The sequence below is a fragment of the Streptomyces sp. NPDC086554 genome, from assembly GCF_040686095.1.
Lineage (GTDB): Bacteria > Actinomycetota > Actinomycetes > Streptomycetales > Streptomycetaceae > Streptomyces.
The window spans coordinates 1-57,671 of record NZ_JBFBJK010000015.1; the positions used below are offsets into that span (position 1 = coordinate 1).

Consider the following 57,671-nt stretch of genomic DNA (forward strand, 5'->3'; position numbering starts at 1 on the left):
CCGCCTTGCAGCTGCACGCACCAGGGCCCGCTCGGCCCTGCTGAATCGGCACCCGGCGCGAAGACCGGCCCGACCCATCGGACAGGCCCTAGTGCGCTGCCGACTCCCAGTCCGCGCCATCCCCCACCGACACATCCAGCGGCGCCCGAAGCGACACCGCTCCCGCCATCTCCCGGCGGACGATCTTCTCCACCTTCGCGCGCTCGCCCGGAGCGATCTCCAGGACGATTTCGTCGTGGACCTGGAGCAGCATCCGCGAGCTCAGCTTCGCCTTCGTCAGGGCCGCGTCCACGTTCAGCATGGCGATCTTGACGATGTCGGCTGCCGTGCCCTGGATGGGGGCGTTCAGAGCCATCCGCTCGGCCATCTCGCGACGCTGGCGGTTGTCGCTGTTGAGGTCCGGGAGGTAGCGGCGGCGGCCCAGCATCGTCTCCGTGTAGCCCGTCGCGCGGGCCTCGTCGACGGCTCGGCGCAGATAGTCGCGTACGCCGCCGAAGCGCTCGAAGTATGTGTCCATCAGCGAACGGGCCTCGCCCGCCTCGATGTTGAGCTGCTGGGAGAGGCCGAACGCGGACAGACCGTAAGCCAGGCCGTACGACATGGCCTTGATCTTGCGGCGCATCTCGGCGTCGACGTCCGAGCGCTCCACGCCGAACACCTGGGAGGCGACCGTGGTGTGCAGGTCCTCGCCCGATGTGAACGCCTCCAGGAGACCCTCGTCCTCGGAGAGGTGTGCCATCACGCGCAGTTCGATCTGGCTGTAGTCCGCGGTCATCAGGGACTCGAAGCCCTCGCCGACCACGAAGCCGCGGCGGATCGCCCTGCCCTCGTCCGTGCGGACCGGGATGTTCTGCAGGTTCGGGTCCGTGGAGGAGAGACGGCCCGTCGCCGCCACCGTCTGGTTGAAGGTGGTGTGGATGCGGGCGTCCGCGGCGATCGCCTTGATCAGGCCCTCGACCGTCACGCGGAGCTTCGCCTGCTCGCGGTGGCGCAGCATGATGACCGGCAGTTCGTTCTCGGTCTGGGCCGCGAGCCAGGCCAGGGCGTCCGCGTCCGTGGTGTAGCCGGTCTTCGTCTTCTTCGTCTTGGGGAGGTTCAGCTCGCCGAAGAGGACTTCCTGGAGCTGCTTGGGCGAGCCAAGGTTGAACTCGTGCCCGGCCGCCTCGTGCGCCTCCTTCACCGCCTGCTGCACCGCGCCCGCGAACTGCTGCTCCATCGCCTCCAGATGGGCACGGTCCGCCGCGATGCCGTGCCGCTCCAGGCGGGCCAGGAGGGTGGAGGTGGGCAGTTCGACGTCCCTGAGGAGGTCGGCCGCGCCGACTTCCTGGAGCTTCTCGCCGAAGGCGGTGCCCAGGTCGAGGATCGTGCGGGCCTGCGCCATCAGCGACTCGGCCTCGGCCTGGTCGTCCTCCTCCGTACCGAAGGCGAGCTGGCCGTCGGCCGCCGATGCGGGCGCGAGCTCACGGCCCAGGTACTCCAGGGACAGCGCGTCGAGGGCGAAGGAGCGGCGGCCCGGCTTCACCAGGTACGCGGCGAGTGCCGTGTCCATGGTGACGCCGTCCACGGTCCAGCCGTGCTCGGGGAAGACCCGCATCGCACCCTTGGCGTTGTGCAGGACCTTGGGCTTGGCCGGGTCGGAGATCCAGGCCGCGAACGCGTTCTCGTCGGCCTCGTCCAGACGGGACGGGTCGAACCACGCCGCCGCTCCTCCGGCCGCCGCGAGGGCCACCTCGGTCACCGAGCCCGTGCCGAGCTGCCAGGTGTCGACCGTGGCCACGCCCAGGACCGCCGTGCCGTGCTCGGCGAGCCAGGGGGCGAGCTCGCCCGCGCCGAGCACCGTGCCGTCCAGTTCCACGCCGGGCTCGGCCGGCGTCTCCTCGGCCTCCTCCGCGCCGGGGTCGACGGCGAGGAGCCGCTCGCGCAGCGAGGGGTTACGGATCTCCAGGGTGTCGAGCACCATGGCCAGGGCCGTGCGGTCGTACGGAGCGCGCTCCAGGTCGGTGACCGTCTTGGGGAGCTCGACGTCGCGCACCATCTCCGTGAGCCGGCGGTTCAGCTTCACCGCGTCCAGGTGGTCGCGGAAGTTCTGCCCGGCCTTGCCCTTGACCTCTTCGGCGCGCTCGACCAGGTCGGCGAAGGAACCGAACTGGTTGATCCACTTCGCGGCGGTCTTCTCGCCGACGCCGGGGATGCCGGGGAGGTTGTCCGACGGGTCGCCGCGCAGGGCCGCGAAGTCGGGGTACTGGCCGGGCGTGAGGCCGTACTTCTCCTGGACCTTCTCCGGCGTGAAGCGCGTCAGCTCGGAGACGCCCTTCGTGGGGTAGAGCACCGTCACGTGGTCGGTGATCAGCTGGAACGAGTCGCGGTCGCCGGTGACGATCAGGACCTCGAAGCCCGCCTCCTCGGCCTGGGTGGCGAGCGTGGCGATCACGTCGTCCGCCTCGAAGCCGTCCACCGCGAACCGCACCGCGTGCATCGCGTCGAGCATCTCGCCGATCAGCTCGACCTGGCCCTTGAACTCGTCCGGGGTCTTGGAGCGGTTCGCCTTGTACTCCGGGAACTCCGAGGAGCGCCACGTCTTGCGCGAGACGTCGAAGGCCACCGCGAAGTGCGTGGGCGCCTCGTCGCGCAGCGTGTTCGCCAGCATCGACGCGAAGCCGTAGATCGCGTTCGTCGGCTGGCCCGTCGCGGTCGTGAAGTTCTCCGCGGGCAGCGCGAAGAACGCCCGGTACGCCAGGGAGTGCCCGTCCATGAGGAGCAGGCGCGGGCGCTGCTCACCACTCGGCTTCGTCGCGGTCTCGGACTTCTTCTTCGCTGCTTTTTCTGCCACGTCCCCGATCCTGCCACGCCCCACTGACAGTCAGGCCCAACCCTCACCCGCCGCCGTCCTGTCACTGCCGCGTGGGAGGATCGGAGACGTAGCTCACGTACGTGCTCGAAGGGGAGCCGACCATGGCAAGCAAGCCGCCCAAGGGTGATCCGGTCCAGGACGCGCCGCAGGTCGCGGAGGTGCAGCACGCCGCCGCGGGGCTGCCCGCCATCGGTCATACGCTGCGGATGGCCCAGCAGCAGATGGGTGTGCGCCGCACGGCGCTGACCTTGCTGCGGGTCAACCAGAAGGACGGCTTCGACTGCCCCGGCTGCGCCTGGCCCGAGCCGGAGCACCGGCACAAGGCGGAGTTCTGCGAGAACGGCGCGAAGGCGGTCGCCGAGGAGGCGACGCTGCGCCGCGTCACCCCCGACTTCTTCGCCGCGCACCCCGTCGCGGACCTCGCCACGCGCAGTGGGTACTGGCTGGGGCAGCAGGGCCGCCTCACCCACCCCATGTATCTGGCGGAGGGCGCCGAGCGCTACGAACCGGTCTCCTGGGAGCGGGCCTTCGACATCGTCGCCGAGGAACTCGCGACCCTTGAGAGCCCGGACGAGTCCGTCTACTACACCTCGGGCCGCACCAGCAATGAAGCGGCGTTCCTGTACCAGCTGTTCGCCCGCGAGCTGGGCACGAACAACCTGCCCGACTGTTCGAACATGTGCCATGAGTCGTCGGGCTCCGCGCTCACGGAGACCATCGGGATCGGCAAGGGCAGCGTCCTCCTGGAGGACCTCTACAAGTCGGACCTGATCATCGTCGCCGGGCAGAACCCGGGCACGAACCATCCGCGCATGCTCTCCGCCCTGGAGAAGGCGAAGAACAACGGCGCGAAGATCATCACGGTCAATCCGCTGCCCGAGGCGGGCATGGAGCGCTTCAAGAACCCCCAGACCCCGCAGGGCATGCTCAAGGGCACCGCCCTCACCGACCTCTTCCTGCAGATCCGCCTCGGCGGCGACCAGGCCCTGTTCCGTCTCCTGAACAAGCTCATCCTGGAGACCGAGGGGGCCGTGGACGAGGCGTTCGTCCGCGAACACACCCATGGGTACGAGGAGTTCACCGAGGCCGCTCGGGACGCCGACTGGGACGAGACGCTCGCCGCGACCGGCCTCAGCCGCGAGCGCATCGAGGAAGCCCTCTCCATGGTCCTCGCCTCGCAGCGCACCGTCGTGTGCTGGGCGATGGGCCTGACCCAGCACAAGCACGCCGTGCCGACCATCCGCGAGGTCGTCAACTTCCTTCTGCTGCGCGGCAACATCGGCCGCCCCGGCGCGGGCGTGTGCCCGGTGCGCGGGCACTCCAATGTGCAGGGCGACCGCACGATGGGCATCTTCGAGCGGCCCGCGCCCGCCTTCCTGGACGCCCTGGAGAAGGAGTTCGGCTTCGCGCCGCCGCGTGAGCACGGCCTGGATGTCGTCCGCGCCATCAAGGCGCTGCGGGACGGCGATGCGAAGGTGTTCTTCGCGATGGGCGGCAACTTCGTGGCGGCGTCGCCCGACACGGAGGTGACGGAGGCGGCGATGCGCAAGGCCCGCCTGACCGTCCATGTGTCGACGAAGCTGAACCGCTCGCACGCCATCACGGGCGCGCGTGCGCTGATCCTGCCGACGCTGGGCCGAACGGAGCGCGATATCCAGATCACCCCGGAAGGGAAGCACGCCGAGCAGTTCGTGACCGTCGAGGACTCCATGGGCATGGTGCACGCCTCGCGCGGCCGTCTTGAGCCCGCGAGCCCGCATCTGCTGTCCGAGCCGGCCATCGTGTGCCGCCTCGCCCGCCGCGTACTCGGCCCCGAATCGGCCACCCCCTGGGAGGAGTTCGAGAAGGACTACGCGACGGTGCGCGACCGCATCGCGCGCGTGATCCCGGGCTTCGAGGACTTCAACGCGAAGGTCGCCGACCCCGCGGGCTTCACCCTGCCGCACGCCCCGCGCGACGAGCGCCGCTTCCCCACGGCGACCGGCAAGGCCAACTTCACCGCGGCGCCGGTCGAGTTCCCCGCCGTCCCGAAGGGACGGCTGCTGCTGCAGACGCTGCGCTCGCACGACCAGTACAACACCACGATCTACGGCCTGGACGACCGCTACCGGGGCATCAAGAACGGCCGCCGGGTCGTCCTGGTCAACCCCGAGGACGCCCGCGAGCTGAACCTCGCCGACGGGTCGTACGCGGACCTCGTCAGCGAGTGGAAGGACGGCGTCGAGCGGCGCGCGCCCGGCTTCCGGATCGTGCACTATCCGACGGCCCGGGGCTGCGCGGCGGCGTACTACCCGGAGACGAACGTGCTGATCCCGCTGGACGCGACCGCCGACACCAGCAACACCCCTGCCAGCAAGTCCGTCGTCGTACGCCTGGAACAATCAGGGACCGACTGAGCGTTCGCTCAGCGACAGGAACAGCGACAACCGTGGACGACGAACGGAGCAGGGCCCCATGGGCGAGCAGCACAGCGTGAAGTTCCCGCAAGAGGTCATCGACGAGTACGCCGCGCTCGGCGTCGACCTGCCCGCCCTGTTCTCCGCGGGCGACCTGGGCATCCGGATGGGCGTCCAGATCGTCGAGGCCTCCGCGGACCGCGTCGTCGGCACCATGCCGGTCGAGGGCAACACCCAGCCGTACGGCCTGCTGCACGGCGGCGCGTCCGCCGTGCTCGCCGAGACCCTCGGCTCGGTCGGTTCGATGCTGCACGGCGGCAGCGAGAAGCTCGCCGTCGGTGTCGACCTGAACTGCACGCACCACCGGGGCGCGCGCTCGGGCCTGGTCACCGGCGTGGCGACGCCCGTGCACCGGGGCCGCTCCACGGCGACGTACGAGATCGTCATCACCGACGAGCAGGACAAGCGGGTGTGCACCGCGCGGCTGACCTGTCTGCTGCGCGACGTGGCACCCAACGGCTCTGCCGGATAAGGCGGTTGAGGGCGGGCGCGCACCTCGCGGGGCGGGCGCACACCTCACGGGCCGGACGCGCCGCATGCATTGTCGGAGCGTACGGCTCCGGTCTAGCGTCGGTGCATGAGGCACCGGAAACCGCTCTGTGCGCTCGCCTTCACCGCCCTCCTCGCCGCCACCGGATGCGGGAGCTCCCCTTCCGCCGACGCACCCACCCCCACCCTCACCCCCACCCCCTCTCCCGCCACCACCTCCCCCGAAGACCTCTGCACGGCCCTGATCACCCAGTGGGGGCGGCAGATCTACGACTCGGGCAAGGAGACGTACGGCGACTATCAGTCGATGGGCCTCTCCAACGGCCAGTACATGATCCTGCGGGAGACCCTCGACCTGGCACGCGCCGAGCGCAAGCGCCAAGGAGCCGAAGCGGGCCGGAAGTTGATCGCCCGGGAGGCCCGCGAGCGGTGCGAGAAGCGCTACCGCGACGGGGAGCCGAGCGGCGGGCCGTGGGTGTGAACGCCATCGGCCCCATCGAGCCCGGTGAGGACACCTATGACGCCCACGAGGTCCAGGGCTCCGCACGCCCCGTCCGTCCTCGCCCGCTCCTCACCCGTCGCCGCCGCACCGCGCTCGCCCTCGCCACGGCCGCGCTCGTCGGGGCCGCCGGGCTCAGCCTCTACCTGACCCGCCCACGGCCCCCGGCACCGCCGCCACCGCTCCACCCGTCGCAGACCGTGTCCGTGAAGTACACGGGCGACATGACGCACCCGCGGGCCGGCGACCGCACCTTCAGCTTCACCGTCGGCCTCAGTCAGGACTCGGGTCCCCCGGTGTCCGTCAGACGGATCGCCCAGCCGTCAGCGTCGCTTTCGGTCACGGCCTCCCCCCATACCCCATTCACGGTGAAAACGGGAACCCCTCGTACAGCACGAATCACCATGCACATTCGCGAATGTCGAAATGTGCCACGGGATGCCGGACTCCCTTTCCTCGTCGTAACACTGCGTAATGCGCGGGCAATGCAGATACAGAGCTTCATCCTCGGATCGGCGTACGCAAAAGATCTTTCCCGGGCCCTGACAGCTGCATGCCCCCCGAACGCTGATGTCATGAGTAAAACACCCTGACAGTCCTGCAAGGTCTCAGCATGCGGGATGCGCCGAAGGTGGCGTATTCCGCCCCATCCACCCCCTGAGTTCCAGCCCGGAATACTCCCTGGCATAACAAGAGCGTCACACCTTTGGCCTGACCACTCCACCAGGAACAATTCGGCCCTTAGAGTCACGGCCAGTCACCGCGCCCACCGGATTCCTCTCAGTTCGGTTCCGCGCACGACTCGGCCACCCAACAGGGGAGGGCCGTGCCAGGGGAAAGGACTGATCGTGCGTCAACGTTCGCTCATAGCCATCACCGCAGCACTCACCGCGGGGGCACTCACCCTCACCGCCTGTGGCTCGCGCGACGACAAGGACAAGGGAGACTCCGCGGGCGGCGGCACCACCGTCGTCATCGGTGTCGACGCGCCGCTGACCGGTGACCTGTCCGCGCTGGGCCTCGGCATCCGCAACTCCGTGGATCTCGCCGCCAAGCAGGCCAACGAGAAGAAGTACGTCGACGGCATCACCTTCAAGGTGGAGTCCGCCGACGACCAGGGGCAGCCCGCCTCGGGCCAGACCAACGCCACGAAGTTCGTCGCCAACAAGGAAATCCTCGGCGCCGTCGGCCCCCTGAACTCCTCCGTCGGCGAGTCGATGCAGAAGGTCTTCGACGACGCGAAGCTCGTCCAGGTCTCCCCCGCCAACACCAACCCGGCCATGACCCAGGGCCAGGACTGGAACGGCGGCAAGAAGGTCCGCCCGTACAAGGCCTACTTCCGTACGGCGACCACCGACGCCATCCAGGGTCCGTTCGCCGCGCAGTACCTGTACAACAAGGCCAAGAAGAAGAAGGTCTTCGTCGTCGACGACAAGAAGACCTACGGCGCGGGCCTCGCCGCCACCTTCAAGGACGAGTTCACCAAGCTCGGCGGCAAGGTCGCCGGCACCGAGCACGTGAACCCGGACACCAAGGACTTCGGCGCGGTCGCCACCAAGATCAAGAACTCGGACGCGGACGTCGTCTACTACGGCGGCGAGTACCCCGCGGCAGGACCGCTCAGCAAGCAGATGAAGAAGGCCGGTGCCAACATCCCGCTCGCCGGCGGCGACGGCATCTACAGCGCCGACTTCGTCAAGCTCGCCGGCAAGGAGGGCAAGGGCGACTTCGCCACCTCCGTCGGCCAGCCCGTCGAGAAACTGCCGTCCGCCAAGGAGTTCATCGCGAACTACAAGAAGGCCGGCTACAAGGAAGCCTACGAGGCCTACGGCGGCTACTCCTACGACTCCGCCTGGGCGATCATCGAAGCGGTCAAGAAGGTCGTCGAGGACAACGACGGCAAGCTGCCCGACGACGCCCGCGAGAAGATCGTCGAAGCCATGCAGGACGTCTCCTTCGACGGTGTGACCGGCAAGGTCTCCTTCGACCAGTACGGCGACGCCACCAACAAGCAACTCACCGTGTACGAGGTCAAGTCCACCGAGGACCCGGCCAAGGGCTGGAAGCCCGTCGAGTCCGGTACCTACACCGGCTGACCCTCCCCGCAGCCCACGACACAAACCGCGCGGGGCGCTGCCTCTGCAGCGCCCCGCGCGGCGTCGCATCCGTCACCTGAGCCGTCCGGCCACCGCGAGGCCCCCCCGCCACCGCAAACAGGCCGCACGGCACCGAAAGACTCGGAGGACCTGCGGTGCACGAACTGCCGCAACAGCTGGTCAATGGCCTGCTACTGGGATCCATGTACGGCCTGATCGCCATCGGCTACACAATGGTCTATGGCATCGTCCAGCTCATCAACTTCGCCCACGGCGAGATCTTCATGGTCGGCGGCTTCGGCGCCCTCACCGTGTGGCTCTGGCTGCCGGGCGGCACCAGCATGTGGCTCGCCCTGCCGCTGATGCTCATAGGTGCCGTGATCGTCTCCACCCTCATAGCGGTCGGAGCCGAACGCTTCGCCTACCGCCCCTTGCGCGGCGCACCCCGCCTCGCACCCCTCATCACCGCCATCGGCCTCTCGCTGGCCCTGCAGCAGGCCGTCTGGGCCTGGTACCCCAACGCGAAGTCGTCCCGCACCTTCCCCGAAATGCCCGGCGACTCCATCCACATGGGCTCCGTCACCATCCAGCCCGGCGACATCTTCCTGCTGATCACCGCCCCGATCTGCATGTTCGCCCTCGGCTGGTTCGTGATGAAGACCCGCGTCGGCCGCGGCATGCAGGCCACCGCGCAGGACCCCGACACCGCCAAGCTGATGGGTGTCAACACCGACCGCGTCATCGTCGTCGCCTTCGCCATCGGCGCCGCCTTCGCCGGCATCGCCGCCGTCGCCTACGGCTTCCGGTACGGCGAGGTCCAATTCCGCATGGGCTTCCTCTGGGGCCTCAAGGCGTTCACCGCCGCCGTGCTCGGCGGCATCGGCAACATCTACGGCGCCATGCTCGGCGGCCTCGTCCTCGGCATCGCCGAAGCCATGGCCACCGCCTACATGAACGACATCCCCGGCATGAGCCAGCTCGGCGGGCAGTCCTGGGCCGACGTCTGGGCCTTCGTACTCCTCATCGTCGTACTCCTCGTCAGGCCACAAGGTCTCCTTGGCGAGCGCGTCGCGGACAGGGCGTGACAACCATGACCACACAGACCACTGCGGCCGACACGCCGAGCCCCAAGCAGGACAACACCCCCACCGGCCTCATCGCCATCCCCGAGGGCCCCGCCCGCGCACTGGCGACCGGCGGCGGTGTCCTCACCGTCATCTCCGCGTTCCTCGCCTGGACCTGGACCGCAGCCTTCCCCGGCGACCTCACCGTCTACGGCTACCCCGGTGGCCTCCAAGTGCTCGTCCTCATCGTCGGCGCCCTCACCGCACTCCTCGGCCTCGCCTCGTACGGAGTCAAGGGCGTACGCGCCATCGCTCCCGGCGGAGCCGACGCCGCGCTCAAATACGCAGCGCTCGCCGCCTTCGCCACCACCTGGTACACGCTCATCGCGATCAGCTACCAGCTCGGCGGGCTCGCCAACCTCGAAGCCGGCGGCTGGGTGGCCGGCATAGCCACGCTCGCCGCCCTGCTCGGCGCCCTCGCCCTGCCCTTCAAACGGCCGCACACCTACCCGGTCGACCCCGAGGACAGCGGCAGCGAACAGTTCAAGCACCGCATGCGCAACGCGATGACCGTCTTCAAGGGCGCGTTCGCCGCCGAGGCACCGCCCACACCGCGCAAGCTCTCCTCGTACATCGAGATCCTGATCATCATCGCGGCGCTCTCCGTAGGCCTGCTCGTCTTCACCTACGGCATCGGCACCGAGTACGACGAGCTCTTCATCGGCTTCCTCGTCACCGTCGGGTTCGGCTTCGCCGCGCTCTCCAAGGCAGGGCTCGTCGCCCAGATCTCCACGTACACCGGACGGCACCGCAACATCACGCTCGCCGGTGCGTTCGCCGCCGCAGCGGCCTTCCCCTTCACCCAGAGCGACGACCAGTACGCCACCATCGGCGTGTACATCCTGATCTTCGCGACCGTGGCACTCGGCCTGAACATCGTCGTCGGCCTCGCGGGACTCCTCGACCTCGGATACGTCGCCTTCCTCGGCGTCGGCGCGTACGCCGCATCCATGGTGTCGGGATCGCCCTCGTCCCCCTTCGACGTGCACCTGCCGTTCTGGGGAGCCATCCTCGTCGGCGCGGGCGCCTCACTGGTCTTCGGCGTGCTCATCGGCGCCCCGACACTGCGACTGCGCGGCGACTACCTCGCCATCGTCACGCTCGGCTTCGGTGAAATCTTCCGGCTCGTCGCCATGAACTCCGACGGCACATCGGGCCCCGACATCACCAACGGCTCCAACGGCATCTCCTCGATCCCGAACCTCAAGATCCTCGGATTCGACTTCGGCATCGAGCACACCTTCGGCGGCTTCACCATCGGCCGCTTCGCGAACTACTTCTTCCTGATGCTGCTCATCACCCTCGTCGTCGTCCTCGTCTTCCGGCGCAGCGGCGACTCCCGGATCGGCCGCGCCTGGGTCGCCATCCGCGAGGACGAGACCGCGGCGCTCGCCATGGGCATCAACGGCTTCCGCGTGAAGCTCATCGCCTTCGCCCTCGGCGCCTCGCTCGCCGGACTCGCCGGAACGGTACAGGCGCACGTCACCTACACCGTCACCCCCGAGCAATACCAGTTCGCCAACACGGTCCCGCCGAACTCCGCGTTCCTGCTCGCCGCCGTCGTCCTCGGCGGCATGGGCACCATCAGCGGCCCCCTGGTCGGCGCGGCGCTGCTCTACCTGATCCCGAGCAAGCTGTCGTTCCTCGGCGACTACCAGCTGTTCGCCTTCGGTCTCGCGCTCGCGCTCCTCATGCGCTTCCGCCCCGAAGGTCTGATCCCCAACCGCCGCCGCCAGCTCGAATTCCACGAGGCCGAACTGGCCCCCGGCGACACGCCGCCTCCCACAGTCCTCAGCAAGACAGGGGCCTGAGCCATGACCACCGACACCACCACCAGCAAGGGCAGCGCCCCCGCGGCGCCGGCCGGCGAGACCGTCCTGGACGCCCGGGACGTCACCATGCGCTTCGGCGGCCTGACCGCCGTACGCTCGGTCGACCTCCAGGTCAACAGCGGCGAGATCGTCGGCCTGATCGGCCCGAACGGCGCGGGCAAGACCACCTTCTTCAACTGCCTCACCGGCCTCTACATCCCCAGCGAGGGCGAGGTCCGGTACAAGGGCAAAGTCCTGCCCAGCAAGTCCTTCAAAGTCACCGCGGCCGGCGTGGCCCGCACCTTCCAGAACATCCGGCTCTTCGCCAACATGACGGTCCTCGAGAATGTGTTGGTCGGCCGCCACACACGTACGAAGGAAGGCCTCTGGTCAGCCCTCCTGCGCGGCCCCGGCTTCCACAAGGCGGAGGCCGCGTCCAAGGAACGCGCGATGGAGCTCCTGGAGTTCGTCGGCCTCGCCGACAAGGCCGAGCACCTCTCGCGCAACCTGCCCTACGGCGAGCAGCGCAAGCTGGAGATCGCCCGCGCCCTTGCCAGCGAGCCGGGCCTGCTCCTCCTGGACGAGCCGACCGCGGGCATGAACCCGCAGGAAACCCGCGCCACCGAGGAACTCGTCCTCGCCATCCGGGACATGGGCATCGCCGTACTCGTCATCGAGCACGACATGCGCTTCATCTTCAACCTGTGCGACCGCGTCGCCGTACTCGTCCAGGGCGAGAAACTCGTCGAAGGCGACAGCGAGACCGTCCAGCAGGACGACCGCGTCATCGCCGCATATCTGGGCGAGCCCTTCGAAGGAGACCCCGGCAGCACGGAGACCGGCGGCTCGGGCGACGAGGAGAACCACTGATGACCACACTGCTCGAAGTCGAAGACCTCAAAGTCGCCTACGGCAAGATCGAAGCCGTCAAAGGCATCTCTTTCAAGGTCGAAGCCGGCGAGGTCGTCACCCTGATCGGCACCAACGGCGCAGGAAAAACCACCACCCTGCGCACGCTCTCCGGCCTTCTCAAGCCGGTCGGCGGCACCATCCGATTCAACGGAAAACCGCTGCGGAAATACCGCGCCGACCAGATCGTCGCGCTCGGTCTCGCCCACTCCCCCGAGGGGCGGCACATTTTCCCGCGCATGACGATCGAGAACAATCTGCGGCTCGGCGCGTATCTCCGCGGCGACAAAGCAGGCATCGAAAAGGACATCAAGCGCGCCTACGAGCTCTTCCCCATTCTCGGGGAACGCAGCAAGCAGGCCGCGGGCACCCTCTCCGGCGGTGAGCAGCAAATGCTCGCCATGGGGCGCGCCCTGATGTCCCAGCCGAAACTGCTCATGCTCGACGAGCCCTCCATGGGCCTTTCGCCGATCATGATGCAGCGGATCATGGCGACGATCGCCGAGCTCAAGTCCCAGGGCACGACCATCCTGCTCGTCGAGCAGAACGCCCAGGCGGCGCTCTCCCTCGCCGATCACGGCCATGTCATGGAGGTCGGCAAGATCGTCCTGTCCGGCTCGGGGAACGATCTGCTGCACGACGAGTCGGTGCGCAAGGCGTACCTCGGCGAGGACTGAGCAGCACTTCGCGTACGTACGTAAGAGGCCCGCGCCCCGTAGATACGGGGTGCGGGCCTCTTACGTACGTACGCGGGAGCTACTGCCCCTTGGACGCCTTCTTCTCCTCGGCGTCCTCGATGACGGCCTCCGCGACCTGCTGCATCGAAAGCCGCCGGTCCATCGACGTCTTCTGGATCCACCGGAACGCGGCGGGCTCCGTCAGGCCGTACTCGGTCTGCAGGATCGACTTCGCGCGATCCACCAGCTTCCGGGTCTCCAGACGCAGGGTGAGGTCCGCGACCTCCTTCTCCAGCGTCTTCAGCTCCGTGAAGCGCGAGACGGCCATCTCGATGGCCGGGACGACGTCGGTCTTGCTGAAGGGCTTCACCAGGTACGCCATCGCGCCCGCGTCCCTGGCCCGCTCGACGAGGTCGCGCTGCGAGAAGGCGGTGAGCATGAGGACCGGGGCGATGCTCTCCTCGGCGATCTTCTCGGCCGCCGAGATGCCGTCGAGGACGGGCATCTTCACGTCCAGGATCACCAGATCGGGCTTGTGCTCCCGGGCCAGCTCGACGGCTTTCTGACCGTCACCGGCCTCGCCGACGACGCTGTAGCCCTCCTCCTCGAGCATTTCCTTGAGGTCGAGCCGGATAAGAGCCTCGTCCTCGGCGATGACGACACGGGTCGTCAGCGGAGGCACGTGCGACTTGTCGTCGTCATCGGCTACGGGCTGGGGCGACTCGGGGGAAGTCACGGGGGCTCCTTGTTACGGGCCGGGCAGGTACAGCTGCCTCGCCAGCCTACCTAGCTGCAGCGGCACGCGGTGACCCGGTACACTTCCTGACAGCCGACCAGCCTGCCCGGTTGGAGGAACTGGTGAGACTCGCGGCACTCAAAATGCCGTGCCCTATGGGCATGTGGGTTCGAATCCCACACCGGGCACTTTCACACAGGAAGCGGATGTTCACGTTCTCGTGAACATCCGCTTTTTGCTACGTACCGCCACGATCAGTCGCACAGAGTGGCCGCATGAACTTCCACGGCACAGAGGTACGACAGAAGGCACTCACACTGCTCCGAGGCGGGACGAAGAACGCCGACGTTGCCCGCCAGCTGAATGTCCCGCTCGGCACCATCAGCTACTGGCTGCACATGGATCGTGCCAAACGGGGAGAGTGTCCGGGCAGACCCAACCCTAAGTGCCCGCGATGTGACGGTCGCGAGCTCGATGCCTCCGCGTATTCGTATCTCCTAGGGCTATATCTCGGAGACGGGCACATCATCCAGTACTCCGGCCACCGAGTCCCCAGCCTCATGATCGCCTGCGGAGACGCATGGCCAGGGCTCATGGACGATTGCGAGCAGGCCATGCAGGCTGTCTTCCCGGACAACTCCGTCTGCCGAGTCCGTAGGACCGGGTGCCACAACGTCAAGGTCTACTCGAACCACCTGTGGTGCATGTTTCCGCAGCACGGAGCAGGCAAGAAGCACGAACGCCGCATCATGCTAGAGCCCTGGCAGCAGACAATCATTGACGCTCACCCTTGGCAGTTCATCCGTGGACTCATCCACTCCGACGGCTGTCGGATCGCCAACTGGACACAGAAGACCGTCGGCGGCGAGCTGAAGCGCTACGAGTACCCCCGCTACTTCTTCAGCAACAAGTCGGACGACATCCGGAAACTCTTCACTGACACCCTCGACAAGGTCGGCGTCGAGTGGACCTCCCTCGCCCGCGGCAGCGACCCCTTCAACATCTCCATCGCCCGCAAAGCCTCCGTAGCCCTCATGGACACCCATGTAGGCCCCAAATACTGACTCAACCCCGCCCGCGCAATAGGACGCGTCACTCCCCTCCCCGGCCCACCCTGGGAGCTGCCCCAAATCCCCGCCGATTCCTTGACCGCCCCGTACCCCGCTGCGATCTTCGGCCCCATGACTCCCTTGAACCGGCGCAGTTTCGTAGTCGCCGCCGCGGGTGCCGCCGCGGCGGCCGTGGCCCTGAACCCGCACACCGCCTCCGCGATCGACCGCGAGGGCACGAGCAAGGGCGGTGACGACTTCGCCGACGCCGACAAGGGGTTCATAGCCGCCCTCACTCCGGGTGTCGTGAAGAACGCCAAGGGCCAGGTCATTTGGGACAACGACGCGTACGACTTCCTGAAGAAGGACGCGCCCAAGTCCGCGAACAAGAGCCTGTGGCGGCAGTCCCAGCTCGTGTCGAAGCAGGGCCTCTACAAGGTCGCCGACCGGATCTACCAAGTCCGCGGCCTCGATCTGTCGAACATGACGATCATCGAGGGCGACACCGGGATCATCGTCATCGATCCGCTGATCTCGGCGGAGACAGCCGCTGCCGCGCTGAAGCTGTTCCGCACGCACCGTGGCGACAAGAAGGTCACCGGGCTCATCTACACCCACCCCCACGTCGACCACTTCGGCGGCTGCCGTGGCGTGCTGCCGGCGGGTGCCGAGGACGGCGTACCGATCCTGGCACCCGACGGGTTCATGGAGCACGCGGTGTCCGAGAACGTGTACGCGGGTACGGCGATGCAGCGGCGCTCCGGCTACATGTACGGCGCCACGCTGCCCAAGTCCCCTGCGGGGCAGATCGGTTGCGGGCTCGGGCAGACCGTTTCCGTCGGGTCGATCGGGCTGATCCCGCCGACGAAGGACATCACGGAGACCGGCCAGGTCGAGACCGTCGACGGCGTGAAGTTCGAGTTCCAGATGACGCCGGGGACCGAGGCGCCCGCGGAGATGAACTTCGTACTCCCGGACCTGCGCGCCGTCTGCATGGCCGAGAACGCGACACACACGATGCACAACATCATCACGTTGCGTGGCGCGCAGGTGCGGGATGCCCGGCAGTGGGCGCGGTATCTCGACGAGTCGGTGGTGCTGTTCGACGGGCGGGTCGATGTCGCCTTCGCCTCGCATCACTGGCCGACGTGGGGTGGCGACACGATCGTCGAACTGCTTGAGCAGCAGCGGGATCTGTATGCGTACATGCACGATCAGACGTTGCGGATGATCAATGCGGGGATGACGGGGCGCGAGATCGCCGAGGAGATCGAGTTGCCGCCCACGCTCGCCGGGGTGTGGGCGAACCGCGGCTACTACGGCTCGCTCAGCCACAACGTGAAGGGCATCTACCAGCGGTACATGGGCTGGTTCGACGGCAATCCCGCGCACCTGTGGGAGCACCCGCCGGTCGAGGAGGCCAAGCGGTACGTCAAGGCGATGGGGGGCCGCACCGCGACGGTCGCCAAGGCGAAGGTGTTCGCCAGGAGCGGCGATCTGCGGTTCGCGGTGACGCTGCTGAATCATGTGGTGTTCGCCGACCCCGGGCACAAGGCGGCCAAGGCCGAACTCGCCGAGCTGTACGTGAAGTTGGGGCAGGCATCGGAGAACGCGGTCTGGCGGAACTTCTATCTGATGGGTGCCCAGGAGTTGCGTGAGGGTGTACGGGACTCTCCGACGTCCGTGACGAGCGCGGACATGTTGATGGCGTTGTCGGTGGATCAGTTGATCGACTCCGTGGCGGTCCGGATCAACGGCCCCCGGGCGTGGGAGTTGAATCTGCGGATGGACTGGAGCCTTCCGGCCCTCGGGAAGGTCTGGCATCTGACGCTGCGGAATGGCGTGTTGACGTATCGCAGCGACACGGAGAAGAGCCCGGACGCGGGTGTCACCCTCACCATGACCAAGCCCCAGTTGCTCGCCATGCTGGGCGGCAAGGGGCTCGGTGATATCAAGGTCGAGGGTGACGCCTCGCTGCTGTCCGATCTGCTCGGCGTGGTGGACAAGCCGGATTCGGCTTTCGCCATCGTCACGCCGTAGGGGCGATGGGAGAACGGCTACTTGGGGGTGTCGTCCTCGCCGATGTGGTGGATGCGGACGAGGTTGGTCGAGCCGGGGACGCCGGGCGGGGAGCCCGCCGTGATGACCACGATGTCGCCGCGTTCGCAGCGGCCGAGCTTGAGGAGGAGTTCGTCTACCTGGTTCACCATCGCGTCCGTCGACTCGACGTGCGGGCCGAGGAAGGTCTCCACGCCCCAGGTGAGGTTCAGTTGTGAGCGTGTCGCCCGGTCGGGGGTGAAGGCGAGGAGTGGGATCGGTGAGCGGTAGCGGGAGAGGCGGCGGACCGTGTCGCCGGACTGGGTGAAGGCGACGAGGAATTTGGCGCCGAGGAAGTCGCCCATCTCGGCGGCCGCGCGGGCCACCGCGCCGCCCTGTGTGCGGGGCTTGCTGCGCTCGGTCAGCGGCGGGAGGCCCTTGGCGAGGATGTCCTCCTCGGCGGCCTCGACGATGCGGCCCATCGTGCGGACCGTCTCGATGGGGTACTTGCCGACGCTGGTCTCGCCGGAGAGCATCACCGCGTCCGTGCCGTCGATCACGGCGTTGGCGACGTCGGAGGCCTCGGCGCGCGTGGGCCGGGAGTTGTCGATCATCGAGTCGAGCATCTGGGTGGCGACGATGACCGGCTTGGCGTTGCGCTTGGCGAGCTTGATGGCGCGCTTCTGGACGATCGGCACCTGCTCCAGGGGCATTTCGACGCCCAGGTCGCCGCGGGCGACCATGATGCCGTCGAAGGCGGCGACGATGTCCTCGATGTTCTCGACCGCCTGCGGCTTCTCCACCTTGGCGATCACGGGGAGCCTGCGGCCTTCCTCGTCCATGATGCGGTGGACGTCCTCGATGTCGCGTCCGCTGCGTACGAAGGACAGGGCGATGACGTCGAATCCTGAACGCAGGGCCCAGCGGAGGTCGGCCTCGTCCTTGTCGGAGAGGGCGGGTACGGAGACCGCGACGCCGGGGAGGTTGAGGCCCTTGTTGTCGGAGACCATGCCGCCCTCGACGACTGTGGTCGTGACGCGGGGGCCGTCGACCGCGGTGACCTCCAGGGTCACTTTGCCGTCGTCCACGAGGATGCGCTCGCCGGGGGTGACGTCCTCGGCGAGTCCGCCGTAGGTCGTGCCGCAGGTCTGGCGGTCGCCCTGGACGCCTTCCTCGACGGTGATGGTGAATTCGTCGCCCCGTTCGAGAAGTACGGGACCTTCGCTGAAGCGGCCGAGGCGGATCTTCGGGCCTTGAAGGTCGGCGAGGACGCCGACGCTGCGGCCGCTCTCGTCGGAGGCCTTGCGTACGCGCTGGTAGCGCTCCTCGTGCTCGGCGTAGGTGCCGTGGCTGAGGTTGAAGCGGGCCACGTCCATTCCGGCGTCGACCAGTGCCTTGATCTGGTTGTACGAGTCGGTGGCGGGGCCCAGAGTACAAACGATTTTTGCTCGGCGCATGGTTCGACCCTAGGCCTTACCGGCGGGTAGAGAATTGGCTGGGCATGACTACTCAACAACCTTTGCGTGAAAGGTTATTGACAAGTGTTGAATTGTGCGGGGCGCTGCTCTGATGAGCGATTTACCAAGCGCCCCGCACTGTCAAGCACATCTGTGGCTACAGCTGCGGAGGCGTCATGGTGAAGCGCGCGTTGACCTGTGCGTAGACGCGCTGCCGCTGGGGTTCGAGGTCCAGGGGCGCCGCCTCCTGGGCCATGTCCGCGGCGCCTCCGTACGCGACCGAGCGCATGGCGGTCGGCGCTCCCCCGTAGCCGTACGGCGCCGCGTTCTCCGCGCCGATGTCGGCGAGCTCCACAAGGGCGGCAAGACCGGCCCCCAGCGCCTCCGCGTACTCCCGGCCCCGCTGCACCGCTTCCCGGACCGCTTGCTGGCGGGCCTGGCGGTGGGCGGGTGAGTCGGGCCGCAGCGACCACCACGGCCCGTCCACCCGGGTCAGCTCCAAGTCGGCGATCCGGGTGGTGAGTTCGCCGAGTGCGGTGAAGTCGGTGAGTTCGGCGGTGACGGTGACCCGCCCGTGGTAGGTGCGGACGCGTTCGCCCTTGCCCCGCTTGGTGAGTTCGGGGGTGATGGAGAAGGCCCCGGTCTCCAGCTTCTCCACCGCTTCGCCGTACGACTTGATGAGGTCGAGGACGGCGGCGTTGCGCCGCGTCAGGTCGTTCAGGGCGTCGCGCCGGTCGCTGCCGCGCGCGCTCACGGTGATGCCGATGCGGGCGATCTCGGGGTCGACTTCCAGGTGGGCCTCGCCCTTGACGGCGAGGCGCGGGGCGTCGGGGGTGCCGAACGGAGTGGTGGTGCCGGACGGGGTGGGGGTCGTGTCATCCATGCGGCCACTCTCGCACCGGTCGGCCGCACCGCACAGCCGTCGGACGTGGCGCGCGGCACCGGACAGTCACCGGATCGAAACCTGCGGGGTCTGTTGCCGGTGGGGCGGTCGGCGACAGAATCTACGCGCGTTACATCGGTCGACCAAAGGTCCAAGGGGAGTACGAAATGCCGCTGAACCGCCGGAAGTTCCTGGGGAAGTCCGCAGCCACGGGCGTGGTGCTCGCCGGAGGCGTGGCCGCCGCGCCGCCCGCCGTCGCCCAGGCGTCCGGGAAGCCCGCCCGGCCGAAGAAGCGGTACTCGTTCACCGTCATGGGCACCACGGACCTGCACGGCAACGTCTTCAACTGGGACTACTTCACGGACAAGGAGTTCGACGACAAGGACCACAACGACGTGGGCCTGGCGAAGATCTCGACGCTCGTGAACGAGATCCGCGAGGAGAGAGGCCGCCGCAACACGCTTCTCATCGACGCGGGCGACACCATTCAGGGCACCCAGCTCTCGTACTACTACGCCAAGATCGACCCGATCACCGCCGAGCGCGGCCCGGTCCATCCGATGGCGCAGGCGATGAACAGCATCGCCTACGACGCGGCGGCGCTCGGCAACCACGAGTTCAACTACGGAATTCCGGTGCTCCGGAAATTCGAGGAGCAGTGCGATTTCCCGCTGCTCGGTGCGAACGCGCTCGACGCGAAGACGCAGAAGCCCGCTTTCCCGCCGTACTTCATGAAGCGTCTTCGCACCCCGCACGGCCGGGACGTGAAGGTGGCGGTGCTCGGCCTGACCAATCCCGGCATCGCGATCTGGGACAAGGCGAACGTCCGGGGCAAGATGACGTTCCCGGGCCTGGAGGAGCAGGCGGCGAAGTGGGTGCCGAAGCTGCGGTCCATGGGCGCGGACGTCGTGATCGTCTCGGCGCACTCCGGCTCCAGCGGCACCTCTTCGTACGGTGACCAGCTGCCGTACATCGAGAACGCGGCCGGTCTGGTGGCCGAGCAGGTGCCCGGGATCGACGCGATCCTGGTCGGGCACGCGCACACGGAGATCGCCGAGTACTTCGTGGAGAACAAGGAGACCGGCAAGAAGGTCGTCCTCTCCGAGCCTCTGAAGTGGGGCCAGCGCCTCACCCTCTTCGACTTCGACCTGGTGTGGTCGAAGGGCCGCTGGACGGTGGAGAAGGTGGGCGCGCAGGTCCTCAACTCCAATACGGCGGCGGAGGACGCGAAGGTCACCAAGCTGCTGGGGGACGAGCACAAGAAGGTCGTCGCGTACGTCAACCAGGTCATCGGCACGTCGACGCAGGCGATGAGCACGGCCGAAGGCCCGTACAAGGACGTGCCGATCATCGACCTGATCAACCATGTCCAGGCGGAGACGGTCAAGGAGGCGCTCAAGGGCGGCCAGTACGCGGCGCTGCCCGTGCTCTCCCAGGCCTCGTGCTTCTCGCGCACGGCGAAGATCCCGCAGGGCGAGATCACCATCAAGGACGCGGCGGGCCTCTACCCGTTCGAGAACACCCTGGAGGCGCGGATCGTGACGGGCGCGCAGCTGAAGGAGTATCTGGAGTTCTCGGCCCGCTACTACGTGCAGACGGCGGTCGGCGCGCCGGTCGATCCGGCGAGGCTCACGAACGCGGACAACATCCCGGACTACAACTACGACGCGCTGTACGGCGTGACGTACGAGATCGACATCGCCAAGGCGGCGGGCTCCCGGATCGTGAAGTTCAGCTTCGACGGCAAGGAGATCGATCCCAAGGCCGAGTTCGTGCTGGCGGTGAACAACTACCGTGCCGGCGGCGGCGGGAACTTCCCGCACATCGCGGGCGCCAAGCAGCTGTGGGCGAACTCGGACGAAATCCGCAACACGATTATCCAGTGGGTGCAGGCGAAGGGCACGGTCGACCCGGGCACGTTCGCGACGGTGGACTGGAAGCTGACCCGGGACGGCACGCCGGTCTTCTGAGCGGGAGTATTTGCGCGACGTGACGGCGGCGCGCGGCGCACAATCGCGTTCATGGATGACCAGCTCGTACATCTCAAGGACAGGGCACTCGCGGAGGCGCTCGACGTCGTGCTCCGGGACGTGAGGGCCACGTGCGCCGTGCGGCCGATCGTCCATGAGGAGCGGGACTTCATGAGGCTCGGCGAGGACGTGATCATGCTCTACGCGCCTGGTGGCTCGGGCCAGGGCGTCTCCGTCTCCGCGTGGCAGAGCCCCGCCGAGCGCGTGGCGGATCTCGCGGACCAGGTCCAGGACTGGGCCGTCGAGGAGCTGTGCGCAGCCCTGAAGCCCGCGACGTGGCCCGAGTGCCCCACCCACCCCGGCTCCCATCCGCTGGAGGCCGGGGTGGTGAAGGGCGTGGCGGTGTGGTCGTGCCCGAGGACGCGGAAGGCTGTGGCGCCGGTGGGAGAGCTCAGCTCTTGAGGCGTACGAGGTTGCTCCGCTGTTCCCCGATGGTGGTGACCGTCTCGCGGCCCTGCGGCTCCTGGAGCCCGAAGCTGGTGAATGCCGTGCGCCGGGGCAGCGGGTAAGGGTCCTTGCCCGTGACGGAGTTGAGGATGGTGGCGCTGCGCCAGGCCGCGAGGCCGAGGTCGGGGGCGCCGACGCCGTGGGTGTGGCGCTCGGCGTTCTGGACGTAGACGTGGCCGGTGACGGACGGGTCGAGGACGAGGCGGTACCGCTCGTCGATGCGGGGGCGTTCGGATGCGTCCCTGCGCATGAACGCGTCGAGGCCGCCAAGGAGTTGGCCGAGGGGTCGCTCGCGGTAGCCGGTGGCAAGGACGACGGCGTCGGTGGTGAGGCGGGAGCGGGTGCCCTGCTGGAGATGTTCCAGGTGGAGCTCGACGCGGGTGGTGGCGACGCGGCCCGCGGTGCGCACGCTGACGCCGGGGGTGAGGACGGCGTCGGGCCAGCCGCCGTGCAGGGTGCGCCGGTAGAGCTCGTCGTGGATGGCGGCGATGGTGTCGGCGTCGATGCCCTTGTGCAGCTGCCACTGGTGCGGGACGAGGCCGTCGCGCACGGCTTCGGGCAGGGCGTGGAAGTAGCGGGTGTAGTCGGGCGTGAAGTGTTCCAGGCCGAGCTTGGAGTACTCCATGGGCGCGAAGGCCTCGGTGCGGGCCAGCCAGTGGAGCTTCTCGGCGCCCACGGGGCGGCGCCCCAGCAGGTCGAGGAAGACCTCGGCGCCGGACTGGCCCGAGCCGATGACGGTGATGTGCTCGGCGTCGAGCAGACGGTCGCGGTGCAGGAGATAGTCCGAGGCGTGGATCACCGGCACGGCGGGGGCGTCCGCGAGGGGCTTCAGGGGCTCAGGAATGTACGGTGCGGTGCCGACCCCGAGGGCGACGTTCCTCGTGTATGTCCGGCCGAGCGCCTCGGCTTCTCCCTCCGCGTCCAGCTGGGTGAAGTCGACCTCGAAGAGGGCCCGTTCGGCGTTCCAGCGCACCGCGTCGACCTGGTGTCCGAAGTGCAGCCCGGGCAGGTTCTCGCTGACCCAGCGGCAGTAGGCGTCGTACTCGGCGCGCTGGATGTGGAACCGCTCGGCGAAGTAGAACGGGAAGAGCCGCTCACTGGTCTTGAGGTAGCTGAGGAAGGACCAGGGGTTCGCCGGGTCGGCAAGAGTCACCAGGTCGGCCAGGAAAGGGACTTGGAGACTGGACCCTTCGATGAGGAGCCCCGGGTGCCAGTGGAAGCCGGGCCGCTGTTCGTAGAAGACGGTGTCGAGACCGGCCAGCGGCTGGGCGAGGGCGGCGAGGGAGAGGTTGAAGGGGCCGATGCCGATGCCGACCAGGTCCCGGGGTTCGTCGGGCGTGGTGAGCGGTGGGGTGGGCTGCGCGTTCTGGCCGGTCATCGGGGGGTGGTTCCTTCCACGAGCTTCAGGATCTCGGCGAGTTCGCCGGGCCGGGTGTAGGGGTTGAGCAGGGTGGCCTTGAGCCAGCGGCGTCCTTCGAGCCGGGCCCTGCCGAGGACGGCGCTGCCTTCGCCGAGCAGGTGCCGCCTGACGTGCGCGATGTGCTCGTCGTCGGCGCCTGCGGGCCGGAAGAGGACGGTGCTGATGGCGGGCCGGTCGTAGAGCTCGAAGCCGGGGTGCGCGGCGACGAGGTCGGCGAACTCGTCGGCCCGCGCGCACACTTGGTCGACGAGAGCGCCGATGCCGTCCCGCCCGAGGGCTTTCAGCGTCACGGCGATCTTCAGGACATCGGGCCTGCGGGTGGTGCGCAGGGAGCGGCCGAGGAGGTCGGGGAGGCCCGCTTCGGTGTCGTCGTCGGCGTTGAGGTAGTCGGCGTGGTGGCCGAGGATGCGGAGGTCGCGCGGGTCGCGGACCAGGAGCAGCCCGGTGGCGACGGGCTGCCAGCCGAGCTTGTGCAGATCGAGGGTGACGCTGTCGGCCCGCTCGATGCCGCGCAGCAGTTCTCTTCGTACGTCGCTGAAGAGGAGCCCGCCGCCGTACGCGGCGTCGATGTGGAGGCGGGCGCCGTGGGCGGCGCAGAGGTCGGCGATCTGGTCGATGGGGTCGATGAGCCCGGCGTCGGTGGTGCCCGCGGTGGCGGCGACGAGGACCGATCCTGGCGGTCCTGTGAGCTGGCTGAGCGCCTCGTCGAGCGCGACGGGGTCGAGGGTGCCCGAAGGGGCGGGGACCACGGCCGGTTCGGGCATGCCGAGGAGCCAGGCGGCGCGGGGGAGCGAGTGGTGGGCGTTCTCGCCGACGAGGACGTGCACGGGGCCGTGGGCGACGGTGTGCTCGCGGGCCAGGAGCAGCGCGAGCTGGTTGGACTCGGTGCCGCCGGTGGTGACCAGGGCGTCGCCCGCGGGATCTGCGCCGTACACCTCTGCCGCGAGGGCGCGGGTGACCTGGACCTCGATCGCGGAGGCCGCGGGTGCCTGGTCCCAGGAGTCCATGGACGGGTTGAGCGCGGACGCGGCGAGGTCGGCGGCGACGGCGAGCGCGAGCGGCGGGCAGTGCAGATGGGCGGCGCACAGCGCGTCGGCCGGGTCGGCGGCCCCCGCGGCGACGGCTCGCACCAGTGCGCGCAGGGCGACTTCGGCGCCTTCGCCGCGCGCGGGCAGCACGTCGCCGGTGGCCTCGCGCACCCGCAGGGCGACGGCGGTGGGCCCGCCGGCGGGCAGCGGACCGCCGCGCGCGAGCGCCCCGTCGCGCAGGGCGTCCAGGGTGACGGCGAGCAGCGGCCGCAGCGCGGCGGGACCCTGGACACCTCCGGCGAGGGGCGGCGGAGTGCTCATGGGGGACGTCCTTCGGGTGCGCACGGGCGGGGCACCAGCCTGTACGCCACGCGCACGGCACGCCCGGGGAGCTCAACGATCCGAACCCGAAAGTGGTACTGCCGTGTAGAGAAAGGGTGTTGGGGCGGGACGGGATGCTAGGGGCTCCCCCGGTTTAGCCCCTCACCCTCAGCGCCCTTGCCAGGTCGTCCAGTTGGTCTGCCAGCTTGCGGCGCAGTGCCGGGATCGGGTCCGCCTCGCGCAGGCACTGCTCGCCCAGGCGGAGGGTCTGCGGGTCCACCGCGGGGGTGGGGAAGGCCCAGCGGCCCGCGACGTCGGCGATGGCGGGGCCGCGGCGGGCCGCGACGGCCACCGCGTCCTCGAAGTAGCGCGGGACGTACTCCCTTACGAGATCGGCCTGTTCGGGGTGCCAGAAGCCCTGGGCGGTGGCGGTGAGGAGGTAGTTGGAGAGGTCGTCGGTCGTGAACATCGCCTCCCACGCCCGCCGCTTGGCCTCCGGGTCCGGCAGCGCCGCGCGGGCCCGGGCCGCGCCTTCCTGCCCCGCGGCGCTGGGGTCGCGCTCCAGCTCGGCGGCGATCGCGGAATCGTCGACGGCACCGAGGACGGCGAGGCGGGTCAGGGCGCGCCAGCGCAGTTCGGGGTCGAGTTCGGGGCCGCCGGGCACGGTGCCTTCGGCGAGCCACTCCTGGAGCGGGTCGGGCCGCGTCGCCACGTCGATGAAGCCGCGCACGGCGGTGAGCCGCAGGCCCGCGTGCGAGCCGTCCTCCGTGCGCCGGATCAGGTCGCGGCACAGCTCGGTGAGGGTGGTCAGGGCGATGGACCGCTCGTCGGCGGGGAGGTAGCGGCCCGCGATCTGGGCGGTGGCGAAGGTGAGGACGCCCTGGACGACGGCGAGGTCGGTCTCCTCGGGCAGGTGCTCGCGGGCGGCCCGCACATAGGCGGCGCCCGCGAGTTCACCGTCGCGGACCAGGTCGCGCAGGCTGTTCCACAGGATGGCGCGGGTGAGGGCGTCGGGGACGCTGGACAGGTTCCGCAGCGCCGTCTCCTGGGAGACCTCGTCGAGGCGGATCTTGGTGTAGGTGAGGTCCTGGTCGTTGGGGACGATCAGGGCAGGGCGCCCGCCGTCGCGCGGTGCCGTAGGCCCGGAGTGCGGGACGTCCGTCTCGTACCGCTCGCGCAGCACGAGGCCACGCCCGTCGGTGAGGTCACGGTCGTAGACGCCGACGGCGATGCGGTGCGGGCGGCTGCCGTCGCGGTCGACGGTGAGGGTCCACTCGCGGGCGTCGTGCCCGACCGTCGAGGTGAGCGTGTCGACGCCGGTGGTGCGCAGCCAGGCATCGGCCCAGCCGTGCACGTCGCGGTCGGTGTTGTGGGCGAGCGATTCGATGAAGTCCTTGAGCGTCGCGTTGCCGAACTTGTGCCGCGCGATGTGGGTGTTGATGCCGGCCAGGAAGTCCTTCTCGCCGAGCCAGGCGACGAGTTGACGCAGCGCGGAGGCGCCCTTGGCGTACGAGATGCCGTCGAAGTTGAGCATCGCGGACGCGGTGTCGGGCACGGCGTCCGGGTCGGGCGCGACGGGGTGGGTGGAGGGGCGCTGGTCGGCGTCGTACCCCCAGGCCTTGCGGGTGACCCCGAAGTCCGTCCAGGTGTCGGTGAAACGGGTGGCTTCGGCGGTGGTCTGGAAGCCCATGTACTCGGCGAAGGACTCGTTGAGCCAGATGTCGTCCCACCAGCGCAGGGTGACGAGGTCGCCGAACCACATGTGGGCCATCTCGTGGGCGATGACCATGGCGCGGGTCTGCCGCTCGGTGTCGGTGACGGCGGAGCGGTAGACGAACTCGTCGCGGAAGGTGACGAGTCCGGGGTTCTCCATCGCGCCCGCGTTGAACTCCGGGACGAACGCCTGGTCGTAGGAGTCGAAGGGGTAGGGCTCCTCGAACTTCTCGTGGTAGCGGTCGTAGCACGCGCGCGTGATGTCGAGGAGCTCGTCGGCGTCGGCGTCCATGAAGGGCGCGAGCGAGCGGCGGCAGTGAATGCCGAACGGCAGCCCGCGGTGCTCGGTGCGCACCGAGTGCCAGGGGCCTGCCGCCACGGCGACGAGGTACGTGGAGATCAGCGGGGTCGCCGCCGCCCGCCACCTGCCGCCGCCCTGGTGCTCGGTGACGCCGTTGGCGAGGACCGTCCAGCCATCGGGGGCGGTGACGGTCAGCTCGAACACGGACTTCAGATCGGGCTGGTCGAAGGCGGCGAAGACGCGCTGCACGTCCTCCATGAACAGCTGCGTGTACGTGTACGTCTCGCCGTCCCTGGGGTCGGTGAAGCGGTGCATGCCCTCGCCGGTGCGGGAGTAGCGCATGGCCGCGTCGACGCGCAGTTCGTGCTCGCCCTCGGTGAGCCCGGTGAGTGCCAGACGGTTCTCGTCGAGGCCCGCCGGGTCGAGGGGCCGCCCGTCGAGGGTGACGGAGCGCAGCTCGGCGGGCTTGAGCTCGACGAAGGTGTCCACCGTGGCCCCGGCGGCCCCGGCGGCCGCGAGCGCGCTGAACCGGATGACGGTGCGGGAGTCGAAGGTCTCGTCCCCCACGGTCAGATCGAGCTCGACCGTGTACCGGTGGACGTCGATGAGCTGGGCTCGGGTCTGCGCTTCGTCGCGCGTCAGTACGGGCATGGGTCCATGCTGCCCGATGCCGCCGACAACGGTGCGGGTCCCCCGGAGATCGGGGCCCGGCGGCCTCGGACGCCGCCGCTACGAGGACTTGGCGATGGTCTCGTGGTGGCGAATGACCTCGGCGATGATGAAGTTCAGCAACTTTTCGGCGAACGCCGGATCCAGCTTCGCGTTCTCCGCGAGTTCGCGCAGGCGCTCGATCTGCCGGGCCTCACGGGCCGGGTCGGCGGGCGGAAGCTGGTGATTGGCCTTGAGATGGCCGACCTGCTGGGTGCATTTGAAACGCTCGGCGAGCATGTGGACGACGGCCGCGTCGATGTTGTCGATGCTGTCGCGCAGACGGGACAGCTCGGCGCGCACGGCCTCGTCCGTCGCCCCGGATCCGTATCCGTCGGTCGTGTTGTGGCTGGTGGTCATGGCTCACGAGCCTACGTTGCCGCTCCACCCCCGCCGACGCCGGAAGAGCGCAAAATGGGTGGGTGGTCCGGGTCCGGTATCTGCTGGGACCAGCCGCCGGGTACGGCGCGTCCCTGCTGCTCACGGAAGCGGACCGGCGCCATGCCCACGCGGCGTGTGAAGAGCCGCGAGAAGTACGCCGGATCGTCGTAGCCGACGCGGCGTGCGACGGCCGCGACCGGCAGCTCCGTGGCGGCGAGCAGCTCCTTGGCGCGGCCCAGGCGGATGCCGAGGAGGTAGTCCTTGGGGCTGCAGCCGGCCCCGCGGCGGACGGCGGTGCGCAGCTCCGCGGGGGTCATGCCGTGCCGTGCCGCGTGCTCGGCGACGGAAAGTGGCTGGAAGGCGTCGCGGGCCAGCGCCTGCAGGACAGGATCGCCGTCGGGGGCGATGTCGGCGCGGGCCCGGCGCAGGGCGACGAGCAGCTCGTGGACGGCGGCGCCCGTCTCGACCTCCAGGAGCGGATTGCCGCGCCGCGCCGCGCGCGCGATGCGCCCGACGGCGGCGCGCGCCCCCGCGGCGTCGGAAAGCGGCACCACGGGCCGGGTGGGTTCGATGTAGCCGAGTTCGGTGTACGTCGCCGTCGCGGGGCCCGTGAAGTCGACGAAGCACTCGTCCCAGCCGCTCTCCGGGTCGGGCCCGTAGTGGTGGCGCACCCCCGGGGTGAGCCAGATCAGCGCCGGCGCCGTCACCGTCGTACGCCTGCCGTCCACGCCCTGGAACCAGCCGCCGCCCGCGCTCACGACGACGGCGACATGATGGTCGAGGGTGCGCGGGCCCACGGTCGGCAGCAGGCCGTGCTGCAGGCCGACGCCCAGGCAGGCCAGGCCGAGCTTGTGATGGGCCGGGCTCGGCGTGAAATACCGCATCCACGTGTGATACATCCGCTGGTGCCCCTTTCGTCCCGCACTCTGGTGCACTCGCCGCGGCTGCCGCGTCCGCTGCGTCCAACCCGCCTAGATCTTTGTCCATGGACCCTGCCGCCCGCCAGAGGTGATCGTGGCGAGCAGTAAGTGAGCGAGAGGGAAGTGATGGCCGAGTTCACGGTGGGCGAGGACGATTTCGAGCTGGACGGGCGGCCCGTACGGCTGCTCTCCGGTGCGCTGCACTACTTCCGGGTGCACGAGGCGCAGTGGGGGCATCGGCTCGCGATGCTGCGCGCGATGGGGCTCAACTGCGTGGAGACGTACGTCCCGTGGAATCTGCACGAGCCGCGCCCGGGTGAGTACCACGACGTCCAGGCCCTCGGCCGCTTCCTGGACGCCGCCCAGGAGGCGGGCCTGTGGGCGATCGTCCGGCCGGGACCGTACATCTGCGCCGAGTGGGAGAACGGCGGCCTGCCGCACTGGGTGACCGGTGCGGTGGGGGCACGCGCGCGTACCCGTGACGAGGAGTACCTGGAGTGCGTGGACCGCTGGTTCGACCGCCTCCTGGAGGAGGTCGTGCCCCGCCAGCACGACCTGGGCGGCCCCGTGATCATGGTGCAGGTGGAGAACGAGTACGGCAGTTACGGCTCGGACGCCCTCTACCTGCGCCACCTCACCGACCTTCTGCACGCGGCGGGCGTGAGCGTCCCCCTGTTCACCTCCGACGGCCCCGAGGACCACATGCTCACCGGCGGCTCGGTCCCCGGCGTCCTGGCGACGGCCAACTTCGGCTCGGGGGCGCGTGCCGCCTTCGAGACCCTGCGCAGGCACCGCGCCAAGGGGCCGCTGATGTGCATGGAGTTCTGGTGCGGCTGGTTCGACCACTGGGGCGCGGAGCACGTCGTACGGGACGCGGCGGACGCGGCTTCGGCGCTGCGCGAGATCCTGGAGTGCGGAGCCTCCGTGAACCTCTACATGGCACACGGAGGTACGAACTTCGCGGGCTGGGCGGGGGCGAACCGGGGTGGCGGCGCGCTGCACGACGGCGTCCTCGAACCCGACGTGACGTCGTACGACTACGACGCCCCCATCGACGAGTTCGGCCGCCCCACGCCCAAGTTCTGGGCCTTCCGTGAGGTCCTCGCGCAGTACGCGGACGCCCCGCTCCCGGATCTACCTGCCCAGCCGCCGGCGCTGGGTGCCCCTGTCGCGGCGGAGCTCGGGGAGTGGTCCCCGCTGTCCACCGTCATGGAGTCGCTGGGCGGCCCGGTGGTGGAGCGCGCGGTACCGCCCACCTTCGAAGAGCTCGACATCGACCGCGGCCTGGTCGGCTACGCGCTGACCGTGCCGGGTCCCCGGCGTCCGCTGCCGCTGAGCGTGCGGGGCCTTCGCGACTTGGCGGTCGCGTACGTCGACGGGGTGCGGTCATCCGGTGTCCTCACGGAGGAGACTCCGACCCTCCCCGACCCCGTCGGGGGGCACGCGCGCGTGGAGCTGTGGGTGGAGTCCCTGGGGCGGGTCAACTACGGGCCGCGGACGGGCGAGACGAAGGGGATCACCGGGGGGATTCTGCACGAGCGGCAGTATCTGCACGGGGTGCGGGCGCAGGGGTTGCGGCTTGACGCGTTCGACGTGGCGTCTGCCGTGCGGGGCGTTCCGGCTGCGGAGGAAGCGGGGGCCGGGCGCCCCGGCTTGTACCGCGGCGCCCTCGATCTCCGCTCCCCCGGGGACGCCTCCCTCGAACTCCCCGGCTGGACCCGGGGCTTCGTATGGCTGAACGGCTTCAACCTGGGCCGCTACTGGGCGGTGGGCCCACAGACCTCGCTGTACGTTCCCGGGCCGGTGCTGCGGGAGGGAGCCAACGAGGTGTGGGTGCTGGAGCTGGAGGGGGCTGGGGGGCGGGTGGAGCTGGGCTGAGAACGGGGGTCCGGGGCAGGCCCCGGACCCTCCCCAGTCCTAGAGCTCCCGCACCTCGAAGCCGTCCAGGACGAACTCCGCCTTGCCGTCGTCCCCCGTCTTACGAAGGCCCACCCACGCCTCCCCCTTGGCGGGAGCCGTGAACTCGTACGTGAGAGGCGTCGGCTCCGTGGCCACCGGAAGTTCCTTCCGGTCCGTCTCACGCGGGCCCGGCGCGTCCACCGCCGTCACCCACACGTACTGCCCCGCCTTCTCGTTCTCGTACCGGAAGGAGACCCGGTACCGCTTGCCGGGAGCAAAACGCACCGTATGCGGCACAGTCCGGTACACAAGCCCCGCATTCTCCCCCCGCGACTTCAGAGAGTTCGCGCCGTCGACGACGTCGTCGATCACCTTCCCGTTCCAGCCCCGTTGAGTGAACGGCGCGTGCCGCTGCGCGATATGCGTGCGCGGATCGGTGACATCGCCCGAGTCGCCCTTCACGAAGGGCCCCCAGCCCTGCGGCACATGCTCGAAGTCCTCCTGGGCGAGGACACCGCGGGGCAGCTTCGCGGGGCGGCCGCTCGCGACGACCCGTACGTTGTCGAACCGCACGCGTGCCTTCCCCGCATCGGCCCGCAGCGTCAACTCCACCGCCCCACCGCCCTCGGGCACGGTGAAGTACGTGAACATGCGCTGGAAGCGCGTGCCGTGCTTGCGGTCGGCGGCCACGAAGTTCCCCGCCGTGGACGTCCGCGTCCAGTTCGCCGCCGTGACCCCGTCCGCGGTGCGCACCTCCAGGCTCGCCTTGCGCTCCTCACCCGCCTTCGCGCCCACCTCCACCTGCACGGACGCGACGTACGTCCCCGCCTTCAGACGGCCAAGCCGCTGGCCGACGGCCGCCGCGCCGCCAGAGGCGATCACGAGCTCGTGGTCGCCAAGGTCGCTGAGCTCGACGGACGCGGGTCCGGACACCTTCCAGCCGTCCAGGGAGCCGGAGTTGAAGCCCGGGTCGTGCAGCGGGGTCCCCTGCCCCCACTCCGGGTCGGGCACGGCCTGCGCGCGCGAGCGGTAGAGGACGTACGGCTGCTTGGCCTTGGCGTCGAGCGTCACCTCACCGCCCCCGCGCACCGGGACGTCCGCGACGAAGACCCGCCCCTGGTCGGTGAGCCGGTACAGGGCGACCTCGGAGAGGCCGGACCAGCCCCTCGGCAGCTGCCAACTGCCGCTGCCGCCCTTGGGGTTGTAGTGGTACAACTTGGCGGGATCCGTGGCCTTGCGCGGCTCCCAGGGGAGCAGATAGCTGCCCCCGTCGTAGACGACGCGGCCGTCGGTCGTGATGCGCCGGGTGCCGCCGGTGTCGGAGACGGTCGTCCCGGGGTCGCCGAAGAAGGTGATCTCGTGCTCGCCCCAGGACTTGATGGGGTGTGCCTGGAGGTATTTGGCGGGCAGCGATTCGGTCCAGATCAGGTCGTAGAAGTACGTCCAGTCCGTCTTGCCGACCCAGCCCTCGAAGTTGCCCATGCGGGCGATGCCGAGGAGCGTGGGCCACTTGTCGGCGAAGACGTCCTTCTGGTGATTGCGGATGAAGCGGATCAGGCGGGAGTTGATGCCGCGCGATGTGTCGCCGCCGTAGTCGGGCTCGGTGGCCCAGTGCGACCAGAGCGACGAGCGCTCGAAGCCGTGGCCCCACTCCGACGTGACGATCCAGCCCTGCTCGCGGAAGGCCCGCTGGAGCCGGTCGGAGGTCCAGCCGGACTCCCGGAACACGTCGATGTAGAGGGTGCCCAGGGCCTTGTCGGTCTGGGCGCGCAGATCGGCGAAGCGCTGGATGATGTCGCCGGACACGAGGTCACGGCGCTGGTCGATGCGGTAGCTCTGGTCGAGCCAGTCCCACTGCTCGTCGGCCTTGTCGACGAGCGTGTCCGAGAAGGCGTTCGCGACGGGGTACGACTCGGTGGCGTTGACGTGCACGCTGAAGTCGCTGTTCCACTTCTTGCCCTCGCGGACCAGGGTGTTGAGGTCGTCCAGGCCGCCCGCGCGCGTGTTGTAGTTGTCCGCGTAGTCGGGGTGGGCCGAGTCGTGGCCCTCGGACTGGTAGCCCTTGAGCAGGGTGTACTGCCGCAGGCCGTCCGTGGCGAGGCTGATCCGTTTGACGTTGTCCAGGGTCATCAGGAACGGGTTCGTCGCCTGCGAGGCGAAATTGAAGGGGATGTGCGGGACAACCCGCAGATGCTGCTCGTCGGCGCCGAGCGGGGTGACCATGATGTCGCGGAAGGCGATGGCGGCGTCCTGCCAGTCGACCTTGCCGTCGCCGCCCCGGTCGCCGGTGACGACGACGGTGGCGTACGGCAGTGGCTCGGTGTCCCCGACGGGCGCGGTCGCCGCGCGGTGCGTCCACTGGCCGGGCGTGAGCCGGGCCTCCACGTACCCGTCCCGCTTGACGGTCTCCCGCCAGAGGCGGCCGTTCTCCCAGGTGGTGCCCGCCTCGGTGGTGGGCTTGTCCCAGACGGTGTTGGTCTCGACCGCCCCGCCGAGCTTGTCGTGCGCGACCACGGCGTACGCGCATCCCGTGGGCGCCTCCGCGGCGGTGTCCGGCGTCGGCCTGACCTCGGTGTCGCCGCTCCTGTCCTTGTCCAGCTGGACCTTGGCGGCGAGCAGTGCGGCGCCGGCCTGGTCGCTGCGTACGGAGAGCAGGGCGAGGCCGGGGACGCGGAGGGTGCCCACGCGCAGCGCGTCGGTGTCGGCGATCTCCGTCACCCGCCAGTGCACCTGCCGTCCCTCGACGGCGATCTCGACGGCGACGGTGGTGCCGCCGGTGAGGCTGAGGACGTACGCGACACGGTCGTCACCGGCGGTGTGGGTGACCTTCGGGGTGTGCTCCTTCTCGTCGATCAGGAGCGTCGTGACGGCTTCCGACTGGGCGTACAGGACCGCGTTCGTGGCCCGGTCCTTGTACGACACGATGCGCGGGAAGTCGGTGGCGACGCGCACCTCCAGCGTGGCGGAGCGGATCACGGTCTCGCCCGCCGCGGGCCCGGCGAACGCGGCGGAGCCGAGGCCCACGGCGGCGCCGACACCGGCCAGTGCTCCCGTCGCGACGACGGCTCGGCGGCTCGGCCCGGACGTTTCTGACGACACCATGGCACCCCTCCTGGGACGGTTCTCGGTGTCGATCACCTTGCGCCGTGCGGGACTTGTGCGCCCATGGACAAAGGGGGGACAGGTGTTGGACTAACGGTGCGCGGCGGCGTGCCGGGGGGACACACACGACGCGGGGCCGGACCACCGACTGGTCCGGCCCCGCGCTTGGTGTGGTGCGTTGTGCCCTGCTAGTGCCTCAGAGCTCCGACGCCGCCTTCTCTATGTCCGCGGCGAAGGTCGAGACCTCGGTGTAGACACCGGGGAACTTCGGCCGCGCGCAGCCTTCGCCCCAGCTGACGATGCCCACCTGGATGTACTCGCCCGCCTCGTCCTTGCGGAACATGGGGCCACCCGAGTCACCCTGGCAGGTGTCCGTGCCGCCCTCGGGGAGGCCGGCGCAGAGCTCCTCGCCGGGCGTGAGCTGGTCGCCGTACGCGGCCTTGCAGTCGTCGTCGCTGACGAACGGGACCTTCGCCTTGAGGAGGTAGCGCTGCTGCTCGCCACCCTCCTTGTCGGCACCCCAGCCCGCGATGTCGAAGTCGCCGTTGTTGAGCTTGTCGTCCTTGGCGATCTTCAGGGTGGGCTGGTCGATCTTCTTCTCGAGCTTGATGAGCGCCCAGTCCTTGCCCTTGCCGTTGTAGCCGGGGGCCTGCAGGACCTTGGTGGACTTCACGTTGATCGCGTCGGGGCTCTCCAGGTCCACGACGCCACCGGTGGCGGTGATGCTGGTGTTGTCGCCGGAGCCGTCCACACAGTGGGCGGCGGTCAGCACGATGTCCTGGGCGTACAGCGCGCCGCCACAGCCCATCGACAGACGGACCATGAACGGGAATTCACCCTGCTCGGCGGGGGTTCCACCGACCACACGCTCACCCGGGTTGGGGCCGGGGTGCGGGGCCGCCTGGGCGGCGGGCTGGAGGCTGACGGCGGTCGCAAGGGCGATGGCACCGAGAGTGGCGGCTCTCGCCACTCCACGCAGCTTGGTGTTCAACGGGCTTCCCTTCGTGGGGGGTTCGTGGGGGGTTGCACGCGTGACGGGCCCTTGCCGTCCCCACAGGGTGCGCGTGGATGGCATGAGCCCGCCAAAGCGTTGTTGCGGATTATGGAGATCGGTGTCCGCATAGAGCAAGGGGCGGTTTTCAGCCAGGGGGCTCCGCGTGGGCTGGTTCCGGATGAGGGGATCCGCCCTACAGTGGAGTCGAGTTGCGGCGAAGTTGCGGCGAACCCGTACGCGACGGGACCGGTCGAACCGGCTTCAGGGGGTGCGCGCGTGGCGGACGGCGGGCCGGTGCAGCACGGCTATCCCCACCTGGAGACGGTGCGTTCCGCGATCACCGCGCTGTACAAGCGCCTGTCGTACGACACCGTCCACACCTTCGACACCAGCGTCTCCCCCGCCGACGTCGCCTTCAGCGACCAGGACGACCTGTATCTGGGCGTACAGCGGGTCGCCCGGGAGATGGTGCAGCATCTGCGCCTCCCCGACGCCCGCATGATCGTCAGCTTCCGCGAGATGGAGCACGCCGCGTACGTCGAACTCGCCGCGGGGCCCGAGTACTTCATCGAGCTCAACGACCGGTTCCGTACGCACCGCCGGGACATCGGCGCGGCACTCGCCCACGAGGTCATGCACGTCTATCTGCACCGACTCGACCTGGAGTTCCCAGGCACCCGCGACAACGAGATCCTCACCGACACCGCCACGACCTATCTGGGCGCGGGGTGGCTGCTCCTCGACGCCTACCGCGAGGACGGGGCGTCGTCGCAAAAGCTCGGGTATCTCACTCCTGAGGAGTTCGGGTACGTCCTCGCCAAGCGGGCCATCGCCTTCGGTGAGGCGCCGGAGACATGGTTCACCAGCGCGCAGGCGTACACGGCTTACACGAAGGGCCTCGCCGAGGCCCGGCGCGACGAGCAGCAGCCGCCGCTGACGGCAGCGGGGTGGGCGGGGCGGCGGCGGTACGCGAAGGACCGGCGGTACGCGCAGGATCACGGCGCCGCGGGCGGTGCGCCCCGGGGCGGCTCGTACGCGTTCTCCCGTGACGCGGGCGGGAGCGGGAGCGGCGGCGGTGCGCTGCGGGTCTCGTTCCCGTGTCCCACGTGCCGGCAGCGGATCCGGGTGCCTGCCGGGAGGCGGATCCGGGCTCGGTGCGGGTTGTGCCGGACGGTGGTGGAGTGCGACGCGTGAGGGCCGCGCCCGCTACTTCCAGTGCGAGGGCCGGGTCAACGCCGGCGGCAGCTTGGTGGCCGCGTCACCCTTCGCCGCGTTCACCTGCGACTGGGTCAGGAAGATGCTGCCGGTGAGGTCTGCTCCGCGCAGGTCGGCGTCCCTGAAGTCCGCGCCGATGAGGTCTGCTTGCCTGAGGTCCGCGCCGCGGAGGTCCGCCGCGATGAGGTAGGCGCCGCGGAGGCTGACGCCGCGCAGGTCGGCGCCCTTCAGCTTGGCGCCGAACAGGTCGGCTCCCCTGCGGTCCTTCTTCTTCCGGCGGATGTCCGCGCGCACGAGTTCGCTGGTGCGCAGGAGAAGGGTGTTGACGCCGTCGCGGTGCGCGGCGACGTCCGTCGCGGCGACTTCGGCGGGGGTGCCCTGGGTGAGCCGCTCGGTCTCTGCCAGCGCGCGCTCGATGTCCGGCCTGATGGAGCGGGCCTGGGGCAGGTCGCGCGCCTCGGTCAAGTACCAGAGCAGTTCGTGGAGTTGGCGCATCACCGGGAACACGTCGAACATCCGGCGGGCGGCGGCCTTGTCGCCCTGCCGCCAGTCGACACCGTCGAACGTGCCCTGCGAGACCTTCTGGCCCGCGCCGAAGCAGTCGTAGACGGTGCAGCCGGAGTAGCCCTTCGTGCGGAGGTCCTGGTGGATGCCGCAGCGGAAGTCCTGCTGGAGGTTGCCGCAGGGGGTGCCGGCGGCCTTGTTGACGGGGAAGTCCGAGGACTTGGCAAAGGTGAGCGCTACGCAGCAGAGCCCGAAGCAGTTCCCGCAGTCGGCACGGAGATCCTGCCGGGAGTCCGCGAGGGGCAGAAGCCGAGGTGCGGGTGCGGGGTCGCGCACAGGCGCGACCTCAGACTCGGGCTGACGCTTCCGACCCATCATGCCCTCCTCCGGGCTTCAACTTGCTGGTACGTCTCATGGTGCGTGGTGAGGATGGCCTCGAGGCCGAGGCAGCGACGGCGCGAACGGCCTGAATGGTGCGGCCCTCCCCCACCCACCCCACTGCGGGGCAATCGGGAAGGGGGTCCCCCCTGCTCATTAAGAGCTTGGGGGAGGGCGGGAAAGGCTTGTTCGGTGCCCCGGGGCTGCGGGTGCGGGCATTCCGCAACCCCGGGCGGAAGCCCTACGCCGCGCTTCGGCGGGAGGGGCCGCCTCGGCCGCCGCCACGTCGGGCGCGGCCACCGCCGCCACCGGTGGCGGAACCGCCGCCGGTGGACCGGGGCTGGCCCTGGCCTCCCTCGCCCCGGGGGGACTGGGAAGACCCGCCCGAGCGAGCACGGCGCTGCCCGCCACCCTGGCCACCCGCAGGACGACGCCGCCCCCGCTGCGGAGCAGCCTGCTGCTGCGGCACCTCTATGACCACCGGCACCCCGGAGGGCTCCCTCGCACCCGTGATCCGGACAAGCTCGTCGTCCGACGACGACACACGCGCAGTGTTCGGGCGGATGTCCGCGTCGGACATGAGACGCGTCATCTCCCGCTTCTCGTCGGGGAGTACGAGCGTGACGACACTGCCGGACTCACCCGCGCGGGCGGTACGCCCACCCCGGTGGAGGTAGTCCTTGTGGTCGGTGGGCGGGTCCACGTTCACGACCAGGTCGAGGTCGTCGACGTGGATGCCGCGCGCCGCCACGTTCGTGGCGACCAGCGCGGTGACCTGTCCGTTCTTGAACTGGTCGAGCGTCCGGTTGCGCTGCGGCTGCGAGCGGCCGCCGTGCAGACCGGAGGCCCGGACACCGTTGGCGAGCAGCCGCTTCGTGAAGCGGTCCACGGCACGCTTGGTGTCCAGGAAGAGGATGACGCGGCCTTCGCGCGCGGCGATACGCAGCGCGACCGCCTTCTTGTCGGTCTCGTCGGCGACGTACAGAACGTGGTGCTCCATCGTCGTCACCGCGCCCGCCGACGGGTCGACGGAGTGCACGACGGGGTCGGTCAGGAACATCCGGACGAGCCGGTCGATGTTCTTGTCGAGCGTCGCCGAGAACAGCATCGTCTGGCCGCCCTGCTCGACCTGCTTGAGCAGCGCCGTGACCTGCGGCATGAAGCCCATGTCGGCCATCTGGTCGGCCTCGTCGAGGACGGTCGTACGGACCTGGGAGAGGTCGGCGTCGCCGCGCTCGATCAGGTCCTTGAGACGGCCGGGGGTCGCCACCATGATCTCGGCGCCGCGGCGGAGCGTGCCCGCCTGCTTGGTGATGGAGAGACCGCCGACGACCGTCGACATGCGGAGGTTCACCGATGTCGCGTACGGCGTCAGCGCGTCCGTCACCTGCTGGGCGAGCTCACGCGTCGGCACCAGGACCAGGGCGAGCGGGGAGCGCGGCTCGGCGCGCCGGCCCGCGGTGCGGGCGAGCAGTGCGAGGCCGAAGGCGAGGGTCTTGCCCGAGCCGGTACGGCCGCGGCCGAGGATGTCGCGTCCCGCAAGGGAGTTGGGGAGCGTGGCGGCCTGGATCGGGAACGGCTCGGTCACGCCCTGCGCGGCCAGCGTCTTGAGCAGCGCCTCCGGCATGTCGAGGTCGGCGAACTGTTCGACCGCGGGCAGCGCGGGTGTGATGCTCTCGGGCAGCGCGAATTCGCCCTGCACGGGCCTCGCCTTCGCGCGGCCTGACTTCTTCGCGGTGCCCTTTGTCTGGCCGCCGCCGGCCACCGGGGCCTTTCCGCGTGCGTTCGTGGAGCGCCTGCGGGCAGGACGCGCCGGGCGGTCGGAGCGATTCATACGGAAATGCCTTCCTGGACCTGGTGACAGCACAAGCCGGGACCCGCACCTTTCTGGTGCGGGCCCCGGCCGAGAGGTTCGCGTGCTTCGACGATCAGGCGGGAACGATGTTCTCGGCCTGCAGGCCCTTCTGGCCCTGCGTGACGTCGAAGGAAACCTTCTGGCCCTCGAGGAGCTCACGGAAGCCCGAGGACGCGATGTTCGAGTAGTGGGCGAAGACGTCGGGGCCGCCGCCGTCCTGCTCGATGAAGCCGAAGCCCTTTTCCGAGTTGAACCACTTCACGGTGCCAGTTGCCATGTCAATCTCCTAAGACAGGGGCAGAGTACGGATGCCCGCGGTTTTGCGGATATCCCAGCGCTGCAATGACCCCCATCCCGGAAAGACCGGTAAAACAAACAATGCGCCTTCGGAGCATTCCCGTCAGGCGCACATCATGTTCATGGGTACCAAAACTGCAACACATAACGGTAACACGCCCACGGGCTGCCCTTGTTCCGGGCTGCCCGCGTGACGTGCGCCACTCCCCTCATTCCGACTGCGTGACCGCCCGCCGGGGCAGTGCCGGGCAGAGCACCGCCCAGAGCGCGAATCCCGCCGCCACCCAGGGCATCGCCGCGCTGCTGTGCCGTCCGAGCCCGGCACCGGCCACCACGAGCCCCGGCACCAGCAGCCACGCCCCGGTGTGCCGCTCGCTCGACGCGGCGACCGCCGACCAGCCCCAGGCGAAGCCGCCCGCCATCAGGAGCGACCCTGCGACCAGGACCAGGCGCCCGAACCGCGCCGCGAGCCGGTCAGCGACCAGGAAGAGTCCCGCCACGAAGGTCGCGGCCGCCACCGGCAGGTTCACCAGGAACACCGAGCGCCGGCCGAGGCCGAAGAGGTCGGCGTCGGTCAGTACGCCGCCGAGGAGCAGGCCGATGGCGGACGCGAACCCCGCCACGGCGCCGTACATCCCGAAGGCCGCGCCCCGCTCCTTGACCTGGAAGGGCGTCCGCAGCGAGCCGAGCACCTGCGGCATGAGCAGGGCGGCCATGACGCCCTGCTCGGCGACGATCAGCGTCGCGGCGAAGCCCAGGAGGTACGCGGAGACGATCCGCTGCAGGGCACTCTCGGAGGCGCCGAGGTCGCGGCCCATGGACGGGATCGCGACATTGACGATCGTCGCGTCGGGTCACTGTCATGTCTACGGTCACCTCATGAGCGGCATCGACGACACCGACGGCATCGGCGAGGACGCGAAGGCCGAGCGCACCGGAGTCCAGGAGCGCCTCACCTCCGCCGGGCGTGAGAACAGCGCGGCGACGGTGATGTTCCACTCCGCCGTCGCCGCCCGGCAGGGCCTCAGCGCCACCGAGAGCAAGACCCTCGACCTGCTGGAGCGCGGCGGCCCGCTCACCGCGAAGGATCTTGCCGAACGGACCACGCTGGCCCCGGCCTCGGTGACCGGCCTCGTGGACCGCCTGGAGAACAAGGGCTTCGTACGCAGGAAGCGCGAAGTGGACGAACTCTGCGAGGAGTTCACGGTCGACGAGCTGGAGACGGTGACCCGCTTCCTCCAGGGGGCGACCGAGCGCCGGCGCCGGGCCACCGCCCGGCTCGCCGAGTAACGGACGCCGCAGGGCCCACACGTGGGCACTCTTTACATCGCGGTGACACCTGTCACCCGTAAAAGTAACGGCCCGTCAGATAGTCGCCGCACACGCCTTCCCCGCACACGGACGCCCCGCTACCTTCAACCAAACAATCGCTTGGTTGAACGACGAGTGGCCATGAGCGACCGCTACCGAACGGAAGGCGGCCCCACATGCACATCGCCCGCAAGCGCACAGCAGTCGGCGTCGCGATCTCCGCGATCGCCCTGGGCACCCTGCCCGCCTGGGCAGCCCACGCCGAACCCACGGCCGCCGGGCGCGACACCGCCCGGCACGCCCCGCACCATCCCCGCCCCGCGGCCGACGGCGTACGCCAGATACCGCTCCAAGGAGCCGTCAACGCAAGAGACTTGGGCGGCTATCGCACCTACGACGGGGAGCAGGTCCGTTACGGCCGGGTCTTCCGCGCCGACGCCCTGGCCAAGCTGACGGACGCCGATGTCGGCGCCCTCGCCGAGCTCGGCCTGAAGAAGGTCGTCGACTTCCGGGTGCCGGCCGAGGTCAAGTACGAGGGGGCCGACCGGCTGCCCGCCGGGCTCACCCCGACGTCCCGGGCCGTCAGCGACAACGGCCTCTTCACGATGCTGATGGCCGTGATCGGCTCCAAGGACCCCGTCAAACAGGAGGAGATGCTCGGCAACGGCAAGGCGGACGCCTTCATGCGCGACGTCTACCGCACCTTCGTCTCCGACGGCACCAACCGCGCGCAGTTCGCGGCGACCCTGCGCGACATCGCGCGGGGCGGCGACGCCTCACCGCTGCTCTACCACTGCACTTCGGGCAAGGACCGCACCGGCTGGACGAGTTATCTGCTCCTTCGTGCCATCGGCGTCCCCGAGCGCACCGTAGTGAGCGACTATCTGGCGTCCAACACCTATCGCGCCGCGTACGACGCGAAGGTGCGCGAGAGCCTGAAGCAGAGCGGGATGATGCAGAACCCCGATCTGCTGATCCCCCTCCAGGAGGTCCGCACGGGCTATCTGGAGGCTGCGCTCGACCAGGTGAAGAAGGAGTACGGGAGCCTCGACGGCTATCTGCGCAAGGGACTTGGGCTCGACGCGCCGACGATCCTCGCGCTGCGCGAGCGGATGGTCGACTAGGCGCTCCGGGTGCGCGGCGCAGGGGTCAGGCGGTCACGATCCCCTGCGTCCGCGCCGCCGCGAGCCACGACGGGAACTCCCCCACCAGCTGGTCGTAGAGGCGGTCGTCCGGGACGGCGCGGGGATCGTGGCCCGCGTGGAAGAAGCCCGCGTTGTCGACGGTGCGCTTGGCGGGGACGGCGAGTTCGTCGAGCTTGCGGAGGTAGTCGAACTGCTTGCTCTTCGCGTCGCCGAAGCCGATGAACTGCCAGAACAGCGGCAGCTTCGACGCCTTGCACAGGTACCGCTCGGCGGCGAGCTTGTTGATGGGGCCGCCGTCGGTCTGGAAGACGACCAGGGCGGGCGCCGTGGAGCCGCTGTCCACGTAGTGGTCGATCACGGCGTCCATCGCCAGGTGGTAGCTGGTCTTGCCCATGTGACCGAGCCCGGCGACGATCTCGTCGACCCGGCCGTGGTGGCGTTCCAGGGCGATCTCCGTGACGGCGTCGACGTCCGTGGAGAAGAACACCGTGGGCACGACGCCGTCGTCGTCGAGGTGCGCGGACAGGCTCAGGACCCGGTCGGCGAGTGCCTGGACGGTGCCGTCCTTGTAGTACGGCTTCATGGAGCCGGAGTAGTCGATGACGAGGTAGACGGCGGCGCGCTCGCCCTCAAGGCCGTGCTTGTGGAGGCTGACTCCGGCGCTCTTGTAGAGGCTGACCAGGGCGGGCGCCGCCTCCTCCACCTTGCGCAGACTGATCGCAGGTCCCATGTGCCGCTCCGCTCTGCTGTGCCCTGCTCGGTGCTGCTGGTCGCAGTTCGGCCATCTTATGTACGCCGCTGTACGCCGCTGTACGCCGCCGGCGCGAGGACCCGTCCCTCTTCATGTCTCCACGTATGCCTGCTAGAAGCATGACTGTTAGAAACATATGGCGGGCCGTAGCGGTACTGGTACTGGAGGCGTGTGCGACATGAACTCCCGGGCGATCTCATACGGGTTGGACGGCAAGGCAGTCCTCGTCACCGGCGCCGGTCGCGGCCAGGGCGCGGCGGAGGCACGGCTCTTCGCCGAGGCGGGGGCGCGGGTGGTGGTGACGGACGTCCGGGAGGAGGAGGGCCGTGAGGTCGCCAAGTCCCTTGGCGAGCAAGGGGTGTTCGTACGCCATGACGTCGCGGACGCGGAGAGCTGGGGCGCGGCCGTGGCGCGTTGCCTCGACGCCTTCGGCCGCCTGGACGCCCTGGTCAACAATGCCGCGTTGTGGCGCACGGCTTCCGTGGAGGACGAGACGTACGAGAACTTCGAGGCACTGATCCGGGTCAATCTGCTCGGGCCGTTCCTGGGGATCCAGGCGGTGCTGCCCGCGCTGCGGAACGCGGGCGGCGGCTCGATCGTGAACGTCTCGTCGACTGCGGGGCTCGTGGGGATCCCGGGCCACGCGGCCTACGGCTCGACGAAGTTCGGACTGCGGGGCCTGACCCGGTCATCGGCGCTCGACCTCGCGCGGTACGGCGTCCGGGTCAACTCCGTGCACCCGGGGGCGATCGACACCCCGATGATCTCCGCGGCCTCCGCCGGGCGGGACTGGTCCCATCTGCCGCTCGGCAGAATGGGCCGCCCGGAGGAGGTCGGCGACCTTGTGCTGTTCCTGGCGTCGGACGCGTCGTCGTACATCACGGGGGCGGAGTTCACCGTGGACGGCGGGTCGACGACAGGGTGACCGCGCCGGGGCTCAGCGGCTGTCGGACAGGTACACCGAGCGGAGCTTGAGCCTGTCCGTGGCGGGGTTCCCGTGCGGTTTCAGCTTCCACGAGTCGCCGGTGCAGCCGGGCTCGGTGAACACCGTCGCCCAGACGTCGGTGTTGTTGTGCGGGGCGAACGCGGGCGGGAAGACGTACGGGTCGGCGACCTCCGGGAGCGTGATGCAGCCGGGGCTGTGCGGGTCGTGGAGCGTGACCGACCGGGGCAAGCCGTCGAGGCCCACGTACTTGTAGGAGAAGTCGCCGGTGGCGGCGCTCGCGGAGGCCGGCAGGGTGACGACGAGGGCGAGCGCGCCGAGAGCGGCGGCGACGGTGTGGCGAAGGCGCATGGATTCCTTTTCCGTACGGGAACGAGCGGACCGCCGGGAAGCCGACGTCCGCCTTCGCCCTGCCCCGGCGGCGGCTCCGCGACGCCTGCCGTCACCCGTGCGGGGCCGCCGCAACGATCCTGCGTACGCCGTGTGGGCTACCCGCTCCGGCGGGAAGTGCGGTAGCCGCACATGTCACAGCCCCGCGCCCCTTCGGGGCACTGCCGAACCGCAGCCCACGCTCACCCCGCCTGCTCCTGGAACGCCGGCAGATCGAAGATCCGCGTCTTGGCCTCGTCGTCCATCAACTCGACCAGAGGCATGACCAGTTCCCACAGGTCCTGCTTGTCCACCTCCAGGGCGAGCGCGTCCAGGTCGGGCGCGGGCAGCGCCCCGGCGGCGTCGGCGACGACCTTGCGGGACTCCTCCGGCAGGGCGTCCACCAGCGGCAGGAACTCCGCCCACAGGCCGGTCGCCACCACCGCCCGCACGACCCCGCCCAGCACCTCGGCGCCGCGCAGCGCGGGCAGCGCCGCGACCGTCCGCCGCTCCTCTTCGCCAAGCAGCGCGACCAGCGGGAGCAGGGATTCCCACAGGTCCTGCTCCGCCACCGTCACGACCAGCGAGTCGAGCCGGTCCTGCGGCTGCCCCGCCGCCAGCGACGCGATACGCCCCCGCTGCTCCCCGGTCACCATCCCGGCAACGGCCAGCGCCTGTGGCCACAGCCCTTCCCCCGACGCGGAGGCGATGACAGACGCGAGCCGCTCCGCACCCATCAGCTCGATGATCTGCCCGAGCCGCTCCGGCACGTCGATCAGGAATCCCGTCCTCAGCACCGCGGCGTCGTCCACCTGCGGCAGGATCCGCCGCAGCGCGGAGTCCCGCAAGTGCCCGACGAACCGGCCCATCGTCAGATGGTCGCCCCGCTCGGCCAGTGCCACCGCGATGCGTACGACGAGACCCTCGTCGAGCCGGTCGACGATCCCCTGGATCCGGCGCGGGTCCAGGTGTCCGCACGACTCCGCGGTGAAGGCCACCGGCAGCTTCTCGATGATGTCGGCGGCCCGCGCCGGTTCGAGGCGCCCGGCGACGCCCGCCGCAAGGCGCGGCCCCAGCGCCTTCTGCGAGATGGCGGCCGCCACCCCGGCGGGCACCAGCTTGGTCGCCGACGCGATCCGGTCGAGCATCTCCGGCGCCCCGTCGAAGAGCGCCGCCACGCACTGCGTACGGAAGCGGCGTACGTCCTCGACGGGCAGTTCCTGGAGGAAGCCGAGCCCGTCCGGCTCGACGTCCAGCAGACGGGCGATCTTCAGGACCTCGGCCCTGCCACGCAACGTGTCCATGCTGACTCCTCTGGCTGGCTCCTCTAGCTGGCTCCTCTATCGGAAGAGAATCCGGCGGACGGGCCCACGCGCCAGCGCCGGCACCAGTTTCAGCGCCTCCTCGGCGGCCTCGCCCAGACCGGCCGCCCGGCTCTCCCGCTCCCGCTTCAGCGCGTCGGCCAGTGACTCCAGCTGCTCGGGGGTCAACTGCCCGAAGGATTCCGCCGGTTCGTCCCGCAGCTCGCCGCTCAACCGCTGCCGTGCCTCGCCGCTCATATCGCCTCCCGCGACCGGGTCCGGCTCATGAGGCTGGCGCGCGATTGACTAATAGTCAATAGGATCGGATCCGGAAGACGCGCTACCGCGAAAGCGCACGTAATCTTGGCCGAATGAAACGTGCTGGTCTCCTCCTTCTCGCCGTCGCCCCGGTCGCCACGGTCGCCGTCTATTTCCTGGGCGGCGACTCGGACAGCGCCGACTCCGGAGCCAACGCGAAGGCGCCCGGCACTCACCGGCCGTACGACAAGGACAAGTCCGCAGCCGAGATCAAGGCCGACGACGAGCTGATCGCGGACCTGCCGCCGGGCCTCGCCGCACCCGCCAAGAAGGACCTCGCCCAGCAGCTCGTGGCGAGCGCGGAGAACTCGACGCTGAACTGGCGAGGCCAGTACGGCTACATCGAGGACATAGACGACGGGCACGGCTACACGGCGGGCATCATCGGCTTCTGCACCGGTACGCACGACCTGCTCACGCTCGTCGAGCGCTACACGAAGGACCACCCGGACAACGGCCTGGCCCGTTATCTTCCCGCCCTGCGCAAGGTCGACGGCACGGACTCGCACGAGGGCCTGGACCCCGGCTTCACCAAGGCCTGGAAGGCGGAGGCCGCCGAGCCCGCCTTCCGCAAGGCGCAGGACAGCGCCCGCGACCGCATCTACTTCGACCCGGCGGTGCGCCTCGCCAAGCTCGACGGCCTCGGCGCCCTTGGCCAGTTCATCTACTACGACGCGATGGTCCTGCATGGCCCCGGCACCGGACCGCGTGGCTTCTACGGCCTGCGCGAGGCAGCGCTCAAGGAGGCGAACACCCCGGCCCAGGGCGGCAAGGAGAAGGCATACCTCGATATCTTCCTGGACATCCGCCGCAAGGCGATGAAGGTCGAGAAGGCCCACCGCGACACGACCCGCGTGGACACGGCGCAGCGGCAGTTCCTCTACGACGGGAACCTGGACCTGAAGACGCCGCTGGAGTGGAAGGTGTACGGGGAGACGTTCAAGGTCCCGTAACCCTGAACGCCATCCCCACCGGACTCAGCCCTTGACCGCGCCCGCGGCCAGGCCCGAGCCCAGCTTCCGGTGCACGATCACGAAGAAGATCATCACCGGCACGGTGACCAGCGTGGAGCTGGCCATGACGGGGCCCCAGGCCGTGGAGTTCTCACCGAAGAACTGGTAGATGCCCACGGCGGCGGTGTACTTGTCGCTGCCCTTCATGAAGGTGTACGCGAAGACGAACTCGTTCCACGCCGTGATGAAGGCGAAGATCGACGTGGCGACCAGACCCGGCGCGACCAGCGGAAGCAGCACGGACCGGAACATCCGCCACCAGGACGCCCCGTCGATGTACGCCGCCTCCTCGACCTCCTTCGGCACGGTCTGGACGAACCCGCGCAGGGTCCAGATCGCGAAGGGCAGCGAGAGCGCGACGTAGACGATGGTCAGGCCGAGGAGTGAGTTGAGCATCTCGTAGTCACGCATCTGGATGAAGAGCGGAATCACGAGCGCTTCGAGCGGCACCATCTGCACGATCAACACCATGATCAGTACGGAGGTGCGGAAGCGGAACTTGAAGCGGGCCACGGCGACGGCGGCGAACAGCGAGAGCAGTCCCGCCGCCAGGATCGTGCCGAACCCGACGATCGCCGAGTTCAGCAGATACGTACCGAAGTTGCCCTTCTCGAAGACATAGCTGAAGTGCTCGAAGCTCAGGCCGCTCGGCAGGACGTCCGAGCCGCGCGTGATCGCCTTCGGGTCCAAGGCCGTGGAGATCATCCAGTACACGGGGAAGAGCGTGAAGACCAGGAGCGCGGCGACCGCGACGGGCAGACCGATGCGCCCCGCGAGGGTGGTGCGGCGGGCTGTCACAGGTCCTCATCCCCCTGCCGGAACAACGTACGGATATAGACGATCGTGATGACAAGAAGGAGCAGCGTGAGCAGCACGGCGGCTGCCGCGCCCGTCCCGTAGTCGTTCTTGGCGAAGGCTTCGATGTAGGAGAAGACGCCGAGGTTGTAGACCTCCTCGTTGGAGCCGTCGCCGCCCGGCATCAGATAGATCTGGGTGAAGACCTTGAAGTCCCAGATGGTGGAGAGGATGGTCACCACCAGGAAGACGGGCTTGATCGTCGGCAGGGTGATCTTCCAGAACCGCTGCCAGGCGTTGGCGCCGTCCAACTCCCCCGCTTCGTAGAGCTCCTTGGGGATCGTCATCAGTCCGGCGAGGACGGTGATGGCGACGAACGGGAAGCCGTGGTGAACGACGTTCAGGGTCGCGATGGCGTAGAACGGCCCGCGCTCGGTGAACCAGTTGGTGGTCTCGGGATCGATGAGCCCCATCGAGCCCGCGATCTGGCTGACCATGCCGTCCTGCGGCTGGGAGAGCCAGATCCAGACATACGTTCCTGTCACCGCGGGCATCGCCCAGGCGGCGAGGATCGCGATGGAGCAGATCAGCCGCCAGGCCGGGCCGAGGCGGTTGAGCAGCAGCGCGACGAGGGTGCCGATGGCGACGGTGAGGCCGACGCAGGCGATCGCGAAGAACGCCGTGTTGGGCAGGACGGTCTGCCACAGGAGTTCACTGCCGAGCAGGTCGGAGTAGTGCTCGAATCCGACGTACGTCCCGACCCCGCCGCCGAACTTGACGGCGTAGTCCTGCAGCGAGAGCTTGCCGACCTGGATCAGCGGCCAGAGCAGCAGACCTGCGAGGACGAGGAGGGAGGGGGCGAGGAGCAGCCACGGTCGGGTGAGATTGACCAGCTTCTTCTTGCGGAGTGCCGCTTCGTGTTCGGGACGGTGGGGGGCGGGGCGACGGGCCTTGGCGCCTTCCTTCGGCCCGTCGCCGACGAACGTGTCTTTCACAGTGCCGACTCGCCCTCGCCTACTTGTCCTTGGCGAAGATCGCGTCCATGTCCTCGGCCGCCTTGTCCGCCGCTTCCTGGACGGAGGACTTGCCGGTCAGGATGGACTGCACCATGCCGGGGATGACCTTGGAGGCCTGGATCTCGCCGTACGCCTTGGTCTTGGGGACCGTCGCGCCGGCCTCCAGCATCTGCTGGGCGAACGGCTCGACCAGCGGGTCCTTCTTCGCCTCGATCTTCTTCAGCTCGGAGTTCTGCCCCGGGAAGTAGTTGGTCTCCGCGGCCCACTTGGCGGCGAACTCACCCGTGGTCAGCATCTTCACGAACTCCCAGGCGAGGTCCTTCTTGTCCGTGTTGAACGTGGACAGGTAGGAGCCGCCGAGGAAGGACTTGCTCATGCCGCCGGTCTGGCCGGGAATCGGCACGGCGGCGAGCTTGCCCTTCAGCTTCGGGTTCGCGTCGACGATCGCCTTCGGGGTCCAGTTGCCGCCGACGGCCATGGAGATCTGGCCCTTGTTCCAGGCGTCGCCGACCTCCTTCTCGGTCCAGGTGTTGACCTTGGCGGGAGAGACCTTGTCCTTGGTGGCGAGCCCGGTGTAGAACTCGATCCCCTTCACGGCCTCCGGCGAGTTGATCCCGGACTTCCACTTGCCGCCCGACTCGGTGGCGAGCTCGCCACCGGCGCCCCAGATGAAGGGCGCGGCGAACATCTCGGCGCCGCCTGCGACCGGGAAGGGAATCATCCCGGGCTCCTTCTCCTTCAGCGTCTTGGCAGCGGCCTGCAGCTCCTTCCAGGTGGTCGGGGCCTTCAGCTTGTGCTTCTCGAAGATGTCCTTGCGGTAGACGATGGAGCGGACGCCCGCGTACCAGGGCATGCCGTACTGCTTGCCGTCGAGCGTGCCGGCGTCCTTGAGGCCCTCGACGAGATCGTCGTTCAGCCCGGACTGCTTCACGTCATCGGTCACGTCGACGAGCGCGCCGGTCTCGGCGAACTGCGGGACCCAGGTGGTGCCGACCTCGGCCACGTCCGGGACCTGGTCCTCGCCGCCTTCGATCGCGGTGGTGAACTTCTTCTGCGCGGTGGCCCACTGCTGGTACTCGACGTGGATCTTGGCGCCGGTCTTCTTCTGGAAGGCCTTCTCGGCCTCCTTGAAGAAGGGCCTGGCGTCGGGGTTGGTCCCCTCCATGATCCATACGGTGAGGGTCTTGCCCTTGCCGTCGGTGGCCTTGCCGCCGCTGTCGCTCCCGTCATCGCCGCCGCATGCCGTCGCGGTCAGTCCGAGCGTCATGGCGATACCTGCCGCGATGACCCGTCGCTTCATGCCGGCCCCCTCATGGGTTCGTGCTTGGTGGTGCGCCGATCCGTTGGTGGGAGCGATTGTGGTCACTGGGCCTTGGCGCGGTCTAGACCCATCCGAGCCCATGTGCCGAGACGCGGCCGAACCGTGATGAGCGTTGCGGCCGCCGCAATCCGCCGGCGGACGCCAGGAGAGGCAGGGGGCGCGATCCCGGCTACATGTTCCGGATGTGTTCGAGTGCGGCGTCCAGGAGCTTGCTCACCGCGTGGAGGGTGGGGGCGGTGGCGGTGGCCAGGAGGGCGGGGTGCCGGGCGAGTGGGGTGAGAACGGCGTGGCCTGCCTCGGGGTCGTCTCCGATGAGGATCGGCGGGTGGTCGGTGGTGAGGTGGGGGTCCACGACGAGGAGTTGGCCGGTGGCACGGTGTCCGCCAAGGACGGCGGGGCCGTCCCAGGCCGGGGCCGTCCCGCCGTAGGCGGTGTGCTGGTCGAGCACGGGACGGCCGCCGCGGTACACGGTGAGGTGGGTGGTGAGGTGGCCGGGGGGCTCTGCCGTGCGGCCGAGGAGTTGCTCTTCGCGCAACACGACGGCGGCGGTCGGCGCGAGGTCGACGGTGCAGGTCTGGTGGAGGGTGCTGCCCCGGGCGCTGATCAGGGGCTTGGGCAGCCACGTCAGCATGGCGTGCTCGGCGACTTGGAGACGGACGTCGTAGGTGGCGGGGGCGGCGGTGGCACCGGGCAGCGCGATGGTGGCGGCTGCCGTGGTCACCTCCAGCTTGGCGTGTTCCTCGGCGGTGATGTCGAGGGCGAGACGGTCCCCGCCGAGCGGTGCGCACATGGAGCTGATCACGCAGACCCGGGCCCACTCGCCGTGTGGTTGCGTCTGATGCAGGTGGAAGGGGCCGCTGTTGCGCATGAGCGGGACGATCGTGGCGGAGCCGTCGCGGGCGGCCCTGATGAAGGCGGTGGCCTGAACTCCCGAGAGTTCGGGGTCCGTTGGGTGCACCCGCTCGGCCACGTGCGTTTCGTCCGTCTGTCCGCTGTCCGTCTCGCTTCCTCCGGCGATGAGCGCGGGGGGTGCCACCGTGGGTGGCGGGCTCGGGTGCGGTGCGGTCGCTGTCACGCGGCGGCCTCGGCGAGCCAGGCGGAAAGACATCCGTCGACCCACTCGGTGACCGGCTGAATGCCGTCGTCCGAGGCCAGGCTGGTGAACGCGACGGGGAGGCTGCCGCGCTGCTTGTTCGCGTCGGCGGCCATGGTGTCCAGGTTCGCGCCGACGTACGGGGCGAGGTCGGTCTTGTTGATGACGAGGAGGTCGGCGGTGGTGACACCCGGACCGCCCTTGCGGGGGATGTCGTCACCGCTGGATACGTCGATGACGAACACCTGGTTGTCGACGAGCCCGCGGGAGAAGGTGGCGGTGAGGTTGTCGCCGCCGGACTCGATGAGGATCAGGTCCAGCGGGTGCAGCGCCTCCTCCAGCTGTTCGACGGCTTCGAGGTTGGCGGAGATGTCGTCGCGGATCGCGGTGTGCGGGCAGGCGCCGGTCTCGACGGCGGTGATGCGCTCCGGCGGCAGAACGGCTTCGCGGAGCAGGAACTCGGCGTCCTCGCGCGTGTAGATGTCGTTGGTGACGACCGCGATGGACAGCCGGTCTCGCAGGGCACGGCACAGCGCGGCGACGGTGGCGGTCTTGCCGGATCCGACGGGCCCGCCCAGGCCGATGCGCAGGGCGCGGCGCCTGCCGTCAGGACGCAGTGCCTCGGCGCTGGGGGTGTGGTGGTGCGGCAGGGACGTGTCGTGGTCGAGGTGCATGGGGGATCGATCCGATCGGTCGTGGAGATCAGGAGGCGAAGAGGCGCATGGGCCAGGCGGCATGCTGTTCACCGGTGATGTCGAGCAGCGGCGAGGACGCGGCGGGCAGGACTCCGACGCCATCGGTGGCGAGCTGCGCCGCCGCGTCGGTGGCGGTGCGCGCGATGTCGTCGAGTTCACCGGCGAGCCGGGCAAGGAGGGCGGTCGCGTCGAACGGGTCGAGGCTCAGCAGCCGCACCGCCGCCGTCGCGGGGCCGCCGATGCTCTCGTACGCGGCACACTGGGCGGCGTCGAAGGAGGTCAGGCCGGCGGCGCGGGCGGCGACGCCCAGGACCACGGGCTGGTGTGCGCCCCGCGGCAGACAGCGGGCGATCTGGTCGAGCTCGGGGCAGGGCCAGGCGGCGCGGGCCGCACGCAGCATCTGCCGACCGAGCTTGCGGGCCACCAGGCGCAGCGCCGGTACGGGGGTGCGCGCGTCGGCGGCCTCGTCAAGGGCCAGCGGGTCGTATCCGGTGGCGGCCGCGGCGGCGAGGCCGGCCGCGGTCAGCCCGGCGGTGTGCAGGCGGCCCCGGCAGAACGCCTCCAGGCTCGCGGCGTCGTGCACACCGTGCGAGGCGACCGCGGCCTCCACACCGCCGGAGTGGGCGTGCCCACCGGCGGGGAATCGGCCGTCGGCCAGGACGAGCAGGGCGGCATGGCTCATGGGAGCGGTGGCCTGCCTTTCGCAGGTACGGAGTTCAGGGGGAGGGACTTCCCGGGACGGGCGGCCCGGCGGCAGGGTGCCGCCGGGCCGACGCCGTGGTCAGAAGAGGAAGTACCGCTGTGCCATGGGGAGTTCTGTCTCGTAGAGCTCCGTATCGGGCATCTGGTTCGGTACGAACATCGGCTTGTCCGCCGGGTTCGCCGGGTCCTCCGGGTATTTCTTCAGCAGGGTGGGGGCATCCTTGGTCGTGCCCCTGCCCGTGCCCGCGGCCGTGCCCGGGGGATGAGGCGGGGGCGGGGGCGTGCCCGGGGGCGCGCCGATGGTGACGTCGAAGGCATCGCCGCCGATCTTGATCTCCGGCGACTCATCGTTGAGCTCCATGCTCCGCTTGGTCACGTCGCGGGTGGATTTGGTCTTCTTCACCCCCTTGGTCAGCTTGTACCTCTTCTTGATGTCGACGGCCTCGGGCACCACGAAGTTGAAGGAGTTGCCTCCCGGTGCCCGGCCGCATGCCCCCCACACCGGGCGTGGCAGGTACGGCTGCGGTGTCGGGATCGACGCGTTGGCGTCACCGGCCTGTGCGTAGGCGATCTGCCCGCCCTTGATGATCATGTGTGGCTTGACGCCGAAGAACTTCGGCTCCCACAGCACCAGATCCGCCAGCTTGTTGTTCTCGACGGAGCCGACGTGATCGTCGATGCCGTGGGCGATGGCCGGGTTGATCGTGTACTTGGCGATGTAGCGCCTGACGCGGAAGTTGTCGTGCTCCGGGGTGTCCTGCGGCAGGTGCCTACGGCGTTCCTTCATGACGTGCGCGGTCTGCCAGGTCCGCGTGATCATCTCGCCGATACGCCCCATGGCCTGCGAGTCGGAGGACATCATCGAGATGGCACCAGTGTCGTGCAGCCAGTCCTCGGCGGCCATGGTGGAGGGCCGGATGCGTGAGTCGGCGTAATCCCTGTCCGCGGGGACGTCGAGGTTGAGGTGATGGCAGATGACCATCATGTACATGTGCTCAGCGACGGTGTTCTTCGTCAGGGGCCGGGTCGGGTTGGTCGACGCGGGCAGCACACTTTCGTGGCCCTTGCCCACCAGCTTCATGATGTCCGGTGCGTGGCCGCCGCCTGCGCCTTCGACATGGAAGACGTGAATGCCTCGGTACTCGCCGGTCTGGCGATCCTTCGTCGCCGCGAAGGTGTCCTCGACGAACCCGGACTCGTTCATCGAGTCGGCGTGCAGGGCGACTTGGGCGTTGTAGGTGTCACAGACCTTCAGCGCCATGTCGATGGCCGCGGGTGTGGCCCCCCAGTCCTCGTGGACCTTGAGGCCGATGGCGCCCGCGAGGATCTGGTCCTTCAGCGCCTTCTCGGAGACCGTGCCGCCCTTGCCGAACAGGCCGATGTTGACCGGGTAGGCGTCCAGGGCCTCGAACGTCCGCCGGAGGTGCCACTTACCGGGCGTCATGGTGGTGGCCCTGCTGCCTTCGGCGGGGCCGGTACCGCCGCCGATGAGCGTGGTCACGCCCGATGCGAGCGCCTCGTGGATCTGCCCGGGGCCCAGGAAGTGAACGTGGGTGTCGATGCCGCCCGCGGTCAGGATCCGCCCGTTGCCGGAGATCACCTCGGTCTCCGGCCCCACCACGAAGTTCGAGGCACGCTTGTTGGCCCGGTCCTGGGCCTTGGGTGACATCGTTTCCGGGTTGTAGGCCTGGCCGATCGCCTTGATCTTCCCGTCCCGCAGGCCGACATCGGCCTTCACCACACCCCAGTAGTCAATGATCAAGGCACCGGTGATCACTGTGTCCACCGGCTTCTTGGCCGTCGGAGTGCTGCCGTCGTCCCGCGGAATGTGCGACTGACCCATCGACTCGCGGATGACCTTGCCGCCGCCGAAAAGCATCTCGTCACCGCTACGGCCCGGCCCGCCGCACCAGTCCTGCTCGATCTTGACGACGAGGTTGGTGTCGGCGAGCCTGATCCGGTCATCGGTCGTCGGACCGTACAGCGTGGCGTAGTCCTTCCGCCACAGCGGGATCGGGGGGCGCTCGGTGAAGCTGAGAGAGGGCGGCTGCAGACTCACAACAGTTGCCGGATTGGAACCATTACTCATCAGGGCACCGGCCATTCCGTCGGGGTCTTACCGGCCCGAAGGCCCTTTACCAACTGGTCTCCCTGGATGGGCACCAGGTACACATCACGCTTGTCGTTGGGCTCGAACCGCTCCGACGTACCGGCTGCGATATGCAGACGCATACCCCTCGCTGCGGTCCGGTCGAAGGTGAGTCCGTCGTTGACTTCAGCGAAGTGAAAGTGGGAGCCGACCTGGATCGGGCGGCCCAACTTGTTCTCCACCTGCAGCTTCAGCGGATTCGAGTAGCGCGGGTTGCTCTCGTTGTACGGCACCGCGTGCCGACCGTCGTCCGAGAGAAGCTCGTACTTGCCCGGGTAGACCCGCGCGTTGGGCCGCGCCTTGCCGAGCGGATCCGGGATGGTCACCAGCTTCGTCCCGTCCTTGAACGTCGCCTCGACCTGCACATCGCGGATCATCTCCTGGACACCGTCCATGACCTCGATGGTCGTCACGGCGGGGACGCGCTTGTTGAGCTCCGCCGCCACATCGCTCAACTTGGTGTCCATGAGCTGGGCGACCGTCTTCGTATCGTGGCGGGCCTCCTCCAGCACGTAGGCCGCGAACAGCGCCATGACTTCGGGATAGTTCAGCTTCAGGCCCGGTTCCCGCGTGAGGCGTCGCTCTACCAGATCCGCCGCGACACGGATCATGAGCCGCTCCTGCTCATGTGGCGTCAGATGCATGCGGGTTCTCCTTCCTGTGGTTCGGCGTGACGTGCGCGGCGAAGACGCACGAGGAGAACTCGGTGCGGACGCCACTCATTGGCACAACGACCCTGGCAGGAAAGGAAACGGAGGCGAGGCCTCCATTCACACTTTCAAGCGTGTCACGATCAACGAGCTTCCAACATCACCCCTGATCAGGTGACGCGGACAACGACTCCCGCGCCACTGAACAAGGCGCCGTAAGCCCAACTAGCTGGCGCACATGACGCGTCGGCGCCGCCGGGAATGCCGCCCGGATCCAGGTCACGCAGGAAAGTCCCGCAAGATGCGGTGTGTTGCCGGGACTTTCCTGCAATCAGTGCGGCCTGGCGGGTTTCGCCGACACTGTCTGTACGGTCAGCGGCTCGGCGACGGGCACCTTCGGCGCAGGACCCTCGTCCAAGCCCAGGACTACGGCAACCGTGATCGCGGCCGCCCTCAGTCCCTGCCAGGACAGGAACGATGTCCGGGCACTTCAGCTCCACCCACACCGTCTTCCCGATCCCGCCCTCACGCTCGCTGACGCCCCATCGGCCCGGTGGTCTACTTCGGTCACGACGCCTGGCAGGCGTTCCTCACCCACCTCGGCTGAGCCCCCCCCAGAAACGCCACGACGCCCGCCCAAGTCCGGTCGGGGACGAGGCGGGCGTCGCTCAGTTCCGTACGCCGTTGTACGGGACGTATGAGGGGTCGTACGGAAGAACCGTACAGGTCAGACCATAAGGGAACGGTCCGTGGGGCGGATCGGGGCCGGCAGATCGCTGGCTCCGGTCAGGAATCGGTCCACGCCCCGCGCGGCGGAACGGCCTTCGGCGATCGCCCAGACGATCAGGGACTGGCCGCGCCCGGCATCACCGGCGACGAAGACACCCGGCACGTTCGTCTGGAATTCGGCGTCGCGCGCGACGTTGCCCCGCTCGTCGAGGTCCAGGGAGAACTGGTCGACCAGGCCGTTCTCGCGGTCCGTGCCCGTGAAGCCCATGGCAAGGGTGACCAGCTGGGCGGGGATCTTGCGCTCCGTGCCCGGCTTCTGGGTCAGCTTGCCGTCGATGAACTCGACCTCGATGAGGTGCAGGAACTGGACGTTGCCGTCCTCGTCGCCCTCGAAGTGGGTGGTCGAGACGGAGTAGACCCGCTCGCCGCCCTCCTCGTGCGCCGAAGTGACCTTGTAGAGCATGGGGAAGGTCGGCCACGGCATGCTCGCCGGACGGTCCTCGCCCGGACGGGGCATGATCTCCAGCTGCGTGACCGAGGCCGCGCCCTGGCGGTGGGCCGTACCCACGCAGTCCGCGCCGGTGTCGCCGCCGCCGATCACGACGACGTGCTTGCCCTCAGCGGAGACGGGCGTGGTGACGTAGTCGCCCTCCTGGACCTTGTTGGCCAGGGGGAGGTACTCCATCGCCTGGTAGACGCCCTTCAACTCCCGGCCGGGGACGGGGAGATCGCGGGCGGTCGTGGCGCCTGCCGCGATGACCACCGCGTCGTAGCGCTTGCGCAGCTTCGCCGCGTCGATGTCGCGGCCGATCTCCACGCCCGTACGGAACTTGGTGCCCTCCGCGCGCATCTGCTCGATGCGGCGGTTGATGTGCCGCTTCTCCATCTTGAACTCGGGGATGCCGTAGCGGAGCAGGCCGCCGATGCGGTCGGCGCGCTCGTAGACGGCGACCGTGTGTCCGGCACGGGTCAACTGCTGGGCGGCGGCGAGACCGGCGGGGCCGGATCCGATGACCGCGACCGTCTTGCCGCTCAGCCGCTCCGGCGCCTGCGGGGCGACATCGCCCGTGTCCCACGCCTTGTCGATGATCGAGACTTCGACGTTCTTGATGGTGACGGCGGGCTGGTTGATGCCGAGGACGCACGCCGACTCGCACGGGGCCGGGCACAGGCGGCCGGTGAACTCCGGGAAGTTGTTCGTGGCGTGCAGTCGCTCGGACGCGGCCTGCCAGTCCTCGCGGTACGCGTAGTCGTTCCACTCCGGGATCAGGTTCCCCAGCGGACAGCCGTTGTGGCAGAACGGGATGCCGCAGTCCATGCATCGCGACGCCTGCTTGGAGATGATCGGGAGGAGGGAGCCCGGAACGTAGACCTCGTTCCAGTCCTGGACGCGCTCGCCGACCGGGCGGGTCTGCGCGACCTCGCGGCCATGGTTCAAAAAGCCCTTGGGATCAGCCATTGGTCGCCGCCTCCATCATCTTCTCGGTGATCTCGGTCTCGGAGAGACCGGCTCGCTCGGCGGCGTCCTTGGCGGCGAGCACTGCCTTGTACGTGCTGGGGATGATCTTGCTGAAGCGCTCCACGGAGACGGACCACTCGGCGAGCAGCTTCTCGGCGACCGTGGATCCGGTCTCCTCCGCGTGGCGGCGCACGACGTCGTGCAGCCACTGCTTGTCGGAGTCGTCGAGGGCCTCGATCGCGCCCACGTTGCCGGAGTTGACGTTGTCCCGGTCGAGGTCGATGACGTACGCGATACCGCCCGACATACCGGCCGCGAAGTTACGGCCCGTCTCGCCGAGAACCACCGCGTGGCCACCGGTCATGTACTCGCAGCCGTGGTCGCCCACGCCCTCGGACACGACCGTCGCACCGGAGTTGCGGACGCAGAAGCGCTCGCCGGTGCGGCCGCGCAGGAACAGCTCGCCCCCCGTCGCCCCGTACGCGATGGTGTTGCCCGCGATCGTCGAGTACTCGGCGAGGTGATCGGCGCCGCGGTCCGGGCGGACCACGATGCGGCCGCCGGACAGGCCCTTGCCGACGTAGTCGTTGGCGTCGCCCTCCAGGCGCAGGGTCACACCGCGCGGCACGAACGCGCCGAACGACTGGCCCGCCGAGCCGGTGAAGGTGATGTCGATGGTGTCGTCGGGCAGGCCCGCGCCACCGAACTTCTTCGTCACCTCGTGGCCGAGCATGGTGCCGACCGTGCGGTTGATGTTGCGGATCGCGACCTGAGCGCGGACCGGCTGTGCGTCCGTCGCGCTCGAAGCGGCGAGGGCGTCGGCGGAGAGCTTGATCAGCTCGTTGTCGAGCGCCTTCTCCAGGCCGTGGTCCTGGACCGTGATCTGGTGGCGGACCGCGCCGGCGGGCAGCGAGGGCACGTGGAAGAGCGGCTCCAGGTCGAGGCCCTGCGCCTTCCAGTGGTTCACGGCCCGCTCGGTGTCGAGGAGTTCGGCGTGGCCGACGGCCTCCTCGATGGTGCGGAATCCAAGATCGGCGAGGATCTCGCGGACCTCTTCGGCGATGAACTCGAAGAAGTTGACGATGTACTCGGCCTTGCCGGAGAACCGCTCGCGCAGCGCCGGGTTCTGCGTGGCGATGCCGACCGGGCAGGTGTCCAGGTGGCAGACGCGCATCATGACGCAGCCGGAGACGACGAGCGGCGCGGTCGCGAAACCGAACTCCTCGGCGCCGAGCAGCGCGGCGATGACGACGTCACGGCCGGTCTTCAGCTGGCCGTCGGTCTGGACGACGATGCGGTCGCGCAGGCCGTTGAGGAGGAGGGT

47 protein-coding genes and 1 tRNA gene (1 of these 48 running past the window's edge) are annotated in these 57,671 nt (G+C 69.2%); 19 read left to right on the top strand and 29 right to left on the bottom strand.

Annotated elements, in window-relative coordinates:
* Positions 1 to 88: 88 nt before the first annotated feature.
* Entirely contained in the window at positions 89 to 2,830 is a 2,742-nt protein-coding gene (polA, locus tag AB0O76_RS24435) for a DNA polymerase I (RefSeq protein WP_365495055.1), read from the bottom strand.
* 122 nt (positions 2,831 to 2,952) lie between these two features.
* Here polA and AB0O76_RS24440 point away from each other — a divergent pair, with 122 nt between their 5' ends.
* The 8 genes from AB0O76_RS24440 (at position 2,953) to AB0O76_RS24475 (ending at position 12,912) form a co-directional block, all read left to right on the top strand.
* Complete coding sequence (locus tag AB0O76_RS24440) at positions 2,953 to 5,247, top strand: FdhF/YdeP family oxidoreductase (protein ID WP_365495058.1); 2,295 nt, start codon at positions 2,953 to 2,955, stop codon at positions 5,245 to 5,247.
* 58 nt (positions 5,248 to 5,305) lie between these two features.
* The gene (locus AB0O76_RS24445; RefSeq protein ID WP_365495061.1) at positions 5,306 to 5,779 is read left to right on the top strand and encodes a hotdog fold thioesterase; all 474 of its coding nucleotides are present in this window, start codon (positions 5,306 to 5,308) and stop codon (positions 5,777 to 5,779) included.
* Positions 5,780 to 5,884: 105 nt separating this feature from the next.
* Positions 5,885 to 6,277: a hypothetical protein gene (locus AB0O76_RS24450; RefSeq protein ID WP_365495064.1), complete on the top strand. Its 393-nt coding sequence runs from the start codon at positions 5,885 to 5,887 to the stop codon at positions 6,275 to 6,277.
* An 866-nt stretch (positions 6,278 to 7,143) separates the two neighbouring features.
* Positions 7,144 to 8,391: a branched-chain amino acid ABC transporter substrate-binding protein gene (locus tag AB0O76_RS24455; RefSeq protein ID WP_365495067.1), complete on the top strand. Its 1,248-nt coding sequence runs from the start codon at positions 7,144 to 7,146 to the stop codon at positions 8,389 to 8,391.
* Positions 8,392 to 8,546: 155 nt separating this feature from the next.
* Entirely contained in the window at positions 8,547 to 9,476 is a 930-nt protein-coding gene (locus AB0O76_RS24460) for a branched-chain amino acid ABC transporter permease (protein ID WP_365495070.1), read from the top strand.
* Between the two features lie 5 nt (positions 9,477 to 9,481).
* Entirely contained in the window at positions 9,482 to 11,326 is a 1,845-nt protein-coding gene (locus tag AB0O76_RS24465) for a branched-chain amino acid ABC transporter permease (protein ID WP_365495073.1), read from the top strand.
* A gap of 3 nt (positions 11,327 to 11,329) precedes the next feature.
* Positions 11,330 to 12,196: an ABC transporter ATP-binding protein gene (locus AB0O76_RS24470; RefSeq protein WP_365495075.1), complete on the top strand. Its 867-nt coding sequence runs from the start codon at positions 11,330 to 11,332 to the stop codon at positions 12,194 to 12,196.
* On the top strand, positions 12,196 to 12,912 hold the full coding sequence (locus AB0O76_RS24475; RefSeq protein WP_365495078.1) for an ABC transporter ATP-binding protein: 717 nt from the start codon (positions 12,196 to 12,198) through the stop codon (positions 12,910 to 12,912). Before AB0O76_RS24470 ends, AB0O76_RS24475 begins: the two co-directional genes overlap by 1 nt.
* Positions 12,913 to 12,991: 79 nt before the next feature.
* Here AB0O76_RS24475 and AB0O76_RS24480 read toward each other — a convergent pair whose 3' ends face one another.
* Positions 12,992 to 13,648 (bottom strand): response regulator, encoded by a 657-nt coding sequence (locus tag AB0O76_RS24480; protein WP_365495081.1) that lies wholly within the window; start codon positions 13,646 to 13,648, stop codon positions 12,992 to 12,994.
* Positions 13,649 to 13,752: 104 nt separating this feature from the next.
* Between AB0O76_RS24480 and AB0O76_RS24485 the strand changes: the two genes are divergently transcribed.
* The 3 genes from AB0O76_RS24485 to AB0O76_RS24495 all read left to right on the top strand — a co-directional run bounded on the left by AB0O76_RS24485 (position 13,753) and on the right by AB0O76_RS24495 (position 16,737).
* Positions 13,753 to 13,836, top strand: a tRNA-Leu gene (locus tag AB0O76_RS24485).
* A gap of 87 nt (positions 13,837 to 13,923) precedes the next feature.
* Complete coding sequence (locus AB0O76_RS24490) at positions 13,924 to 14,712, top strand: helix-turn-helix domain-containing protein (RefSeq protein ID WP_365495084.1); 789 nt, start codon at positions 13,924 to 13,926, stop codon at positions 14,710 to 14,712.
* Between the two features lie 117 nt (positions 14,713 to 14,829).
* On the top strand, positions 14,830 to 16,737 hold the full coding sequence (locus tag AB0O76_RS24495; RefSeq protein ID WP_365495087.1) for an alkyl sulfatase dimerization domain-containing protein: 1,908 nt from the start codon (positions 14,830 to 14,832) through the stop codon (positions 16,735 to 16,737).
* Positions 16,738 to 16,754: 17 nt separating this feature from the next.
* Here AB0O76_RS24495 and pyk read toward each other — a convergent pair whose 3' ends face one another.
* Both pyk and AB0O76_RS24505 read right to left on the bottom strand, forming a co-directional pair.
* Positions 16,755 to 18,191 carry a pyruvate kinase gene (gene pyk, locus AB0O76_RS24500; RefSeq protein ID WP_365495090.1) on the bottom strand — a complete coding sequence of 479 codons (1,437 nt, stop codon included), beginning with the start codon at positions 18,189 to 18,191 and terminating at the stop codon, positions 16,755 to 16,757.
* Positions 18,192 to 18,348: 157 nt separating this feature from the next.
* Positions 18,349 to 19,074 carry an SIMPL domain-containing protein gene (locus AB0O76_RS24505; protein ID WP_365495092.1) on the bottom strand — a complete coding sequence of 242 codons (726 nt, stop codon included), beginning with the start codon at positions 19,072 to 19,074 and terminating at the stop codon, positions 18,349 to 18,351.
* 167 nt (positions 19,075 to 19,241) lie between these two features.
* Between AB0O76_RS24505 and AB0O76_RS24510 the strand changes: the two genes are divergently transcribed.
* Together AB0O76_RS24510 and AB0O76_RS24515 are read left to right on the top strand one after the other, a co-directional pair.
* Entirely contained in the window at positions 19,242 to 21,044 is a 1,803-nt protein-coding gene (locus AB0O76_RS24510) for a 5'-nucleotidase C-terminal domain-containing protein (protein ID WP_365495095.1), read from the top strand.
* Positions 21,045 to 21,095: 51 nt separating this feature from the next.
* Entirely contained in the window at positions 21,096 to 21,506 is a 411-nt protein-coding gene (locus AB0O76_RS24515; RefSeq protein ID WP_365495098.1) for a hypothetical protein, read from the top strand.
* Here AB0O76_RS24515 and AB0O76_RS24520 read toward each other — a convergent pair.
* The 5 genes from AB0O76_RS24520 to AB0O76_RS24540 form a co-directional block, all read right to left on the bottom strand.
* Entirely contained in the window at positions 21,496 to 22,929 is a 1,434-nt protein-coding gene (locus AB0O76_RS24520; protein WP_365495101.1) for a SidA/IucD/PvdA family monooxygenase, read from the bottom strand. The genes AB0O76_RS24515 and AB0O76_RS24520 overlap by 11 nt on opposite strands.
* Positions 22,926 to 24,320 carry an aminotransferase class V-fold PLP-dependent enzyme gene (locus tag AB0O76_RS24525; protein ID WP_365495104.1) on the bottom strand — a complete coding sequence of 465 codons (1,395 nt, stop codon included), beginning with the start codon at positions 24,318 to 24,320 and terminating at the stop codon, positions 22,926 to 22,928. Before AB0O76_RS24525 ends, AB0O76_RS24520 begins: the two co-directional genes overlap by 4 nt.
* Positions 24,321 to 24,474: 154 nt before the next feature.
* Complete coding sequence (pepN, locus tag AB0O76_RS24530) at positions 24,475 to 26,985, bottom strand: aminopeptidase N (RefSeq protein ID WP_365495107.1); 2,511 nt, start codon at positions 26,983 to 26,985, stop codon at positions 24,475 to 24,477.
* 78 nt (positions 26,986 to 27,063) lie between these two features.
* Entirely contained in the window at positions 27,064 to 27,402 is a 339-nt protein-coding gene (locus AB0O76_RS24535) for a chorismate mutase (protein ID WP_266868099.1), read from the bottom strand.
* 11 nt (positions 27,403 to 27,413) lie between these two features.
* Positions 27,414 to 28,322 carry an AraC family transcriptional regulator gene (locus AB0O76_RS24540; RefSeq protein WP_365495111.1) on the bottom strand — a complete coding sequence of 303 codons (909 nt, stop codon included), beginning with the start codon at positions 28,320 to 28,322 and terminating at the stop codon, positions 27,414 to 27,416.
* Between the two features lie 147 nt (positions 28,323 to 28,469).
* Between AB0O76_RS24540 and AB0O76_RS24545 the strand changes: the two genes are divergently transcribed.
* Positions 28,470 to 30,221, top strand: a complete 1,752-nt coding sequence (locus tag AB0O76_RS24545) for a beta-galactosidase family protein (RefSeq protein WP_365495594.1) — start codon at positions 28,470 to 28,472, stop codon at positions 30,219 to 30,221.
* A gap of 39 nt (positions 30,222 to 30,260) precedes the next feature.
* Here AB0O76_RS24545 and AB0O76_RS24550 read toward each other — a convergent pair whose 3' ends face one another.
* Together AB0O76_RS24550 and AB0O76_RS24555 are read right to left on the bottom strand one after the other, a co-directional pair.
* Positions 30,261 to 33,344 (bottom strand): endo-alpha-N-acetylgalactosaminidase family protein, encoded by a 3,084-nt coding sequence (locus AB0O76_RS24550; protein ID WP_365495113.1) that lies wholly within the window; start codon positions 33,342 to 33,344, stop codon positions 30,261 to 30,263.
* Between the two features lie 196 nt (positions 33,345 to 33,540).
* On the bottom strand, positions 33,541 to 34,335 hold the full coding sequence (locus tag AB0O76_RS24555) for a serine protease (protein ID WP_365495116.1): 795 nt from the start codon (positions 34,333 to 34,335) through the stop codon (positions 33,541 to 33,543).
* 279 nt (positions 34,336 to 34,614) lie between these two features.
* On the opposite strand from AB0O76_RS24555, the gene AB0O76_RS24560 reads away from it, so the two are divergent.
* Positions 34,615 to 35,532, top strand: a complete 918-nt coding sequence (locus AB0O76_RS24560) for a hypothetical protein (RefSeq protein WP_365495119.1) — start codon at positions 34,615 to 34,617, stop codon at positions 35,530 to 35,532.
* A 12-nt stretch (positions 35,533 to 35,544) separates the two neighbouring features.
* Here the strand turns inward: AB0O76_RS24560 and AB0O76_RS24565 are convergent, their stop codons facing one another.
* The 4 genes from AB0O76_RS24565 to AB0O76_RS24580 form a co-directional block, all read right to left on the bottom strand.
* The gene (locus AB0O76_RS24565) at positions 35,545 to 36,363 is read right to left on the bottom strand and encodes a pentapeptide repeat-containing protein (RefSeq protein ID WP_365495596.1); all 819 of its coding nucleotides are present in this window, start codon (positions 36,361 to 36,363) and stop codon (positions 35,545 to 35,547) included.
* A gap of 313 nt (positions 36,364 to 36,676) precedes the next feature.
* Complete coding sequence (locus AB0O76_RS24570; RefSeq protein WP_365495122.1) at positions 36,677 to 38,269, bottom strand: DEAD/DEAH box helicase; 1,593 nt, start codon at positions 38,267 to 38,269, stop codon at positions 36,677 to 36,679.
* Between the two features lie 94 nt (positions 38,270 to 38,363).
* On the bottom strand, positions 38,364 to 38,567 hold the full coding sequence (locus AB0O76_RS24575; RefSeq protein WP_037661310.1) for a cold-shock protein: 204 nt from the start codon (positions 38,565 to 38,567) through the stop codon (positions 38,364 to 38,366).
* A 229-nt stretch (positions 38,568 to 38,796) separates the two neighbouring features.
* On the bottom strand, positions 38,797 to 39,405 hold the full coding sequence (locus AB0O76_RS24580; RefSeq protein ID WP_365495126.1) for a hypothetical protein: 609 nt from the start codon (positions 39,403 to 39,405) through the stop codon (positions 38,797 to 38,799).
* A gap of 61 nt (positions 39,406 to 39,466) precedes the next feature.
* Here AB0O76_RS24580 and AB0O76_RS24585 point away from each other — a divergent pair, with 61 nt between their 5' ends.
* Together AB0O76_RS24585 and AB0O76_RS24590 are read left to right on the top strand one after the other, a co-directional pair.
* A complete protein-coding gene (locus AB0O76_RS24585) occupies positions 39,467 to 39,877 on the top strand; it encodes a MarR family transcriptional regulator (RefSeq protein ID WP_365495129.1) in 411 nt (136 codons plus the stop codon).
* A 197-nt stretch (positions 39,878 to 40,074) separates the two neighbouring features.
* Positions 40,075 to 41,022: a tyrosine-protein phosphatase gene (locus AB0O76_RS24590; protein WP_365495132.1), complete on the top strand. Its 948-nt coding sequence runs from the start codon at positions 40,075 to 40,077 to the stop codon at positions 41,020 to 41,022.
* A 25-nt stretch (positions 41,023 to 41,047) separates the two neighbouring features.
* On the opposite strand, the gene AB0O76_RS24595 is transcribed toward AB0O76_RS24590, so the two are convergent.
* Positions 41,048 to 41,773, bottom strand: a complete 726-nt coding sequence (locus AB0O76_RS24595; protein WP_365495135.1) for a VWA domain-containing protein — start codon at positions 41,771 to 41,773, stop codon at positions 41,048 to 41,050.
* Between the two features lie 199 nt (positions 41,774 to 41,972).
* Between AB0O76_RS24595 and AB0O76_RS24600 the strand changes: the two genes are divergently transcribed.
* Entirely contained in the window at positions 41,973 to 42,719 is a 747-nt protein-coding gene (locus AB0O76_RS24600; protein ID WP_365495138.1) for a glucose 1-dehydrogenase, read from the top strand.
* A 12-nt stretch (positions 42,720 to 42,731) separates the two neighbouring features.
* Here AB0O76_RS24600 and AB0O76_RS24605 read toward each other — a convergent pair whose 3' ends face one another.
* The 3 genes from AB0O76_RS24605 to AB0O76_RS24615 form a co-directional block, all read right to left on the bottom strand.
* Positions 42,732 to 43,088 (bottom strand): hypothetical protein, encoded by a 357-nt coding sequence (locus AB0O76_RS24605; RefSeq protein WP_365495141.1) that lies wholly within the window; start codon positions 43,086 to 43,088, stop codon positions 42,732 to 42,734.
* 221 nt (positions 43,089 to 43,309) lie between these two features.
* Positions 43,310 to 44,410, bottom strand: a complete 1,101-nt coding sequence (locus AB0O76_RS24610; RefSeq protein WP_365495144.1) for a hypothetical protein — start codon at positions 44,408 to 44,410, stop codon at positions 43,310 to 43,312.
* A 36-nt stretch (positions 44,411 to 44,446) separates the two neighbouring features.
* Entirely contained in the window at positions 44,447 to 44,665 is a 219-nt protein-coding gene (locus tag AB0O76_RS24615; RefSeq protein WP_365495148.1) for a hypothetical protein, read from the bottom strand.
* Between the two features lie 113 nt (positions 44,666 to 44,778).
* On the opposite strand from AB0O76_RS24615, the gene AB0O76_RS24620 reads away from it, so the two are divergent.
* A complete protein-coding gene (locus AB0O76_RS24620; protein ID WP_365495150.1) occupies positions 44,779 to 45,678 on the top strand; it encodes a chitosanase in 900 nt (299 codons plus the stop codon).
* Positions 45,679 to 45,702: 24 nt separating this feature from the next.
* Here AB0O76_RS24620 and AB0O76_RS24625 read toward each other — a convergent pair whose 3' ends face one another.
* The 10 genes from AB0O76_RS24625 to gltB form a co-directional block, all read right to left on the bottom strand.
* Positions 45,703 to 46,536, bottom strand: coding sequence for a carbohydrate ABC transporter permease (locus AB0O76_RS24625; protein ID WP_365495153.1), 834 nt, complete (start codon positions 46,534 to 46,536; stop codon positions 45,703 to 45,705).
* Positions 46,533 to 47,528, bottom strand: a complete 996-nt coding sequence (locus AB0O76_RS24630) for a sugar ABC transporter permease (RefSeq protein ID WP_365495156.1) — start codon at positions 47,526 to 47,528, stop codon at positions 46,533 to 46,535. Before AB0O76_RS24630 ends, AB0O76_RS24625 begins: the two co-directional genes overlap by 4 nt.
* 19 nt (positions 47,529 to 47,547) lie before the next feature.
* A complete protein-coding gene (locus AB0O76_RS24635) occupies positions 47,548 to 48,849 on the bottom strand; it encodes a sugar ABC transporter substrate-binding protein (RefSeq protein WP_365495159.1) in 1,302 nt (433 codons plus the stop codon).
* 190 nt (positions 48,850 to 49,039) lie between these two features.
* Complete coding sequence (locus tag AB0O76_RS24640) at positions 49,040 to 49,945, bottom strand: urease accessory protein UreD (RefSeq protein ID WP_365495162.1); 906 nt, start codon at positions 49,943 to 49,945, stop codon at positions 49,040 to 49,042.
* The gene (gene ureG, locus AB0O76_RS24645) at positions 49,942 to 50,637 is read right to left on the bottom strand and encodes an urease accessory protein UreG (RefSeq protein WP_365495165.1); all 696 of its coding nucleotides are present in this window, start codon (positions 50,635 to 50,637) and stop codon (positions 49,942 to 49,944) included. Before ureG ends, AB0O76_RS24640 begins: the two co-directional genes overlap by 4 nt.
* A gap of 28 nt (positions 50,638 to 50,665) precedes the next feature.
* Entirely contained in the window at positions 50,666 to 51,340 is a 675-nt protein-coding gene (locus AB0O76_RS24650) for an urease accessory UreF family protein (protein ID WP_365495168.1), read from the bottom strand.
* Between the two features lie 99 nt (positions 51,341 to 51,439).
* Positions 51,440 to 53,374 (bottom strand): urease subunit alpha, encoded by a 1,935-nt coding sequence (ureC, locus tag AB0O76_RS24655; protein ID WP_365495599.1) that lies wholly within the window; start codon positions 53,372 to 53,374, stop codon positions 51,440 to 51,442.
* 74 nt (positions 53,375 to 53,448) lie between these two features.
* Positions 53,449 to 54,153, bottom strand: coding sequence for an urease subunit gamma (gene ureA, locus AB0O76_RS24660; RefSeq protein ID WP_365495171.1), 705 nt, complete (start codon positions 54,151 to 54,153; stop codon positions 53,449 to 53,451).
* A 733-nt stretch (positions 54,154 to 54,886) separates the two neighbouring features.
* Positions 54,887 to 56,347 carry a glutamate synthase subunit beta gene (locus AB0O76_RS24665; protein WP_365495174.1) on the bottom strand — a complete coding sequence of 487 codons (1,461 nt, stop codon included), beginning with the start codon at positions 56,345 to 56,347 and terminating at the stop codon, positions 54,887 to 54,889.
* On the bottom strand, positions 56,340 to 57,671 hold the final stretch of the coding sequence (gene gltB, locus AB0O76_RS24670) for a glutamate synthase large subunit (protein ID WP_365495177.1). The gene runs 3,237 nt beyond the window's last position; the window shows 1,332 of its 4,569 coding nt (coding positions 3,238-4,569); its start codon lies beyond the right edge, outside the window; it ends in the stop codon at positions 56,340 to 56,342. Before gltB ends, AB0O76_RS24665 begins: the two co-directional genes overlap by 8 nt.

Coding starts and splice junctions, on each gene's coding strand:
- AB0O76_RS24440 (WP_365495058.1), top strand. CDS start 2,953: ATGGCAAGCAAGCCGCCCAAGGGTGATCCGGTCCAGGACGCGCCGCAG.
- AB0O76_RS24445 (WP_365495061.1), top strand. CDS start 5,306: ATGGGCGAGCAGCACAGCGTGAAGTTCCCGCAAGAGGTCATCGACGAG.
- AB0O76_RS24450 (WP_365495064.1), top strand. CDS start 5,885: ATGAGGCACCGGAAACCGCTCTGTGCGCTCGCCTTCACCGCCCTCCTC.
- AB0O76_RS24465 (WP_365495073.1), top strand. CDS start 9,482: ATGACCACACAGACCACTGCGGCCGACACGCCGAGCCCCAAGCAGGAC.
- AB0O76_RS24470 (WP_365495075.1), top strand. CDS start 11,330: ATGACCACCGACACCACCACCAGCAAGGGCAGCGCCCCCGCGGCGCCG.
- AB0O76_RS24475 (WP_365495078.1), top strand. CDS start 12,196: ATGACCACACTGCTCGAAGTCGAAGACCTCAAAGTCGCCTACGGCAAG.
- AB0O76_RS24490 (WP_365495084.1), top strand. CDS start 13,924: ATGAACTTCCACGGCACAGAGGTACGACAGAAGGCACTCACACTGCTC.
- AB0O76_RS24495 (WP_365495087.1), top strand. CDS start 14,830: ATGACTCCCTTGAACCGGCGCAGTTTCGTAGTCGCCGCCGCGGGTGCC.
- pyk (WP_365495090.1), bottom strand. CDS start 18,191: ATGCGCCGAGCAAAAATCGTTTGTACTCTGGGCCCCGCCACCGACTCG.
- AB0O76_RS24505 (WP_365495092.1), bottom strand. CDS start 19,074: ATGGATGACACGACCCCCACCCCGTCCGGCACCACCACTCCGTTCGGC.
- AB0O76_RS24510 (WP_365495095.1), top strand. CDS start 19,242: ATGCCGCTGAACCGCCGGAAGTTCCTGGGGAAGTCCGCAGCCACGGGC.
- AB0O76_RS24515 (WP_365495098.1), top strand. CDS start 21,096: ATGGATGACCAGCTCGTACATCTCAAGGACAGGGCACTCGCGGAGGCG.
- AB0O76_RS24520 (WP_365495101.1), bottom strand. CDS start 22,929: ATGACCGGCCAGAACGCGCAGCCCACCCCACCGCTCACCACGCCCGAC.
- AB0O76_RS24525 (WP_365495104.1), bottom strand. CDS start 24,320: ATGAGCACTCCGCCGCCCCTCGCCGGAGGTGTCCAGGGTCCCGCCGCG.
- pepN (WP_365495107.1), bottom strand. CDS start 26,985: ATGCCCGTACTGACGCGCGACGAAGCGCAGACCCGAGCCCAGCTCATC.
- AB0O76_RS24535 (WP_266868099.1), bottom strand. CDS start 27,402: ATGACCACCAGCCACAACACGACCGACGGATACGGATCCGGGGCGACG.
- AB0O76_RS24540 (WP_365495111.1), bottom strand. CDS start 28,322: ATGTATCACACGTGGATGCGGTATTTCACGCCGAGCCCGGCCCATCAC.
- AB0O76_RS24545 (WP_365495594.1), top strand. CDS start 28,470: ATGGCCGAGTTCACGGTGGGCGAGGACGATTTCGAGCTGGACGGGCGG.
- AB0O76_RS24550 (WP_365495113.1), bottom strand. CDS start 33,344: ATGGTGTCGTCAGAAACGTCCGGGCCGAGCCGCCGAGCCGTCGTCGCG.
- AB0O76_RS24570 (WP_365495122.1), bottom strand. CDS start 38,269: ATGAATCGCTCCGACCGCCCGGCGCGTCCTGCCCGCAGGCGCTCCACG.
- AB0O76_RS24575 (WP_037661310.1), bottom strand. CDS start 38,567: ATGGCAACTGGCACCGTGAAGTGGTTCAACTCGGAAAAGGGCTTCGGC.
- AB0O76_RS24580 (WP_365495126.1), bottom strand. CDS start 39,405: ATGGGCCGCGACCTCGGCGCCTCCGAGAGTGCCCTGCAGCGGATCGTC.
- AB0O76_RS24585 (WP_365495129.1), top strand. CDS start 39,467: ATGAGCGGCATCGACGACACCGACGGCATCGGCGAGGACGCGAAGGCC.
- AB0O76_RS24590 (WP_365495132.1), top strand. CDS start 40,075: ATGCACATCGCCCGCAAGCGCACAGCAGTCGGCGTCGCGATCTCCGCG.
- AB0O76_RS24595 (WP_365495135.1), bottom strand. CDS start 41,773: ATGGGACCTGCGATCAGTCTGCGCAAGGTGGAGGAGGCGGCGCCCGCC.
- AB0O76_RS24600 (WP_365495138.1), top strand. CDS start 41,973: ATGAACTCCCGGGCGATCTCATACGGGTTGGACGGCAAGGCAGTCCTC.
- AB0O76_RS24605 (WP_365495141.1), bottom strand. CDS start 43,088: ATGCGCCTTCGCCACACCGTCGCCGCCGCTCTCGGCGCGCTCGCCCTC.
- AB0O76_RS24610 (WP_365495144.1), bottom strand. CDS start 44,410: ATGGACACGTTGCGTGGCAGGGCCGAGGTCCTGAAGATCGCCCGTCTG.
- AB0O76_RS24615 (WP_365495148.1), bottom strand. CDS start 44,665: ATGAGCGGCGAGGCACGGCAGCGGTTGAGCGGCGAGCTGCGGGACGAA.
- AB0O76_RS24620 (WP_365495150.1), top strand. CDS start 44,779: ATGAAACGTGCTGGTCTCCTCCTTCTCGCCGTCGCCCCGGTCGCCACG.
- AB0O76_RS24635 (WP_365495159.1), bottom strand. CDS start 48,849: ATGAAGCGACGGGTCATCGCGGCAGGTATCGCCATGACGCTCGGACTG.
- ureG (WP_365495165.1), bottom strand. CDS start 50,637: ATGCACCTCGACCACGACACGTCCCTGCCGCACCACCACACCCCCAGC.
- AB0O76_RS24650 (WP_365495168.1), bottom strand. CDS start 51,340: ATGAGCCATGCCGCCCTGCTCGTCCTGGCCGACGGCCGATTCCCCGCC.
- ureA (WP_365495171.1), bottom strand. CDS start 54,153: ATGCATCTGACGCCACATGAGCAGGAGCGGCTCATGATCCGTGTCGCG.
- AB0O76_RS24665 (WP_365495174.1), bottom strand. CDS start 56,347: ATGGCTGATCCCAAGGGCTTTTTGAACCATGGCCGCGAGGTCGCGCAG.